Here is a 57671-nt window from a genome sequence, read left to right as displayed (position 1 = left end):
CTGAAAAGCTGGACCATCCTCCTGGCCATCGTCGCCTTCGGCTTTTCGCTGATCGGGGCGTTCATCACCCGGTCGGGCATCATCACGAGCGTTCATGCCTTTGCCACCGATCCCGAACGCGGCGTCTTTCTGCTGGCGATCACGGTGCTCTTCATGGGGGGCGCGCTGACGCTCTTCGCCGCGCGGGCCGAGGCGCTGTCCTCGCGCGGGGTCTTTTCCATGATCAGCCGCGAAAGCATGCTGGTGCTGAACAACATCCTGCTGGCCGTGGCGGCGCTGGTGGTCTTCGTCGGCACGGTCTGGCCGCTGGTGAGCGAACTGGCCTTCGACCGCAAGCTGTCGGTCGGGGCGCCCTTTTTCAACATGGCCTTCACGCCCTTCTTCGTGGCGCTCGGGCTGGCGCTGCCGATCGGCGCGATGATGCCGTGGAAGCGCGGCCGGCCGGGGCGCGTCCTGCGCAGGCTGCTGCCCGCCATGGCGCTGGCGGTGGCGGTCCTGGCGCTCGTCTACGCGATCCAGACCGAACGCTCTGCGCTCGGCCCCGTGGGGCTGATGCTGGGGACCTGGCTGGTGGCGGGGGCGGCCACCGATCTCTGGGCCCGCACCGGCAAGAGCGGCGCCGGGCGGCTGTTCCGGCTGCAGCGGTCGGATTACGGCCGCACGCTGGCCCACGCGGGGCTGGGGGTGACGATCGCCGGGATCGCCGGACTGCTGGCCTGGGAGAGCGAGGACATCCGCGTCATGCAGGAGGGCGACACCCTGACCCTGGCGGGCTACGACATCACGCTGGAAGGCGTCACGCGCGTGCAGGGGCCCAACTATGTCTCGACCACCGGCACGGTGCGGCTGGCGCGTGACGGCGCGGCCATCGCGACGCTGACGCCCGAGAAACGCTTCTACCCGGTCGCCCGCATGCCCACCACCGAAGCGGGGATCGACAACGGCATCCTGCGCGACGTCTATGTGGTGATCGGCGATCCGCAGGAGGGCGGCGGCTGGGCCTTCCGCACCTATGTCAAACCGCTGGCCAACTGGATCTGGGGCGGCGCCATCCTCATGGCGCTCGGCGGCGCGCTGAGCCTGAGCGACCGGCGTTATCGCGTCGCGGCCGGGGCGCGCCGGGTCGCCGCGGAAGGAGTGCCCGCGGAATGAGACAAAGGGACCCCGCAGGATGCGTGCTGCGCCGCACCTTCCGCGCCCTGGCGGCCGTCGTCGCGGCGATGCGTGCGAGCACGCACCCGACGCTGCTGGCGCTGGCCCTCATGGCCGGACCGGCTCTGGCCGTGCAGCCAGACGAGATCCTCGCCGACCCGCAGCTCGAGGAGCGGGCGCGAGAGCTCTCGCGGGGGCTGCGCTGTCTCGTCTGCCGGAACGAGAGCATCGACGACAGCAACGCCGAACTGGCCCGAGACCTGCGCCTTCTGGTGCGCGAGCGGCTGGTCGCGGGCGACACGGACGACGAGGTGATCGACTTCGTCACCGATCGGTACGGCGAATACGTCCTGCTCACGCCGCGGACGGGCGGTACCAACTGGGTCCTCTGGGGGGCCGGCCCCGCGATGCTGATCCTCGGGCTGGGCATCGGCCTCGTCTTCCTACGCCGCAGGGCGTCGGGGACGGAAGAGGCGCTGAGCCCCGAGGAGGAAGAGCGTCTGAAGCGAATTCTCGACCGGTGACGCACGGTTCCCCTTGCGTCCCGTGACGGCAGGAATTGGAGTGGCCCGGAAGAGGAGACTTCCATGAGCTATCAGACCATCACCAGCGACATCACCGACGACAAGGCCGTCATCCGCCTGAACCGTCCCGACAAGTACAACGCCCTGAACGGGTTGATGCGCGCCGAGCTGGCCGATGCTGTCCGCAAGGCCGCGACCGACGCGCGGGTGATCGTGCTGACCGGCAACGGACCGGCCTTCTGTTCGGGTCAGGATCTGAGCGACAGCGGCAGTCTCGACAATCCCGATCTCGAGCGTGTGCTGCGCGACGAATACCAGCCCCTGGTCCGCGCCATCGTCGAGGCGCCGGTGCCGGTGATCGCCGCGGTGAACGGGGCCGCCGCCGGGGCCGGGGCCAATATCGCGCTGTCCTGCGACGTGGTGATCGCCACCGAAAGCGCCTATTTCCTGCAGGCCTTCAGCAAGATCGCCCTGATGCCCGATGCCGGCGGGACCTATTGGCTGCCCCGCTCGGTCGGATCGCCCAAGGCCATGGGCGCGGCGCTCTTCGCCGAGAAGATCTCGGCCCGAGACGCGGATGCCTGGGGCATGATCTGGGAGGCCGTGCCGGACGAGGAATTCGAGGCGCGCTGGACCGCGCGGGCCGATTATCTCGCCAAGGGGCCGACCCTGGCCTTCGGCCAGATCAAGGAGACGATCCGCCAAAGCTGGAGCAACGGGCTGGACGCGCAGCTGGACATCGAGGGGCGGTCGCAGAACGTCTGCGGCCAGTCCCGCGACTTCAAGGAGGGCGTGCTGGCCTTCATCGAAAAGCGGCCGGCGCGGTTCGAGGGACGGTAGGCAGGGCAGGGGCCTTTCGCCGCTCCGGCCGGTGCTGACGCCGGTGAGGCCCGCCCGGTATGCAGGCCGGGCAGTGCCGCCCCCTTCGGGCGGCGCTTTCGCACCACCCCGCGGGCCGGCGCTGCCAGGCGACCAGGGCCGGGCCATCCTTCCACGGGATCGGACGCCGCGTCCCTGACGCGGGGAGGAGCCGGCACCCGCGCAACGAAAAACCGCCGGGCAGGGCCCGGCGGTTTTCTGGTCGGTCGGTGGCGGCGTCAGCGGTTCTCGACGTCGACGTAGTCGCGCTGCGTCGCGCCGGTGTAGAGCTGGCGCGGGCGGCCGATCTTCATGCCCGGATCCTCGATCATCTCCTTCCACTGGGACACCCAGCCGACCGTCCGCGACAGGGCGAAGATCGGCGTGAACATCGAAGTGGGGAAGCCCATGGCCTCGAGGATGATGCCGGAATAGAAATCGACATTCGGGAAAAGCTTGCGGTCGACGAAGTAATCGTCCTCGAGCGCCTGTTTCTCGACCTCTTTCGCGACGGCGAGGATCGGGTTGTTCTCGACGCCCAGCAGGTCCAGCACCTCGTCCGCCGACTGCTTCATCACCTTCGCGCGCGGGTCGAAGTTCTTGTAGACCCGGTGGCCGAAGCCCATCAGGCGGAACGGATCGTCCTTGTCCTTGGCCCGGGCGATGAACTCGGGGATGCGGTCGGGCGTGCCGATTTCCTTGAGGCTTTCCAGCGCCGCCTGGTTCGCGCCGCCATGGGCCGGACCCCAGAGGCAGGCGATGCCGGCCGCGATGCAGGCGAAGGGATTCGCCCCCGAGGACGACGCCAGCCGCACCGTCGAGGTCGAGGCGTTCTGTTCGTGATCGGCGTGCAGGGTGAAGATCCGGTCCATCGCGCGGCTGAGGATCGGGTCGACGTTGTAATCCTCGGCCGGGACCGAAAAGCACATGCGCAGGAAGTTCGACGCATAGTCGAGATCGTTGCGCGGGTACACGAAGGGCTGGCCGATCGAATACTTGTAGGCCATGGCCGCGATGGTCGGCATCTTGGCGATCAGGCGGATCGAGGCGACCTCGCGGTGCCAGGGATCGCTGATGTCGGTGCTGTCGTGGTAGAAGGCCGACATCGCGCCGACCACGCCGGTCATGATCGCCATCGGGTGCGCGTCGCGGCGGAACCCGGTGAAGAAGCGGTGCATCTGTTCATGCACCATCGTGTGGTTGGTCACCCGGCTCTCGAAATCCTCGATCTGGGCGGCGGACGGCAGTTCACCGTAGAGCAGCAGGTAGCAGACCTCGAGGAAGTGGGACTTCCCCGCCAGCTGGTCGATCGGATAGCCGCGGTGCAGAAGCACACCTTCCTCGCCGTCGATATAGGTGATGGCACTTTCGCAGGACGCGGTGGACGTGAAGCCCGGGTCATAGGTGAACACGTCGGCCTGCCCATAGAGCTTGCGGATGTCGATCACATCGGGGCCCGCGCTCGGCGAAAGGATCGGCAAATCATAGCTCTTGTCGTCTAGCGTCAGAGTTGCCGTTTTGTTCGTCTCTGTCATACTCTTCCCTTCCTCTTGTGCCGCGCGTGGCTGGGCCGCGCGCCCCTTCTATGCGCCGCAGGTAACCGGTGCGTTACGCCCGGACCGGCGCGGCGGCGTCCATAAGCCGCAATCTCGTTTCTTCCGGTCCGAGGACCAGCATCATGTCAAAGACACTGGGTGTTGCCGCACGGCCGGCAAGGGCGGCGCGCAGGGGACCTGCCAGTTGCCCGAACTTCACTCCGCGATCTTCGGCAAAGCTGTTCAACAAGGCCTCCAAGTCCTGACGCACCCACGTAGCAGTTTGCAGTTGCGGCGTCAAATCCGACAGCATCGCCCGGCTGTCTTCCGTGAGGTTCTTGGCGGCCTTCTCTTCGATGACGAGCGGACGCTCCGTCAGGCAGAAGTGCGCCTTTTCAAGAAGTTCCGGAAATGTCTTGGCGCGCTCCTTGAGCACGGGCATGGCTTTGTTGACCATGTCAACTTTTGCGCCGGAGAGCGGCTCCTGCCCGGTTGACGCAAGAAAATCTTGAAGTTCATGCAGCAGCGCAGCATCGTCTGCCGCCGCGATGTGCTGGCCGCAGATGTTCTCGAGCTTCTTGAAATCGAGCCGCGCGGGGGATTTGCCGATCCCGGTGATGTCGAACCATTCCAGCGCCTGGGCGTCGGTGAAGAATTCGTCGTCGCCATGGCTCCAGCCGAGCCGGGCGAGATAGTTGCGCATCCCCGCCGCCGGATAGCCCATGCGCTGATATTCCTCGACCCCGAGCGCGCCGTGCCGCTTGGACAGCTTCTTGCCGTCCGGGCCGTGGATCAGCGGAATATGCGCGTAGACCGGAACCGGCCAGCCCATGGCCTGGATGATCGTCATCTGGCGCGCGGCGTTGTTGAGGTGGTCGTCGCCCCGGATCACGTGGGTCACGCCCATGTCGTGATCGTCCACCACCACCGCCAGCATGTAGACCGGAGACCCGTCCGAGCGCAGCAGCACCAGATCGTCGAGCTGGTCGTTGCGGATCGTCACGTCGCCCTGCACCTCGTCGCGGATGACGGTCGTGCCCTCGTGCGGGACCCTCAACCTTACAACGTAAGGCGCGTCGGGGTGTGTGGCCGGATCGGCATCGCGCCAGGGGCTGCGGAACAGGGTGGAGCGGCCGTCGGCGCGGGCGGCCTCGCGGTAGGCCTGGATTTCCTCCTGGGTCGAAAAGCACTTGTAGGCCTTCCCGGCCTCGAGAAGCTCATGCGCCACCGCGCGGTGCCGGTCGGCCCGCTCGTATTGCGAGACCGCCTCTCCGTCGTGGTCGAGACCCAGCCACGCCATGCCGGCCAGGATCGCGGCCGTCGCCTCGGGGGTCGAGCGGTCGCGGTCGGTATCCTCGATCCGCAGCAGGAACTTGCCGCCGCGGCCGCGGGCATAGAGCCAGTTGAACAGCGCGGTGCGCGCGCCGCCGATATGCAGAAAGCCTGTGGGAGAAGGCGCAAAGCGGGTGACAACCTCGGTGGACACGGGGGGAGTAACCTTTCGTTTACCAGGGAGGGCCCAAGCTGCGCATTGTCTATCTGGCGGAAACGAGGGTGACAAGTGCCGCAGGGACTGCAGATCGGGCCGGTTGCGGCGGGCCGAGCGCTCGCCGGGGAGTTGCTGCGCCAGCGCGGTTTCCTGTTCCCCTGGGTGCCGGTGGCCCTGGGCATCGGCATCGGCGGGTATTTCGCCCTCCCGGTCGAGCCCGGAGGCGGGGCCGAGCTGGTGCTGGGCGGCCTTGCCGCGACGGCCGGTGCGGCGGCCCTGCGGGGCGGTGCGCTGTCGGGTCCGGTCCTGTGGCTTCTGGCGATGATCGCGGCGGGCGGCGCGCTGGCGGCCTGGCGGGCGCAGTTCGTCGCCGCGCCGGTGCTGGAGTGGCGTTACTACGGGCCGGTCACCGGGCGGATCGTCGGCATGGACCGCTCGGCCTCGGATGCGCTGCGGCTGACCCTGGACCGGGTGCACCTGGCCGATGTCGCGCCGTCCCGGACGCCCGCGCGGGTGCGGATTTCCCTGCACGGGGACCAGGGCGCGACGACGCCCGTGGCGGGGCTGACCGTGATGACCACGGCGCACCTGTCGCCCCCCGCCGGACCCGTCGAGCCCGGCGGCTTCGACTTCCAGCGCCACGCCTGGTTCGCGCGGCTCGGCGCGGTCGGCTATACCCGCGTGCCGGTCGTGGCTCTGCGGCCGCCCGACCCCGGAGCGACCCGCGTCTTCCGGGCCCGGATGGCACTGTCCGACCGGGTGCGCGGCGTGCTGGCGGGCGATACCGGCGCCTTCGCCGCGGCGGTGATGGCCGGCGACCGCTCGGGGCTGAGCCGCGAGGTCACCGAGACGCTGCGCCGCACCAATCTCGCCCATCTGCTGGCCATTTCCGGCCTGCACATGGGGCTGGTGGCGGGGTTCGTCTACGCGGCGCTGCGCCTGGCCGGGGCGGCGGTGCCCTACACGGCGCTGCGCTGGCCCGTCCGGTCGGTCGCCGCGCTGGTCGCCGTGGCGGCGGGGGCGGGCTATCTCATGCTGTCGGGCGGGTCGATCGCGACCGAGCGCGCCTTCGTCATGGCGGCGGTCGCGCTTGTCGCGCTGGTCTTCGACCGGCGGGCGATCACCTTTCGGGCGCTGGCGATGGCGGCGCTCGTGGTGCTGGTCCTGCGGCCCGAGGCGCTGCTGTCGCCGGGGTTCCAGATGTCCTTTGCCGCGACCACCGCGCTGGTCGCGGTCTTCGGCGGGCTGCGCGGAAGGGCGCGGCTGCGCAGCCGGCTGTTGCGGGGTGTCATGGCGGTCGTGGTCTCGTCCTCCGTGGCGGGACTGGCGACGGCGCCGGTCGGGGCGGCGCATTTCAACACGATGGCGCATTACGGGCTGGCGGCGAACCTGCTGGCGGTGCCGCTCATGGGGATGCTGGTGATGCCCGCGGGCGTGGTGGCCGTGGTGCTGATGCCGCTGGGGCTCGAGGCGCTGGCGCTGACCGTGATGGGCTGGGGCCTGGACGTGATCCTGTTCATCGCGCGGACGGTCGCATCCTGGCCCGGCGCGGTCGGCCATGTTCCGGCGCCGGGGGAATGGGTGCTGCCGCTCTTTGCCGCGGGCGGACTGTCCCTGGCGCTCTGGCAGGGGCCGCTGCGCTGGCTGGGCCTTGTTCCGCTGCTGGTGGCGGGCGGTCTCTGGACGCAGGTGGACCGGCCCGGGATCCTGATCGACGACCGGGGTGCGCTGGTCGGTGTACTGGGCGAGAACGGGCGGGCGCTGAGCCGGGCGAAGGGGGCCGGATTTGTGGCGCAGGTCTGGCTCGAGAACGATGGCTCGGGGCGGGAGCAGGCGGCGGCGGCAGCGCTCTGGCCGGCGCAGGGCCGGGTGCGGCACCTCACGGGCAAGCGTCGGGCCGAGGCGGCGACCTGCGCGCAGGGCGAGATCCTCGTGTTGAACCACGACCCGCCGGGGGACCCGGGCTGCGAGGTCTTCTCGCCCCGGCGGCTGCACGGGCTGGGCGCGGTGGCCATCACCCGCGATGCCACGGGGCTGCACATACGATCGGCCCGCGCGGTGGCGGGCCGACGGCTCTGGAACGATGCGGAAATCCGCGCCGCGCGGCTCTGGCGGGCTCAGTAGGTGCGGATCAGGCCGACCAGCCGGCCCTGCACCTTGACCCGGTTGTCGGGCAGCACGCGGGTTTCATAGGCCGGGTTCGCGGCCACCAGCTCGATCTGGCCGGAGCGGCGGAAGAAGCGCTTGAGCGTCGCCTCCTGCTCGTCGACGAGCGCCACGACGATGTCGCCGTTGTCGGCCGAGCCGGTTTCGCGCACCACCACGACGTCGCCGTCGTTGATCCCCGCGTCGATCATGGAGTCGCCCCGCACCTCGAGCGCGAAATGTTCGCCCCGGCCCGAGAGCATGGAGCCGGGCACGGCGACATGGTGCGAGACCTGGTTGATCGCCTCGATCGGGACACCGGCGGCGATCCGGCCCATGACGGGCAGTTCCAGCGCATGCGCCGCCTCGACCGGCCGCGTGTCGCCGAGCGGCGGGTCGGCGGGCCCGGCGCCGCCGTCGATCACGCGGGGCACGAAGCCGCCGCCGTCGCCCCCGAGGCTATCGGGCAGCTTGACGATCTCGATCGCGCGGGCCCGGTGTGCGAGCCGGCGGATGAAGCCCCGTTCCTCGAGCGCGGTGATGAGCCTGTGGATGCCGGACTTCGACCGCAGGTCGAGCGCCTCCTTCATCTCGTCGAAGGAGGGGGGCACACCGTCGCGCTGCACCCGCTTGTGGATGAATTCCAGAAGGTCGAGTTGTTTCTTCGTCAGCACGGCACTACTCCCTCGTCCGGCCTTTTCATTGCCGTTTGTTCTACACATGTTCATGTTTTGTGTCAACCGGGCGGGCTGCTTGCGCGTTCCAGGAGGTGCTGGCGGGGGAGATCCTCGGGTCCGGCTTGAGGATGACGGCGCGGGGTGGAGAGTGCGGAGGGGCTCTGCCCCGCCGGCCTGCGGCCGGCCCCCGGGATATTTGTCGGACCAAAGAAGACGGGGCTGGACGGGGCCTCCGGGGGGGCGCCCGGCAGGACCGGTGCAAGGGCGGCGTTTCCGGCGGCGACGCGAGGAGCGGCGGGCGGACGAGGAGGCGCGGAACGAGGTCTTCGCCGGCATTGGACGCGGTGCAGGGTCCCGGGGGCCGGCGGGGCCGCGGGCGGGGCGGCGATCTCGGGGGCGGCGGGTTCGAGGGACGGGCCCCGGAGGCGACGGTCCGCAAGCTGGCTGACGCAGGCGGCGGGATGGGCCGCGAGTGCCGGCGCGGCGGCGCTTACAGCGGCAGGTAGTCCACCGTCTCGCCGGCCCGTGCCGCCGGGGCGTGCGGGGCGCGGACCAGCAGCGCGCCGGCGCCGGAGAGCACCGAGAGCAGCGCGCTGTCCTGCCGGTCGTCGGGGGCGATCCCGTCCGGGCCGATCCGCGCCCGGAGGTAGTGTTCGCGCGGCCCGTTGGCCGGCACGTCCACGGCAAGCGGCGCCCGTCGCCGCGGCGCGGGCGCCGCGCCGAGGCCGAGCATGTGGCGGATCACCGGACCCACGAAGACATGGCCGCAGACCATGGCCGAGACGGGATTGCCCGGCAGGCCGATCATCGCCGCGTCGCCCATCCGGCCCGCCATCAGCGGTTTGCCGGGGCGCATCGCCACCTTGTAGAAGCTCTGCTCCATCCCCAGCCCCTGCGCCGCCTGCGCCACGACGTCGTGATCGCCGACCGAGGCGCCGCCGATGGTGATGATGAGATCGGCGGGCGCGTGACCTTCGCGCGTCAGCGCGAAGACCGTCTCGAGCGCATCGATCCGGTCCCGCGCGATCGGCAACAGGCGAACCTCGGCGCCCGCCTCGGTCAGCAGGGCGTGCAGCCCGTAGGAATTCGAGGCGACGATCTGGTCGGGTCCGGGTGTCTCGCCGGGCTGCACCAGTTCGTTGCCGGTCGCGATCAGCGCCACGCGCGGCCGGCGGGTCACCGGCACGCGCGGAATGTTCATCGCCGCCAGCAGCGCGACATCGGCGGGCGAGAGCAGGCGCGGCGCCGCGACCCGGTCCCCTGTCCGGAAGTCGCCGCCGGCGGGCCGGACGTTGCGGCCGCTGCCATAGTCGCCGGTCACCGTGATGCGGTCGCCCTCGCGGCGCACGTCCTCCTGGATCACCACGCGGTCGGCGCCCTCGGGCATCGGGGCGCCGGTGAAGATGCGCACCGCCTGGCCCGCGCCGACCGGTCCGGCAAAGCGTGCGCCGGCGGCGGATTCGCCGATGACCTCGAAGACCGCGCCGGTCGCCAGCTCCGCCTCGCGCAGGGCGTAGCCATCCATGGCGGACCCGGCGAAGGGCGGCTGGTCGCGGCGGGCCTCGACCGCCCTGGCGAGCACCCGGCGGTTCGCTTCGGTCAGCGGAACCTCTTCGGCCCCGAGCGGTACGGACAGCCCGAAGAGCCGGTCCAGCGCCTCGTCGACCGATATCACGCGCCGGCCTCGTAGCGCCCGGACTTGCCGCCGTCCTTCAGCGCGACATGCAGCCCGCCGACCTCCATCCCGCGATCCACGGCCTTGCACATGTCGTAGATCGTGAGCGCGGCGGTCGAGGCGGCGGTCAGGGCCTCCATCTCGACCCCGGTCTTGCCGGTGGTCTTCACCGTCGCCTCGATCCGCACGCCGGGCAGGCCGGCATCCGGGGCCAGATCGACCGTGACCCGGGTGATCGGCAGCGGATGGCAGAGCGGGATCAGCTCGGCCGTCTTCTTGGCCCCCATGATCCCCGCCAGCCGGGCGATCCCCAGCACGTCGCCCTTTTCCGCCGTGCCGCTTTCGATCAGCGACAGCGTCTCGGAGAGCATCCGGACGTGACAGACGGCGACGGCGATGCGGTCGGTGTCGTCCTTGTCCGACACGTCGACCATATGCGCCCGGCCCGCCTTGTCGAAATGCGTCAGGCTCACAGACCGGCCCCCTGACCCATGCCCCCCAGCGGGGTGGCCAGCAGCGCGCGCGTGGCCGCGGCCACGTCGGCCTCGCGCATCAGGCTTTCGCCGATGAGGAAGCAGCGGGCGCCGTAGCGCGCGATATCTGCCAGGTCCTCGGAGGTCGACAGCCCGCTTTCCGACACGATGATCCGGTCCTCGGGCGCCAGCCGGGTCAGCTTGCGCGTGACGTCGAGCGAGGTCTCGAAGGTCCGGAGGTCGCGGTTGTTGATGCCGATCAGGCGGGACTGGAGTTGCGACGCGCGCTCCAGCTCGGCCTCGTCGTGCACCTCTATCAGCACGTCCATGCCCCAGTCCTGCGCCGCCGCCTCGAGCTCGGCCGCCTGACCGTCCTCGAGCGAGGCCATGATCAGCAGGATGCAGTCGGCGCCGAGCGCGCGCGCCTCGGCCACCTGATAGGTGTCGTACATGAAGTCCTTGCGCAGCACCGGAAGCTCGCAGGCCTCGCGGGCGGCGGTGAGATAATCCTTGGCCCCCTGGAAACTGGGCGTGTCGGTCAGGACCGACAGGCAGGTGGCGCCGCCCTCGGCATAGGCGGCGGCGAGGGTCGCGGGGTCGAAATCCTCGCGGATCAGACCCTTGGAGGGCGACGCCTTCTTGATCTCGGCGATCAGGCCGTAGCCTTCGCGCATCGCCTCGTGCAGGGCTTCGGCGAAGGGGCGGACCGCGGGCGCGCTGCGGGCGGCGGCCTCGACATCGGCGAGGGGGGTCGCCTCCTTGTCCGCGGCGATCTCGTCGAGCTTGTAGGCCTTGATGCGGTCGAGGACGGTGTCGGTCATGCGCTGGTGATCCAATCGATCGGGGGCTCTCCCCGTTGCTTAAGCCAGTTGTTCACGCTTGAAAATGGCCGCGAGCCGAAAAATCCCCGCCGCGCCGAGAGGGGCGAGGGATGCGGCGAGGCGAGGATCAGGTGGTCGCCGCCCCGGATGTGATCGCGGAACCCCTGGGCGTGACCGCCCCAGAGCAGGAAGGCCCGGGGCCGGTCGCCCAGCCGGCCGAGCACCTGCCGGGTCAGCCCGGACCAGCCCAGCTTTGCATGGCCCCCGGCCCGGCCCGCCGGCACGCTGAGCGCGGTGTTGAGCAGCAGCACGCCCTGCCGCGCCCAGGACGAGAGATCGCCGGTGGCGGGCCGGTCGCCCAGATCGTCCTCCAGCTCCTGGAAGATGTTGGACAGCGACCGGGGCAGGGGGCGCACATCCGGCGCCACCGAAAAGGCGAGGCCGTTGGCATGGCCCGGCGTCGGATAGGGATCCTGGCCCAGGATGACGACCCGCGTCGCGTCCGGCGGTGTCAGGTCGAGGGCGGCAAAGCGCTGCGCGGCGGGGGGCAGGATGTCGGTCCCCGCCGTCGCTGCGGCGATGCGCGGATAATCCTCGCGGAAGAAGGCGAGGTCGGACCAGGCGGAGGGCGGCGCGCTCATGTCCGGTAAATCACTCGGCGGTGGCGGAGGAAGTGATCCGCGCCAGCGCCTCGATCTTGGCGAGGGCCTGGCCGCTGTCGATGCTGTCGGCCGCCAGCGCCACGCCCTCGCGCAGGTCGCCGACCTTGCCCGCCACCACCAGCGCCGCGGCCGCGTTCAGCAGCACGGCATCGCGATAGGCCGAGGCCTCGCCCGCCAGCAGCCCGCGGAACGCCCGACCGTTCTCGCGGGGTGTCCCGCCGAGGATCGCCTCGAACGGATGCACCGGCAGGCCGGCCTCCTCGGGGTGCAGCTCGGTCTCGCGGACCGAGCCGTCCTCCTCGAGCGCGGCGATCCAGCTGACCCCCGTGATGGTCAGCTCGTCCGTCCCGTCCGACCCGTGGACCAGCCAGGCCCGTTCCGCCCCGAGCGCCCCGAGCGTCTCGGCCATCGGCCGGATCAACGCGCGCGAGAAGGCTCCGGTCAGCTGGCGTTTCACCCCGGCGGGATTGGTCAGCGGCCCCAGGATGTTGAACATCGTCCGCGTGCCCAGCTCCTGCCGGACGGGCATGACGTGGCGGATCGCCGGGTGATGCATCGGCGCCATCATGAACCCGATCCCCGCCTCGGACAGCGCCTGCTCAACCACATGCGTGCCGACCATCACCTCGACCCCCATCTGGCCGAGCGCGTCGGCCGCGCCAGACCTGGACGACAGGTTCCGGTTGCCGTGCTTGGCCACCACCACCCCGGCCCCCGCCACGACGAAGGCGGTCGCGGTCGAGATGTTCAGCGTGCCCTTTCCGTCCCCGCCCGTGCCGACGATGTCCATGGCGCCGGCCGGGGCGACGACGGGGTTGCACTTGGCCCGCATCACATGCGCCGCGGCGGCGTATTCGTCGACGGTCTCGCCGCGCGTCCGCAGCGCCATCAGCAGCCCGCCCATCTGCGCGGGCGTCGCCTGGCCCTCGAAAAGGATGTCGAACGCGGCTTCGGCCTCGGCCCGGGTCAGGGGGCGTTCCGCCGCCGCGGCGATCATCGGTTTCAGCGCGTCGCTCATTCTTGTCCCTTTCGGTCTGCGGGCGATCCCGGCCACTGGTCAGGACCGGGTGTTGTGGTATCATGGCTCCGCGACACACCCCTTTGGGCTTTTGCTTGCGCCTGTGCCGTGCCGGCCATAGATGAGCCGCGGCCCGCACCAGCGTCAAGGGGCGGTGGCCAAGGACCGACCGGGCCAACCCCGGCGAGAAGGAGAGCAGAACGTGCTACGCGGAACCATTCTGGGGGGACTCTGGGGCCTGGCCCTGGCCGCGGGCGTGGCCGGCGTCGTCTCGCTCAGCGTGCCGGTCCCGGGCGACGCGCCGCCCGAAACCGCCACGCCGGACGTGCCCGCGACCTCGGCCTTCGGCGATGCGCGCGACGACATGCCGGCGCTGCGGCCCGCGCCGATCAGCAAGCCGGACCGGGGCGATGCCGTGCGACCGGAACCGCCCGAGGGCGACGACCTGGCCCTGGCGGGCGAGGCGCTGCAATCGGTCGAGCCGCCGGCCCTGACGGCCCCCGACGCCGGCCTGGGCGATGCGCCGGCCCCCGCGCCGGGCGACAGTCTGCCGACCCCGGCCGAGGCGGATCCCGTGTTGCCGAGCCCGCTGGCGATGCCCCCCGCCGCGCCCGCCGCCGAGTCCGAGCCGGAAGCCTCGCGTGCCACGCCCCAGCCGCCGCGGGCGGACCCCGGCGAGGAAGTGACCGGCTTCCCCTCCGGCGACCTGGACGACGCCGCGATCACGCCGGAGACGCCGGTGACGGATCTGCCGATGCCGCAACCGGACCCGGTTGCCCCGGAGCGTCTGTCCGGGACCGCGCCGGCCGGAACCGGCCCCACTTCCGAGGCGCCGGGGCCCGATCCGGCCGCCCCCGCCGACCCCGTGGCCGAGCCGGTGGCGCCGGCAGACCCGGCCGCCCCCGAGGCGCCGCAGATCGCCGCGCGGGACGGTGCATCCCGCCCGGTCCCGCAGTCGCCGGAGGCCGCCCCAAATCGCGTCACGGAGCGCGTCACGGAGCGAACTTCCTCCGGTCCGGGCCGCGTTGGTGCCACCGGGGGCGCCGACGCTCTGCCGCCCGCTCCGACGATCCAGTCGGAGTCCGCGGCCGACGCCCCCCCCGAAGCCGCCACTGGGGCGGTGCCGACCGGCGAAGCGCCGGACGAAACGACCTCCGGCACTTCGACCGGTGACGGCTCCGACGCCCCTGCCACCGCACCCGTCGTCCTGAGCGGAGAAACCTCGCCGGAACCGCCGGTCTCGCCGGCCGGCGCCGAAGCCGAGGAGCCCGCCCCCGAACGGCCCGCGCCGGGCCCCGTTGCCGGGGTCGAGGAGCCCGCATCCGGCGAACCCGCCTCGCCTCCGGTCGCGGAAGCCGGAGACGCCGCCCGCGACGCGCCTGCCTCGGCCACGATAGCCGAGTGGCGGGAGAGCGCTCCTGATGCGCCCGCCCCGGCATCCGATGCATCCTCCGGGGCACCTGTACCCCCCGCGGCCGGCACGGCCCCCGCCTCCGAGGCGGGCGACGCCCCGCTCGCCGCGCCCTCCGTCCAGGGGACCGACTCCCAAGAGGCCGCGGACGAAGACCCGTCGGCGACCGTCGCCGGGCTCGCCCCCGATGCGCCCGCTTCGGCCACCCAGACGGATGAGGCCGCGCCCAGACCGTCCGCCCCCGTGACCGAAGACCCCGTGACCGAAGACCCCGTGACCGAAGACCCGGGCCTCGCACAGCGAGCGGCCCGGACCGCCCCGGACAGCGGCGCGGTGGACCCCCGTCCGGCCATGCCTGGCGAGCCGGCCCTCCGGCTGGTCGAAACCGCGCCCGTGGTGCCTCTCTCCGATCCCGATGCCGCCCCCGATGCAAGCGCCGGGGCGGCGCCCGAAGCGGTCGGCCCGCCGATCGACCGGTTCGCCCAGCCGTTCGACAACCCTGCGGACATGCCCCTGGTGTCGATCGTGCTGATCGACGACGGCCGGGGCGACGCCAGCCTGCCTGCGGATTTCCCCTATCCCCTGTCCATCGCCATCCCCGTGACGCGCCCCGACGCGCCCGAGGCGATGCGCCGCTACCGGGAAGGCGGTTACGAGGTGCTGGCCCTCGCCGGTGTGCCCGCCGGTGCGACGCCGGCCGATCTCGAGGCCGCCGCCGGGGACTGGTTCACCCGCCTCGACCAGGTCGTCGGGGTGATCGAGACCCCCGGGCGCGGGCTGCAGTCCGGGCGCGCCATGGGCGAACGGCTCGCCGCGATCCTCGAAGAGAGCGGCCACGGCCTGCTGCTCTTTCCCGAAGGCCTCGACACCGCTCGCAAGCTCGCGACCCGCCGGGGAGTGCCCGCGGCCACGGTCTTCCGCGACCTCGACAGCGAGGGGCAGAGCGCCACGGTGATCCGCCGTTTCCTCGACAATTCCGCCTTCAAGGCGGGGATCGAGGGGCAGGTGATCCTCGTCGCCCGCCTGCGCCCCGAAACGATCGAGGCGCTGCTGGTCTGGGGTCTGGCCGACCGGGCGGGGCGCGTTGCCCTGGCCCCGGTGTCTCATGCGCTCAAGGCCGCCGCCCCCTGACGGATCGGCGGGTTCCGGTCCCGCGCGGTCGAAGACAGGCGGCGGAAAGCGGTCCGCCGGTTGCTGACGGACATGACATGGCGCGCCGGCCCCGCCGCCGCCGGGGCGAAAGGCGTCCGCTCGTCCGCGACGCCTCGCGCGGCGCGCCGGCGACAGCGCCGTACTGGACGGCCTGCAGGCGAAAACGCCGACCGCTCTCTCGCGGAAGGGCCCCACCCGCGATCGCGGGCTCGACGGCATCACCCGCGCCCGCACGACCGCCCGCGATACGCCGCCCGCCACGCGCCGGCGCCACTTCATGCCTCCGCGCGCCGGCCGGCCCGGTCTCCCGACCACTGTTTCTTTGGTCCGGAAAATATCCTCGGGGGTGAATTGGCCCGGCACGGGCCGAGAGGGGGCAGACAGCCCCCTGCGACATTTGCCGCACCGCGATGCCCTTCATACAATATTTAGACCTTTCCCCCATCCCGCATCCGTGCAATAGGGAAGCGCCAAGTGATCCCATCCAAGGAGATATCCCATGGAGATTCGCGAGGCGCTGACCTTCGATGATGTCCTGCTCGTTCCCGCCGCCTCGTCGGTGCTGCCCTCCACGGCGGACACGCGCACCAGGGTCACCAAGGCGATCTCCCTGAACATCCCGCTGCTCAGTTCGGCCATGGACACGGTGACCGAGGCCCGCATGGCCATCTGCATGGCCCAGGCCGGCGGCATGGGCGTGATCCACCGCAATCTCGACGTCCAGCAGCAATCCGACGAGGTCCGGCGGGTCAAGCGTTTCGAATCCGGCATCGTCTACAAGCCGATCACCCTGCGCCCCGACCAGACCCTGGCCGATGCCAACGACCTGCGCGACCGCTACCGCATCTCCGGCTTCCCGGTGGTGGACGAGGGAGGCCGGGTGGTGGGCATCCTGACCAATCGCGACATGCGCTTCGCGAACGACGACAAGACGCCCGTCCACGCGATGATGACCTCCGAAGACCTCGCCATCATGCAAGAACCGGCCGATCGCGACGAGGCGATCAGCCTGATGAAGGCCCGCCGGATCGAGAAACTGCTCATCACCGACAGGACGGGCAAGCTGACCGGACTGCTGACCCTCAAGGACAGCGAACAGGCCGTGCTCAACCCGACCGCCTGCAAGGATCGCCTCGGCCGCCTGCGCGTGGCCGCGGCGACCACCGTGGGCGATGCCGGCTTCGAACGGTCCGAGGCGCTGGTGGATGCCGGCTGCGACCTGATCGTCATCGACACGGCGCACGGCCATTCCGAAGGCGTGGCCCAAGCCGTCGAGCGCGTCAAGCGCCTGTCGAACGAGGTCCAGGTCGTCGCCGGCAACGTCGCCACGGCCGAGGCCACCCGCGCCCTGATCGGCGCCGGCGCGGATGCGATCAAGGTCGGCATCGGTCCGGGCTCGATCTGCACGACGCGCATGGTCGCCGGGGTCGGCGTGCCGCAGCTGACGGCGATCATGGACTGTGCCGCCGCCGCGGACGGCACGCCGGTGATCGCGGACGGCGGCATCAAGTTCTCGGGCGATTTCGCCAAGGCCATCGCTGCCGGCGCCTCGGTCGCGATGGTCGGCTCGATGATCGCGGGCACCGACGAGAGCCCGGGCGAGGTCATCCTCTACCAGGGCCGGACCTTCAAATCCTACCGCGGCATGGGCAGCCTGGGCGCCATGGCGCGCGGCTCGGCCGACCGCTATTTCCAGAAGGATGCCGCCAGCGACAAGTTGGTACCCGAGGGGATCGAGGGCCAGGTGCCCTACAAGGGCAGCGCCGGCACGGTGATCCACCAACTCGTCGGCGGCCTGCGTGCCGCCATGGGCTATACCGGCTGCGCCACGGTGGACGAGATGCGCAGGAACTGCACCTTCGTGAAGATCACCGGCGCCGGGCTCAAGGAAAGCCACGTGCACGACGTGCAGATCACGCGGGAATCTCCGAACTACCGGATCGGATGAGGAACCGCTCGCATTGACGCGCCACCTCGCTTGACGGGGCAGGCGCGGCTCGTGCCCGCCGCAGGGTGCACGAGCACGCGTGCCGGCGGCGCGGCGCGCGGAAGATGGGGACGCCGCGCGGTCCCCGCCGTCGCGTCTGACCCTCTCGCAGCTCGTGCTCTGATTTACCTCCAAGCTCCCTCGGTGCTTCGTCCGGCCGGGGACACCTCCGGATTCGCAACCGGATTAAGCGTTCGTCGCGCCAGCGCGGTCGCGGGACCCCGTCGCCGCTTGTGCAGTCATCTGCCTCACGGTACGATTTTCCCGTGACCGATTGCTCCGCCCTCATCGTCTGACCGGGGGGTGAAGAACTGACGAAAGACAACTGAATGGCTTCTTCGAAAGCGCCGGTCACAATCGGCTTTCTCTATTCGCGCACGGGCGTGACCTCCGTCATCGAGGTCGCACAGCGACAGGGCGCCCTGCTCGCTGTTCAAGAGATCAACGCAGAAGGCGGTCTGCTCGGGGAAGAGCTGCGCGTCGCGGACAGCAACCCGCAGTCCAATCCGCATCTCTTCAAGTCCGAGGCCGCGCGGCTGCTGGACGACGGAGTGGATGCGCTGTTCGGCTGCTACATGTCGTCCACCCGCAAGGCGGTCCTGCCCGAGGTCGAGGCGCGGCAGAGCCTGCTGTTCTACCCCACGCTCTACGAGGGCTTCGAATATGTCGAAGGCTGCATCTATTCGGGCGCCGCGCCCAATCAGAACGCCCGGATGCTGGCGGACTATCTGGTCGAAACCTACGAGCCGCGGTATTTCTTCGTCGGTTCGAATTACATCTTTCCATACGAATCCAACAGGATCATGCGGGACCTCCTGTCGAACCGGGGCGCCGAGGTCGTGGACGAGGTCTACATACCGCTCTCTTCCACCAGAGAGGAAATCGACCGGGTAATCGACCGGATCCGCGCCGCGGGTCCCGTGACGGTCTTCTCCAACGTGGTCGGGCAGGGCGCCGTCGACTTTTACCGCGCCTACGACGCCGCGGGTTTCGACCGGACGGTCCGGCCGATCGCCTCGCTCACCTTCGGGGAACCCGAGAGCCTGGCCGCGGGACTGGACGCCTCGGTCGGGAACGTCAAGGCCGCGCCGTATTTCAGCGTGCTCCGGACACCTGCCAACGCCCGGTTCGTGGCCGCGTACCGCGCGCTGTTCGGGCCCGACCAACCGATCTCGGCCGAAGTCGAGGCCGCGTATATCCAGGTGCGCATGTTTGCCGAGGCCGTGCGGCGGGTGGACGGGACCAGCCGGAGGGACCTGCTCAAGGCCTTGCCGACCTTCTCGTTCGAGGCGCCACAGGGGCCGGTGCGTGTGGATGCCGTGAACCACCACACCTATCTCTGGCCACGGGTCGGGCTGGTCGACGGCAAGGGGGAGTTCGAGGTCGTCCGCGAAACCAGCGCGCCGGAAGCGCCCGAGCCCTATCTCGTCGAACATGACGACCCGGTCAGTTTCGCGAAGGCGAAGGGAGGCGGTAGGTGATGGCACGCATCCGCCTCAAGGATCTCAGGAGTTTGAGCGTCGCGGTGGTGCACCCGCCGGATGCCAACGGGCAGACCATCCTGGACCAGCTGGGCCGGATCGGATGTCGCACGGACCATATCTGGCCTCCCGAGAAGGGGCTTGCCTCCAAGGTGGATGTGGTCTTCGCCGGTGTCTTCTTCGACAGCCAGGAGCAGATGAAGGCAATGCTGCGCCGTGCGGAGAAACCTGCCCCCGCGATCATAGCGGTGATCGATTACGAGAACCCCGCCATGCTGGAACTCGTTCTCGAACTCGGCGCGGTCGCGGTGACGTCCAAGCCGGTGCGGAGCTTCGGCATCATGACGAACATGGTGGTCGCCCGCGACTGCCAGCAGCGCCAGATCGACCTGCAGCAGAAAATGGCGAAGCTGGAAAAGAAGCTGGCCGGCCAGAAGATCATCGCCAAGGCCAAGTCGATTCTCATGGAAATGCACGGGTTTTCCGAGGCCGCAGCCTTCGAAACGATTAGAAAACAGGCAATGTCCAAGAGAACTTCGATAGAAGACATGGCTCAGGCGATTATCAACGCCAATGAGCTTTTGTCCGGCAAACCTGTCGACGTATAGTGAAGTCAACGGACGGCCAATGATGCCCGTTCGTTGAAGCAACGAAGCTCGCTTTGATACCTGATCCGGTACAAGTGGGCTTTTTTTGTGTTTTGTTCCGGACGGCTCGATGATGCGCCGTGCGTGCCTCACCCGACAGGCGTGGGGAAGGCGAGTGTCCACCGGTTCGTGGGCCTTCCGGGAACGGCGCTGAACCGCCTCCTTCGAATGTCGTCGCGGCAGTCACCTGCGGACGATGCAATCTCAATCTTCGGTCACACAACGTTAATCGCACGGACGCGCCGCGTTCTGCCGAGGGCAGCCGCGATCCGTCCGCCAACAGGGAGACTCTCCATGAAATCCAACCGTCGCTCTTTCCTGAAGACCTCGGCCGCGTTCGGTGCGGCGCTGGCTGCCCCGTCGCTCATTCCCGGCCGTGCCGCGGCAGCCGGCGAGATCGAGGTCGGCGTCCTGTTCTCGCAGACCGGCGGCCTGTCGATCATCGAGAAGTCGCTGGCCGATGCCACGCTCATGGCGATCGAGGAGATCAATGCCGCGGGCGGCGTGAACGGCATGATGATCAAGCCGATCGTCGAGGATGGCGCCTCCGATCCGAAGACGTACAACGAGAAGGCGTCCAAGCTGGTCATTCGCGACCGCGTGCCGACGGTCTTCGGCTCCTACACCTCCGCGTCCCGCAAGGCCGTCCTCCCGGTCTTCGAGAAACGCAACAACATGTATTTCTACCCGACGTACTACGAGGGCTTCGAATGCTCCAAGAACGTCGTCTACACCGGCGCGGTCCCCAACCAGCAGCTCTCGAACTTCGTCCCATGGATCATCAATACCCTGGGCAAGAAGAAGTTCTTCATCGTGGGATCCAACTACATCTACCCGCGCGAGATGGCGAAGGTCTCGAAAATCCTGATCGAGCAGCACGGCGGAGAATATGTCGCCGACGAGTACCTGGAACTGGGCCACTCCGAATGGGGGGCCATGGTCTCGAAGATCAAGGACTCGGGCTGCGATGTCGTGCTGTCCAACGTCGTCGGCGACTCGGTCGTGGCCTTCTACCGCGAGTTCAAGAACCAGGGTCTCACGCATGACGTCCTGCCGATCTGCGCGACCGTCACCTCGGAAATCGAGATCGCGGCCATGGGCGCGGAATTTGCTGCCGGGTCCTACACCTCCTTCCCCTATTTCCAGGCGATCGACACCCCCGAGAACAAGTCGTTCATCGAACGCTACCGCAGCTTCGTGGGCGACCCGAAGGCGGTGACGCACCATGCGCTGGAAAGTTCGTATTTCCAGGTGTTCCTGTGGAAGCAGGCAGTCGAGAAGGCGGGCGAGGCGACACCGGATGCCATCCGCGAAGCCATCAAGGGCCAGACCTTCGACGCCCCCAACGGCAAGGTGACGGTCGATCCCGAGAACCTGCACACCTACCTCACGCCGCGCATCGCGCAATGGGGCGCGGACGGGCAGGGCACCATAATCGAGGCCTATGACGAGCCCGTCCAGCCGATGCCTTACGTGGCCTACGGGGAAGCCCCTGAAAACCTGTTCTGCACCGCGGGTGGGCTCGACAGCTCCAAACTGTGATCCGCGCGGCGGGGGCCGCGCGCCCCCGCCCGAACCCACCTCATCGAGGGACAACCGATCCATGTCGGAAATACTCTTCATCGGACTGTCGCTGTCGTCGATCCTTCTACTGATCGCGCTTGGCCTGTCGATAACCTACGGCGCCATGGGTGTCATCAACATGGCCCACGGCGAACTCGTGATGATCGGCGCATATACCGCCGTCATTTCGGGCATCTACCTGAACATAAACCTGTTTCTCGCGCTTCCCCTGGCGTTTCTCGTCTCCGCGGCCGTCGGTCTCGCGCTGGAGAAACTGGTGATCCGCCGCCTCTACGGGCGCATCATCGACACGCTGCTGGCGACCTGGGGCGTGGCCATCGTCCTGCAACAGCTGATCCGGCTCGAATTCGGGCTCAGCTTCTTCGGCATCCATATCGAGGGGCTCGGCCCCGGTCTGCAGAACATGAACGTCCCGTCCTTCCTGACGCAGCCGTTCGAGATCGGCGGGATCCCGATCCAGCCATACCGCTCCTTCATTATCCTCGTGACCGTCCTGCTGACGCTTCTCACCTGGTTCCTGATGTACCGGACATCCATGGGCACCCAGGTCCGCGCCATCATGCGCAATCCGCAGATCGCCGCCGCTTGCGGCATCGACGTGAAGCGCGTTTCGGCCTTCACCTTCGCCTATGGCTCGGGGCTGGCGGGAATTGCGGGGGTGCTGCTGGCCGGATTCAAGACCGTGATGCCGGACATGGGCGCATCGACCGTGGTCGACGGGTTTCTCGTGGTCGTCGTCGGAGGTGTCGGGTCGCTGCTGGGCACCGTGCTCGCCTCGGCGCTGCTGGGCCAGATCAACGGGATCTTCGCCATCCTGACCAACGACATCCTCGCCCGGGCGGTGGTGTTCGGCGTGGTCATCGCGATCATCCTGTGGCGCCCGCGCGGCCTCTTCGCTTTCAAATCGAGGTAACGGACATGTCGCAGAGCAAGCTATTCAAATACGGCGACTGGGGCATCTACGTCCTCTTCATTGTCATCGTCCTCGGTCTGCCGCTGGTCATGACGGATGTCTTCTGGCTGAACCGCATCGCCAAGTACCTCGTCTACGGGATGCTCGGCATAGCCATCGCGCTCAGCTGGGGGTACGCGGGCATCCTGAACCTGGGGCAGGGCCTCTTCTTCGGGCTCGGCGCCTACATGGTCGCCATGTCGCTCAAGCTGCAGAGCTACACGTCGCTCCAGCAGGGCAGCGAAAACCCGGTGCCGGATTTCATGCTGTGGAACGCCGAACCCGGCGCCCCGACCGAGTTGTGCTGCATCACCTCGGGATCCTGGCTCTGGCTGCCGTTCCAGGCACAGGGCTTCGGGATGGCCATGGCGATCATCCTGCCGGTGATCGTGGCGCTGATCCTCTCGTCGGCCATCTTCCGGCTGCGGGTCTCGGGCGTCTACGTGGCGATCATCACCCTGGCGCTGGTGCTGCTGGTGCGGCTGCTGATCATCGACGCGCAGCCCGTCACCAACGGCTTCAACGGGCTGACGGACCTGGGGTGGCTGACCATCGGAGGAGTCGAGTTCGACCCCTATCTCGTGTCGACCTACTACATCGTGGCGGTGTCGATCTGCGTGGTGCTGCTGGCGACCCGCTGGCTGGTCTCGACCCGCGCCGGGCTGATCCTGCAATCGACGCGGGACGACCCGAACCGGTCGCGATACCTGGGCTATGACGTGGCCGCCTACCAGGTGTTCTTCTTCACCGTATCGGCCGGGATCGCGGGCTTCGCCGGCATGCTCTACGTCATCGCCGCCGAATTCGCCTCGCCCTCCTTCCTCGACATCTCCTTTTCGATCTCGATGGTCGTCTGGGCGGCGGTCGGCGGGCGGTCGTCGCTTATCGGCGCCGCGATCGGCGCGATCCTGATCAACACGATCGAGGCCACGGCGTCCGAGACCGAGATGTTCCAGGAAGCCTGGAAACTGATCATAGGCGTCATCTTCGTACTGGTCGTCCTCTACATGCCGCGCGGCCTCGCCGGGCTGGCCGAGGACCTGGCCGGCCTATTCGGAAAATCCCGTGACAGCGGCAGGACGCGCCGGGCGCAGTCCAGCGCACCGGCGGAATAAGGAGGCGCAGCAATGGTAGCGGCACTCACCATCGACGGGCTTGAGGTCGACTTCGGCGGCTTCAAGGCCGTGAACGGCATGTCCACCGTCATCAACCGGGGCGAACTTCGCGTTGTCCTCGGTCCCAACGGCGCGGGCAAGACCACGCTGATGGACCTCATCAGCGGCAAGACCGCCTCGACCGCCGGCGAGGTCCGGCTGTTCGGCCGGGAGATCACCAACAGGCCCGAACATCAGATCGCGCGGGCCGGCGTGGGACGAAAGTTCCAGATCCCGTCCGTCTTTCGGGATCTGACGGTGCGCGACAACCTCAGTGTCGCGGTCAGTCACGAACCCCGCGTGTTCCGCAACCTGCGGCTCGGGATGGCGGCAGCCGATCGCGCCCGGATCGAAGAGGTGATCGAGCTGACCGGCCTGGAACCCGTGCTGGACGTCGTCGCCGGCGACCTCAGCCACGGCCAGATGCAATGGCTGGAACTGGGTATGCTGATCACCCAGCAGGCAAAGGTGATCCTTCTCGACGAACCGACCGCGGGCATGACCCAGGCCGAGACCTCGAAGACCGCCGACATCATCCTGCGGCTCAAGGGCAGTCACACGCTGCTGGTGGTCGAACACGACATGGCCTTCGTCCGCAAGATCGCGGAACGGGTCACCGTGATGCACATGGGCAAGCTGCTGGCCGAAGGGCCGATGGCCAAGATCGAACAGGACCCTGCGGTGCGCGACGCCTATCTCGGGTCCGGAGGGGTGCAGTGATGCTGAGCCTCACCCACGTCGACAGCTTCTATGGTCGCAGCCAGGCGCTGCACGATATGAACGTCACCGCCCCCAAGGGCGAGATCCTGGCCGTGCTGGGCCGGAACGGAGTCGGCAAGACGACGCTCCTGCGCACGATCCTCGGCCTGACCGACCGCAGCGAGGGCACCATCTCGCTCGACGGTGACGAGATCTCGTCCATGCCCACGCACGATCGGGCCCGATCCGGCATCGCCTATGTGCCGCAGGGCCGCATGATCATTCCGGACTTCACCATCCGTGACAACATCCTCATGGGCGGCTTCGCCTCCTCGGGGCCGCGCGGGATCCCCGAGATCGTGCCGGACCTCTTTCCCTATCTCATGGACAATCTCGACCGTCCGGGTGGCGTCCTGTCGGGCGGGCAGCAGCAGCAGCTCGCCATCGCTCGGGCATTGGCCTGCGCGCCCTCTCTCCTGCTGATGGACGAGCCCACGGAGGGTATCCAGCCGAACATCGTCGAACAGATCGAGGACATCATCATCCGGCTCAACCGCGACCTCGGACTGACCATCCTCCTGGTGGAACAGAACGTTCCTTTCGCCCGGCGCGCGGCCTCGTCCTTCGTGATGGTCGAGCACGGCACCGCGGTCGAAGCCGGCCGCATCCACGCACTGACCGAAGACATGGTCGCCAGGCACATGGCCATCTGATGCAGATATACTCCGATATTCTCGGCCCTGTTGCCGATTTTCACGACGCCCTGCACCGTCTCGAGCACGCACATGCGGTCGATGTGCTGCGCCTGCCGCGCGCCGATCTGGCCCGGCGGCGGCTGCGCACCCGGTCCGAGGGCGGGGCAGAGGTGGCGCTCGCCCTGCCACGGGACAAGCACCTCTACGACGGGGCGGTTCTCGCGATTTCGGAAGAGGCCGCGCTGGTCGTCCGGGTCGAGAGCGAGACATGGATCAGGCTGGCGACCCGCGATCAGGCCACTGCACTCAGGCTGGGTTATTTCTGCGGCAACCTTCACTGGCGGGTCCGCTTCGACGGCGACGTTCTGTTGATCGCCGTCGACACGGAAGAACGCCTCTACCACGAACGCCTCGCCCCGATGATCGATGCGGGCGAAGTGATCCTTCTTCCCTCGGGAACCGAGGTGTCGGCATGACGGACCGGGTGTTTTCCCTCTTGCGCCTGCTGCAGACCGCCGACAGCTCCTTTCCCTCCGGCGCATTTGCCTTCTCTTCCGGGCTCGAGACGCTGGCGGCAGAGGGGAGAGTCGGCGGCGCGGCGGATGTCAGGGCCTTGCTGGCGGATCAGATCGTTCCGCGCTGGCTCGGCTTCGACCGTCTCTTCCTGCGGGAGGCATTCGCTGCCGCCGCCGACCCCGATACCCTGCTCGAAATCGACCGCCGCTGTCATCTTCAGAACACAGTCGACCGTCTGGCCGAAGCCTCGCGCCGGGTGGGACGGGCCCTGCTGACGGTCCACGCGCGGATCGGCACGACCGGTGCCGCCGAGTATCGCGACAGCCTCGCGGCGAGCGGCCAGGCCACGACGCTGGGATACGAACCGGTCGTCCAGGGCATCGTCGGCGCGGGCCTCGGACTTGCCTGTGACGAGGCAGAGGCCGGGGCGCTGAATGCGGTCGTGATGGGCTTCACCTCTGCGGCGGTGCGTCTGGGGCGCCTCGGGGCGCTGGATGCGCAGTCCGTCCTGGCCGCCCTGGCCGACGACATGGCAGCGGGCCTCGCCCGGATGCCGCCGGCGCAGCCCGGCGCCTTTTCTCCCCTCACCGAAATCGCGGCCCTGCGCCGGCCTGCCGATCAGGCAAGCCTCTTCGCCACATAAGACCCAAGACCCAAGGACACCGGATGCTGCTGACCCCCACTGAACTGGAACGGCTGACGATATTCACCGCCGCCGAGCTTGCCAGAAAACGTCGCGCTCGCGGCCGCAGTCTGAACGCCCCCGAGGCCGTGGCGCTGATCTGCGATGAAATTCTCGAAGGCGCCCGCGACGGGCGCAGCGTGGCCGAGCTGATCTCATACGGCTCGACGATCCTGACGTCGGACGACGTGATGGAGGGTGTCGCGGACCTTCTGCCCATGATCCAGGTCGAGGCCGTCTTTCCGGACGGCACCAAGCTTGTCACCGTCCACGATCCGATCCGGCCCGGCTCGGACGCCCCGGCTGAACGCATCGGCAAGCCCGGCGAGATCCGCGCCGAGGACGGCGAGATCGAGCTGAACCCAGGCCGGGACCGCGTCAGCCTGATCGTCACCAATACCGGCGACCGGCCCGTCCAGGTCGGGAGCCACTATCATTTCTTCGAGACCAACAAGGCGCTGGACTTCGACCGTGCGACGGCCTTCGGTTTTCGGCTCGACATTCCCGCAGGTACCGCCGTCCGGTTCGAGCCCGGGCAGGAAAAAGAGGTCACGCTCTGCACGTTCGGCGGCAACAAGCGCCTGTCGGGTCTCAATAATCTGACCAACGGCGAAGATCGCGAGGCCGCGCTGACCCGCGCCCGCGCCGCCGGTTTCAAGGGGGCCTGAGCCATGGTGAAGATGACAAGGGCCGAATACGCCGCAATGTTCGGCCCCACGACCGGCGACCGGATCCGTCTGGGCGATACCGAACTCTGGGCCGAGATCGAACACGACTACACCAGCTACGGCGACGAATGCCTGCACGGCGGCGGCAAGACGCTGCGCGACGGGCTGGGGCTGGCGGTCGGCGTGAGCTCGGCGCAGGGGGCGCTCGACATGCTGATCTGCAACGTCGTGGTCATCGACGCCATGGCGGGGATCATCAAGGGCGATATCGGCATCAAGGACGGCAAGATCGTCGCCATCGGCAAGGCCGGCAACCCGGATGTCATGGACGGCGTCGATCCCCGCCTGATCGTCGGGGCCGGCACGACCGTGCGCGACGCCGAAGGCATGATCGCGACTGCCGGGGCCATCGATGTGCATGTGCATTTCGACAGCGCGCAGCTGGTCGATCACGCGATCTCCTCGGGCATCACGACGATGCTGGGCGGGTCTCTGGGGCCGATCACCGTGGGCATCGACAGCGGCGGGCCGTTCAACACGGGCAAGATGCTGCAGGCGGCTGAACATTGGCCGATGAACTTCGGCTTCCTCGGACGCGGCAACGCACACCGCCCCGACGCCATGCACGAACAGATCCGCACCGGCTGTCTGGGACTGAAGATCCACGAGGACTGGGGCGCCATGCCGGCCGCCATCGATGCCTGCCTGTCGGTCGCGGACGAGCTGGATTTCCAGGTGCAGCTGCATACCGACACCCTGAACGAAAGCGGTTTCGTCGAGGATACGCTGGCTGCCATCGGGGGGCGCGCCATCCACATGTACCATACCGAGGGTGCGGGCGGGGGGCATGCGCCCGACATCATTCGGGTGGCGGGGGTGGCGAACTGCCTGCCGTCCTCGACCAACCCGACCAACCCTTACACCGTGAATACGTTCGAGGAACACCTCGACATGACCATGGTGTGCCACCATCTCAACCCGTCGATCCCCGAGGACGTGGCCTTTGCGGAAAGCCGGATCCGCGCCCAGACCATCGCGGCCGAGGATGTCCTGCACGATATCGGCGCGATTTCCATGCTCGGCTCGGACAGCCAGGGAATGGGCCGCATCCACGAGGTCATCGCGCGAACCTGGCAGTTGGCGTCGAAGATGCGGGTGCAGCGGGGCCGCCTTCCGGACGAGACGTCGCCCAAGGGCGACAACCTGCGGATCAAGCGCTACATCGCCAAGTACACGATCAACGCCGCACGCTGTTTCGGGATCGAAGAGCACGTCGGTTCGATCGAGCCCGGCAAGATGGCCGACATCGTCCTCTGGCGCCCGGGATATTTCGGGATCAAGCCGGAACTGGTGGTCAAGGGCGGCTTCATCGCCTGGGGCGCTATGGGCGACAGCGCGGCCTCGCTCATGACATGCGAACCGCTGATCATGCGGCCCCAGTGGGGCGCCTTCGGAAAGGCGGCCCCGGCTCTCGGCGCCTGTTTCGTCAATCCCCGCGCCATCGACGACGGGCTGGATGCGACGCTCGGCCTGACCAAGCCGCTTCTGCCTGCCGTGGGCACACGCCACCTGCGCAAATCCGACATGCATCTCAATGATGCCTGCCCGGGCATCCGCGTCGATCCGGCAACGTTCGAGGTCTTCGTCGACGATGAACTCGCGACCTGCGAACCCGCCACCGAACTCCCCCTGGCACAAAGGTACATGCTGCGATGAACGCCCGCTTTCCATCCCAAGACGTCTCTCGCAACGGTCCGGCCCGGATCGGCATCGGCGGTCCCGTCGGCTCGGGGAAAACTGCGCTGATCGAGGCTCTCATACCCGTGTTCGAGGCGCGCGGCATCGAGACCGCCGTCGTCACCAACGACCTCGTCACCAAGGAGGATGCGCGCAGGCTTCAGGCCGGCGGGCTGATCGACCCCGAGCGGGTCCTGGCGGTCGAGGCCGGTGCCTGCCCGCATACGGTGATCCGAGAGGATCCCACGCTGAACATCGCGGCGGCCGACGACCTTGAGGCCGCCTTTCCCGGTCTCGACCTGATCCTGATCGAAAGCGGCGGCGACAACCTTGCCTCGACCTTCTCGCTCGACCTGGTGGACTGGTGGATGTTCGTGATCGATGTGGCGCAGGGCGACGACATTCCGCGGAAGCGCGGCCCGGGCATCCTGCAATGCGATCTGCTGGTCATCAACAAACTGGACCTGGCGCCGCACGTCTTCGTCGATGCCGAGGCGATCCTCGCCGAGGCGATGCGCATTCGTGGAGACAGACCGGTGGAGGGCTGTCGGTGCAAGGGCGCTTCGGTCGAAGGTATCGACCGCATCGCCGACACCATCGCCCGCGACCTGCTGTTCCGCGAGGTTCCGGCGTGACCGCAGTCGGGACCCTGTCGCTGACACGCCCCGTGCGGGCGTCGCTCGAGTTCCGCGACGTCGGCGGGCAGACGCACCTGATGGGTCAGCACACGCCGCACCCGTTCCACATCACCCGGCCGTTCCGGCACGTGACGGATCCGCAGGGCATGGCGACGCTCTATCTGCAAAGCTCCTCCGGCGGGCTTTACGGCGACGACGATCTGGGGCTGACGGTGCGCTTGGGCGAAGGGGCGGCCGCCCATGTCACCACGCAGGCCTCGACCATCGTACATGACGCGCGGGACCGCGCGGGCGCGCAGCAGGACGTCCTTCTGGAGGTGGGGCCGGGCGGCTGGCTGGAATACCTGCCGGACCCGGCGATCCTGATGACGGGCGCCCGTCTGAACAATCGGGTGAGCGCGCGTCTGGGGGAAGGGGCCCGGCTGATCATGGCCGACGCGCAGCTCTCGCACGATCCCGGGGGCGACGGGCGTCCGTTCGGCAGGCTCGACAACGTCGTCGCGGTGACCGGACCGCAGGGACCGCTGATGCTGGACCGTTTCGGACTGGAGGGTGCGGATTGGCTCGCCCGTACCGGCGGCGCGCGCTGTTCGGGCATGGTCGTCGCCGCGGGCGCCGACGAAGCGGGGCCGGCAATGCTGGCCGCGGTCGATGCCCTCCCGGGGCTCTACGCCGGCCTGTCGGTCTTTCCCGACCGGGGCCTGGGCCTGCTGCGGTTCCTGGCTCGGGACGGCGTGGCGCTGAGCCGCGCCCTGTCGGCCGCCTGGACCGCCGCGCGCGTCGCGCTTACCGGCGCGTCCCCCCATGCGAGGCGCAAGTGAGCGCCGAATGCAAGACCGCCGCCGCGGCCCGCTGTCGCGACGGCTCACGGTCCGGACCGGGACATGCCCCGGCCGGACGCACCATCGGACCAACAAGGAGACGAACTCATGCACCACGGTGATATCGGAAGCAGCAATGACACGGTCGGCGTGGCCGTCGTCAACTACAAGATGCCCCGCCTGCATACGCGGGCGGAGGTCCTGGAAAATGCCAAGGCCATCGGCGAGATGCTCAAGGGCATGAAGAAGGGACTGCCTGGAATGGACCTCGCGGTCTTCCCGGAATACTCGACCCACGGGATCATGTACGACGAGACCGAGATGTACGAGACCGCCTCGACCATCCCGGGCGACGAAACCGAGATCTTTGCCGCCGCCTGCCGCGAGGCGGACGTCTGGGGCATCTTCTCGCTCACCGGCGAACGCCACGAGGAACATCCCGCCAAGGCGCCCTACAACACGCTCATCCTGATGAACAACAAGGGCGAGATCGTGCAGAAGTACCGCAAGATCATGCCCTGGGTGCCGATCGAGGGGTGGTATCCCGGCGATTGCACCTATGTCTCGGAAGGCCCAAAGGGCATGAAGATCTCGCTCATCATCTGCGATGACGGCAACTATCCCGAGATCTGGCGCGATTGCGCAATGAAGGGGGCCGAGCTGATCGTACGCTGCCAAGGCTACATGTACCCGGCCAAGGAGCAGCAGATCAACATGGCCAAGTGCATGGCCTGGGCCAACAACTCCTACGTGGCCGTGGCCAATGCGACAGGCTTCGACGGGGTCTATTCCTATTTCGGCCACTCCGCCATCATCGGCTTCGACGGCCGGTCGCTGGGCGAATGCGGCACCGAGGAAATGGGCATCCAGTACGCCCAGCTGTCGGTCTCCATGATCCGCGAGGCGCGGCGCACGATGCAGTCGAACAATCACCTCTTCAAGCTGGTCCACCGCGGCTACACCGGCATGATCAACTCGGGCGACGGCGACAAGGGCAAGGCGGCACTGCCCTATGACTTCTACCGCAAGTGGGTCGAGGATCCCGACGGCACCCGCGAGGCGGTCGAGGCGATGACCCGTTCGACCGTGGGCACGTCGGAAAGCCCGATCGACGGGATACCGAACGACAAGATGGAAACGGAACACCGCTGACCTGCCGCGGCGGCGCGGCTCACCCGGTCGCGCCGCCCATTCCGGCCTCTGGTCGATCGCCCTCGGGCCGCAGGCTCGCGGCAATGAGCGGGCCGGATATTCGAGACAGACCGACGGCCGCCCGCACCGGGTTCGACCGTCGCCGACAGACTGAGGATGTGAGATGACCGACGACACCACTCTCGACGGCTACCGGATCGCCGAGGAACCGACCTATCACGCCGACGGCGACGAGGTCGCGTTCTACGACGCAGCCTATGCCGCGCGCCTGCCGGTCATGCTCAAGGGACCGACCGGATGCGGCAAGACCCGCTTTGTCGAACATATGGCCTGGCGGCTCGGCCGGCCGCTGATCACCGTCTCCTGTCACGAGGACATGACGGCCTCCGATCTGGTCGGGCGCTACCTCCTGGGCCGCGACGGCACGCATTGGCAGGACGGGCCGCTGACGATGGCGGTGCGGTACGGCGCAATCTGCTACCTGGACGAGATCGTCGAGGCCCGGCAGGATACCACCGTCATCATTCATGCCCTCACCGACAACCGCCGGATTCTGCCCTTGGAAAAGAAGGGCGAACTGGTGCAGGCTCACCCGGACTTCCAACTCGTCATCTCGTACAACCCGGGCTACCAGTCGGTCCTGAAGGACCTCAAGGAAAGCACCAAGCAGCGCTTTTGCGCGATGGATTTCGGTTATCCCGATCCCGCCATCGAAGCCGCCATCGTGGCAGCGCAGGCGGGCATCGCGGAAGATCAGGCGCGCCGGCTGGTCCAGATCGCGGGCAAGAGCCGCAACCTGCGGGGGCAGGGGCTGGACGAGGGCGCCTCGACCCGGATGCTGATTCATGCGGGGCGGCTGATGGGCGCGGGGCTGGACTTGCGCCAGGCCTGTCAGCTGGCGCTGATCACGCCCATCACCGACGATGCGGACATGCGGCTGGCGCTGTCTGCCGCGGTGGATGCCTGTGTCTGACCTGCGTCTGGGGGAACCGGCGACAGGAAGTCCGTCCCTCTCCGCCGCGTCCCGCGCCGCCTTTCCCGGCGATGGCCTGGCCGCCTTGTCGGCCGCCCGAGAAAGGCTGGCGAATGCCGGCTACGGCGGAGAGGTGCCGCGTGTCTTCGAGGCCGCCGCCTGTCAGGTCGCGGAACTGCACGGCCCGGAAACTGCCTTGGCCCTGGGGCCCGCCGCCTCGCGCATCGCGATCCGGGCGCAGCCGCGGGTTGCCGCGCTTTTCCTCGACACCGCCGTGGCCATGGCGCGCAAACTCGACACCGAAACCTTCGCCCGGTGGCTGGAGGTGATGCTGTCGCTCCTGCGCCCCGCGCCCGCGATCGTCCTGCCGCTTCTGGAACGGATGGACATGCTGATCGAACGGCTCGGTCTTGACATGCTCGAGGCCTGGGTCGCCACAGGGATGCGCTTTGCCGCGAACGACGCGGAACGCCGGATGGCGTTCTTCCGCCTCGAACTTCCCGAAGCGCAACGCCTTCTGGAACGTCACGCCGGCGAGGACACGTTCCAGTCGCTCGAACGGGGGCTCCGTGCCTTTCACACGGCACTTTGGGGGCGCATGCCGCCCCTGCGCGAAGCTTTGCCCGACGGCAAGGGCGTGGCCGCCCGCCGCACGTCCTTTGCCGCCGGGGTCATCCGGATGCCCGCCAGCTTTCCCGGACACCGCGGGCGCGAGGCCCCGCTCTACCGCGCCGCGCTGGCCCATGCCGGTGCCCATTTCGCCTATGGACACGGACCCTTTGCTGTCGGCCAGCTCAAACCGATGCAGATCGCGGTGGTCTCCCTGATCGAGGATGCGCGCGTGGAGGCGCTGGCAATGCGCGACATGCCCGGACTGCGCCGTGTGTGGGCGCCGTTCCACGTCGTTGGACCGGAGGGGGTGGCGACGGCGCCATCGCTGTTCGCGCGCCTTGCCCATGCGCTCTTCGATCCGGACTTCCCCGTTCGGCACGGCTGGATCGAGAAGGGCGTGACGATGTTTCGCGACCACCTCGACCGGATCGAGGATCCCGCGGTCTCGCGGCATATCGGCAACCTGCTGGGCAACGATCTCGGACAGACCCGCGTTCAGTTCAACGCCCGTGGCTACGTGGTCCAGCCGGTCTATCGTGACGACAATCTCGGGCTGTGGGATTTTCCCGACGATCCCGATCAGCCGCCGCCGCCCCAGGAGGAGATGGAGATCGACAGCCACGATCTGCGCCGGAGCGAGGCGGCGGAGACGCCCGGCGAGCGTCAGCAGGAGGACCGGCCCCCCGACGCCGACCAGCCACCCGAGGCGCTGAGCACCCGCACGGTCGACCCCGAGGCCGGCGTGACCGTGATGCACCTGCCCGAATACGATCCGGTCGCACGGGTCGAGCGGCCCGAGTGGGTGACGGTCAAGGAATACGATCCGGCGCCCGGCGACCCGAGCTTCTGGCACGAACTCGAGGAGCGCCACGCAGGCCTTCTGATGCGGACCGAGGCTTTGGTTCGGATGGCCCAGACGGGACGGACCCGCCGCCTGAAGCGTCAGGCAGAGGGCGAATCGTTGGACCTGGATGCGGTGATCAGCGCGGCCATCGACTACCGGTCCGGGCGCACTCCGGATCACCGCCTCTACGAGGGCACGTCGCCGCCCGAACGGTCGATCGCGGTGCACCTTCTTCTGGACATGTCCCGATCGACCGCCGACCGGGTCGGCAGCCAGACTGTCTTGTCGCTCGAGCGTGACGCCGCCGCGATCCTGGCCAGGGCCATGGATCGCCTGGGCGATCCGCTGGCCATCACGGCCTTCGCGTCGAACGGACGGGACGATCTCCGTACCGTGCCGGTCAAGCGGTTCCCGGATGAGCTTGGCCTGTTGTCCGGCATGGCGCTCTCCGGTTTGACGCCGGGGTATTCGACGCGGATCGGGGCGGCGCTCAGGTTGGCCGGCCGATCGGTCTCCGAGGTTCCGTGTCATCGTCGGCTGGTCCTGCTGCTGACCGATGGCGAGCCGTCGGATGTGGATGTTCCCGACCGCGACTACCTGGTCGCCGACGCGCGCCGCGCCGTCCACGGCCTGTCGGCAAAAAACATCGACACCTTCTGCATCGCGCTCGGGTCGGATGTGGGAGACAGTGTCGCAAGGATATTCGGCAGAACCGGCTTCATCCGGGTCGAGCGGCTCGAATCCCTGCCGGAGAAGCTCACGGCCCTTTACCTGCGCATGTCGGGGTGAGACCGGCGGTCAGGCGAGGGATCTGAGGAAGGAGTAGAACCGGCTGTCCTGCACGCGGCTCCAGTTGACCCGGATCGACGGCGACCGGGACCGTCCCGAGACGCAGAAGAGCGAACCGGGGGCCAGCAGGATCCCCTGCGATGCGGCCGCGCTCGTGACGGCGATGTCGTCGAGACCCTCGGGCAGGCTGACGATGCTGTAGAGGCCGTTGTCGGGAGGTGCGAACAGCTCGAAACCCATGCGGGCGAGCATGTCCATGCCGTCCGCGCGCGCCCGCTCCAGCCGTCGGCTCATCGAGACGCGCACCTTCTCGAACCGCCGCGACAGGATCGCCTCGGCGATCAGCCGTTCCGTCATGTTCGAGCTGTTGACCGCCAGGATCATCTTCAGTTCGGCGAGACTGGCGGCGATCTCCGGCTCGGCGATGATGTAGCCCGAGCGCAGGGAGGGCGAGAGGATCTTGGAATAGCTGCCGATCTGGATCACCCTGCGGAACTGGTCCAGCGCGGCGAGGCGCGTGCCGGTGACCCCCGGCAGATCGACGAAGGGGTCGTCGTCGATCACCAGCAGGTCGCGGCGGTCGGCCACCTTCAGGATCGCATGAGCCGTCGGCAGGTCGATGGAACAGCCCGTCGGGTTCTGCGCCAGGGACTGGGTAAAGAACAGCCGGGCGCGGTGCTGTTCGGCCGCCGCCTCTAGCGCGTCGGGATCCGGCCCCTTCGGCGTGCGGGGAATGCCGACGAAATTGACCTCGGCCAGCTTCAGTTTGGAAAACAGCGGGTAATACCCCGGATCGTCCACCAGCACCGTGTCGCCGGGCCGGGTGAACCGGCGGATCAGCAGGTCGAGCCCGTTGTTGGCGCCGAAGGTGGTGACGATCTGCGCCGGCGTCGCGTCGAGTCCCGCCGCGATCTGCGCGGCGGCGATGCATTCGCGCAGGGCCAGCAGGCCGTGCGGCGAGCCGTACCCGCCTTCGCCCTGCCGCAAGGTCACGGCGGGGACGCTGGTCAGCAGCCAGGATTCCGGTGGCCTGCCATCCCCCGCGAGCACCTTGTAGGGCCGGTCGAGCTGTACGTGCAGCAGAGACACGGTGTCGCTGGCCTCGCGCAGGTTCGTAGGCGCCGCGATCGACGGCGCCACCCGCGACACGTAGAAGCCCGAGCCCTGCCGCGACCGCGCCAGACCGTGCGCGACGAGCCGGTCGTAGACCGTCACGATGATGTTCTTCGAGGCGCCGTACTGCTCGGCCGCCTGTCTCAGCGACATCAGCTTGCTGCCCTCGGGCAGATCGCCGCTGTCGATCCGCTGACGGAGGGCGGCGAATATGCGATCGGTCTTGCTTTGGCTCATGTCCTGTCTGTACCCGTTCGGGCACAGGTACAGATAGGGCAATTTTCCTCAACTGTACCAATACATCGAGAGCCGCTTGCCTCACTGTGCCCGCAAGTTGGAGGAGATCGAATGCCAGTTTCTGCCCCGGGCACCCAGCCTGAGCCCAAGTCGCGCATCGAAGGGCTGCGCGACCTCGAACCCATCGACCGGCGTCAGGCCATCGCCTCGGCCGCGGCCCTGGATCAGGCCGACAGCGCGGCGCTGTCCGGCGAGGGGACCCTGCCGCTCGCCGTGGCGAACGGCATGATCGAGAACGTGATCGGCAAATTCGAACTGCCTCTCGGGGTGGCGGCGAACTTTCTCGTGAACGGGCGCGAGTATCTCGTGCCCATGGCGGTCGAGGAACCCTCGGTCGTGGCGGCGGCCTCGTACATGGCCAAGCTGGCGCTGAAGGGGGGCGGCTTCACCGTCAGCTCGACCCCTCCGATCATGCGCGCCCAGGTCCAGGTCGTCGGGATTACCGATCCCCATGGCACGCGCGCCCGGCTTCTGGCCCATGCGGATGAACTGACCGAGATGGCGAATTCCCGCGATACCGTGCTGGTCGGCCTCGGAGGCGGCTGCAAGGGGATCGAGGTCGAGGTCTTCCCCGAAAGCGCCATCGGTCCGATGGTCGTGCTGCACCTGCTGGTGGATGTCCGGGACGCCATGGGAGCGAATACGGTCAACTCCATGGCCGAGATGCTGGCCCCCCGGATCGAGGAGATCACCGGCGGCCGGGTCCGCCTGCGCATCCTGTCGAACCTTGCCGACCGCCGCATCGTGACGGCCAGCGTCAGGCTCGCGCCGGAGGTCTTCGACACCGCGACCCTCGATGGCGCCGAGGTCGTACAGGGCATGGTCGAAGCCTGCACCCTGGCCATGATCGACCCCTATCGGGCGGCGACCCACAACAAGGGCATCATGAACGGCATAGACCCTGTCGTCGTGGCCACCGGCAACGACTGGCGCGCGATCGAGGCGGGGGCGCATGCCTATGCCGCGCGGTCGGGGCGGTACGGTTCCCTTACCACGTGGGAGACCGCCACCGACGGGACGCTGGTCGGCACCCTCGAGATGCCCATGGCTCTCGGCATCGTCGGGGGCGCCACAAGGACCCATCCGGCGGCGCAGGCCGCGCTGAAGCTGATGCGGATCACCTCGGCCCAGGAGCTGGCCGAGGTCACGGCGGCCGTCGGGCTGGCACAGAACATGGCGGCGCTGCGCGCGCTGTCGACCGAGGGCATCCAGCGCGGCCACATGGCCCTGCATGCCCGCAACATAGCGATCACCGCCGGGGCGACGGGCCCCGACATCGACAGGGTGGCGAAGGCCATCGTGGCGGCAGGCGACGTCAGTGTCGGCCGTGCAAAGCAGGTGCTGGAAAGCAGCTGAAAATCCAAGGGGAGGAGACCCAAATGACCCATACAACCCGGCGCCACATGCTGCGCCACGCCGCCGCCGCCGCGGTCGCGGCCCCGGCAATCGTCTCGGCCGGCTCGGTTCGGGCGCAGGGCGCCACCAAGTGGCGCATGCAGGCCCTCTGGGGCGGCGGCACCACGCCGATGCTCTACGAAGAGAAGTTCTGCGACCGCGTCCGCGAGCTGACCGGCGGGTCGCTCGACATCACGCCCTTCGCGGGCGGCCAGATCGTGCCTTCGGCCCAGGCATTCGATGCCGTCCGGGGCGGCGCCTTCGAAATGATGAAGACCTTCGACGGCTACACCGCCGGCAAGATCAAGGCGCATGGCTTTTCCTCGACCGTGCCCTTCGGCTTCCCCGATGCCGACCAGTACGAAGCCTGGTTCTACGAACGCGACGGCCTCGCCATGGCGAAGGAAAGCTACGAGCCGGCGGGCCTGACCTACATCGCCCCCACGGTCTATGGCGAAGAGCCGATCCACTCCAAGGTCGAGATCCGCAAGATCGCCGACATGGACGGGCTCAAGGGCCGCTTCGTCGGCCTCGCCTCGGCCGTCATGGCGGATTTCGGCGTCTCGGTCTCGCCGCTGCCCACCTCGGAGGTCTACTCGGCCCTCGACAAGGGCCTGATCGATTTCGCCGACCGCGGGGACATCAAGGCCAACTACGAGGAAGGCATCCACGAGGTCGCCAAGTACCTGATCCTGCCGGGCGTCCACCAGCCCTCGACGGCGACCGCCTATGTCGCGAATACCGGCGCCTATTCCAGGCTGGACGACCAGCAGAAGGCCGCGCTCGAAGTGGCGGCCCGCGAAGTCTCCGGCGCGCTGCGGCAGAACATCATCTCGGCCAACGGCGAATACCTGAAGAAATATCAGGAAGCCGGGGTCGAGATCATCGACCTGGCCGCCGAGGACGTCGCCGAGGCGCGCGGCAAGGCCGTCGAATCCTGGAAGGCGGCCGCGGGCGAGGATCCGCTTGCCAAACGGATGATGGAAAGCCAGATGGCCCTGATGCAGGAACTGCGCCTGCTGTGATCATCTCGGCCGCGCCCGCGTCAGGGCGCGGCCTGCCGACGACCGGAGACCGCTCATGACCGCCATTGCCGAGGGCATCACCGCCCTGAACCGGCTGCTCTTCGCGCTGGCCAAATGGCTGGTCTACGCGATCGTCCTGCTGATGTTGTGGGAGGTGCTGTCCCGCTACCTGGTGCAGGCGCCGACCTCCTGGGCGCCGGAACTGGCCACGCTGATCTTCGGTCCCTTCTTCCTGCTCGGCGGTCCGTACCTGCTGCACATCGGCGGGCACGTGGCCGTCGATGTCCTGTCGGAACGCGCGACGGGCGGCTTTGCCAAGATCCTGAAGATCATCGGCTTCATCCTCGCCGCGGCCTTCGGCGCGATCCTTCTGTGGTTCGCCGTGCCGCTGGCGGTCCAGTCCTGGGAATACGGCGAGACGAGTTATTCCGCCTGGAACCCGGTGATCTGGCCCGCCAAGGCGTTCCTGCCGCTGGCCTCGGCGCTTCTGCTCCTGCAGGCGCTGGCCGAAATCGTGCTGACCCTCGGCGACGAGGAGGCGGCGTGATGGAAAGCTCTCTCATCCTCGTCTTCATGTTCACCTCGCTGGTGGTCTTCATGCTCTCGGGCGCGGGGCTGGCCTTTGTGCTGGGGGCGATCGCCTTCATCTCGACCATCCTGCTCTGGGGGCCGTCGGCGCTGATCGTCGCGGTTCTCAACACGTTCGAGACGATGACGTCCGAAGCGCTGATGGCGATCCCGCTCTACGTGCTCATGGCGTCGATCCTGCAGAAATCGGCGATCATCGAGGCGCTCTACGATGCGATGGAAACGTGGTTCTCCGGCGTGAACGGCGGGCTGGCCGTGGGCACCATAGCGATCTGCACCATCCTCGCCGCCATGACCGGCGTCGTCGGCGCCGCGGTCGCGGCCATGGGGATCCTCGCGCTGCCCTCGATGCTGGCGCGGGGCTATCACCCGCCGCTGGCGCTCGGCGCGATCTGCGCGGGCGGCACGCTCGGGATCCTGATCCCGCCATCGGTCGTCACCATCGTCTACGCGATCACCGCCCAGATCTCGATCGGCAAGATGTTCGCCGCGGGCATCGTGCCGGGCCTGATCCTGGCGGGCAGCTACGCCGCCTACATCGTGATCCGTACCTGGCTGAACCCGGCGCTGGCGCCCAAGCCGGAACAGGCCTCTGCCGTTCCGCTGTCGGCGAAGCTTGCCAAGACGAAATCGCTGATCCTGCCGGGCCTCGTGGTGCTGGGGGTCCTGGGCTCGATCTACGCCGGTATCGCCACCCCGACCGAAGCTGCGGCGGTCGGGGTGCTCGGCGCCGCCGCCTCGGCCATCGTGACGCGCAAGCTGACGCTGCCCATGCTCTCCGAGGCGGCCGCGGACACGCTGCGCGTCACCGCCATGATCCTCTGGATCACCATCGGCGCGCGTGCCTTCATCTCGGTCTTCGTGGCGACGGGCGGTGCGGACAGCCTGCTGAACTTTGTCGAGACGCTTGAGGCCTCGCGCTGGATCGTGCTGGGCGTCATGGTGCTGGTTCTGATCTTCCTCGGCCTCTTCCTGGACGAGATCGGGATCATCCTGCTCTGCGTGCCGGTGTTCCTTCCCATCGTCACGGTGCTGGAGTTCGATCCGCTGTGGTTCGGCGTGCTCTTCATGATCACCGCCCAGATGGCCTATATCACGCCGCCCTTCGGCTATACCCTGTTCTACCTCAAGGGCGTCCTGCCCGAGGGCATCAGCATCGGCCAGGTCTATCGCGGGGTCATTCCCTTCTTCCTGATCCAGGTCGTGGTGCTGATCCTGTTCGCGCTCTTCCCCTCGCTGGTGACCTGGCTGCCCGAGATGCTGTCGGCCCGCATGAAGTGACGCCCGAAGGGCCGCCCACGCGCGCATGACCGGGCGGCCCGACGCCCCGGCGCGCGCGTGGTCCTGCCACCGGTTGTTCCTCACGCGCGATTTACCGCCGGTCGGCCCTGCAACCAACAATTGTTGGGGACGGGGCCGTGCGCGACCCGACACCATACGGGACAGGAATCCCTCTGACCTGCATGAAAGGGGAAGGCATGGAAGATTTCACGTCCAACATGGAAACGCTCAGGGTCGCCGAGATACGCCACAGGATGAGCAACGGGTTCCAGCTTCTGCAATCCTTCACGCGTCAGCAGCTGTCGAAGAGCGAAAACCGCGAGGCGCGGGAAAGGCTGGCGCAAGTCCTGCGCCAGATCGAGACGGTGGCCGCCCAGCAGAGTGCGCTGTCCGAGGCGGACTCGGGCAACCTGGCCGGCTTCGCGCAAGAGATGGAACCGCTCTGGCGGCGAATCGGGGAACAGGCCGGCATCGAGGTGCACGTCCGGTTCGATGCCGACGCGCCCTTTTCGCCCCTGGCCTCCGAGACCGCCGCGCGAATACTGCTCGAGGCAGTGAGCAATTGCATCGAACACGCCTTTCCCGAAGGGGAGGGCGGCAGAGTCGAGATCGATGTCACCGTGATCGACGGGCATCATTGCCGGGTTCGCGTCACCGATGACGGCCACGGAATGAAGAATGCCGGCCGCGGGCAGGGAACCCGCATCATCGCCTCGCTCGCCGCCGAGCTGGGTGGTGTCGCCGCATGGTCCGACCGCGATGGCGGCGGGACCGTGATGAAGATCGATTTTCCTGTTAACCTGCCAGAGACCGTGGAGACCATGACCCAAGCAACCATATGACACACACCCCGAACGAGAACGTCCTTGCGCGGAAACTCTGGAATGCCGGACCGCTCGATCCGGAAGATCTCCGGCGGCTCGACCAGGTCATCGCGGACCCGTTCGAGCTGGACGCCCGCGAGGATCTGATCCAGCACGGCGAGGATCCGCAGAACGTGCATCTCGTGCTCAGCGGCATGGTGTGCCGGTACAAGGTGCTGCCGAACGGCAAGCGGGCCATCGTCGCCCTGATGCTGCCCGGTGACATCTGCGACCTGCATGTCGCGATCCTGGGCCGCATGGATCACAGCATCGGCACGTTGACCGATTGCCGGCTGGTGAAGATCTCCCGCCGGACGATCGACGACCTGCTCGACAACCACCCGCGGATCCGCCGGGCCCTGTTCTGGTCCACGCTGGTGGACGAGGCGATCCTGCGGGAATGGCTGGTCAACATGGGGCGGCGGCGGGCCGATCAGCAGATGGCGCACCTGTTCTGCGAGGTCCATGCCCGGCTGAACGCAGTGGACCGGATGCACGGCGCCCTGCTGCCGCTGACCCAGGAGGAGTTGGCCGATATCCTCGGGATCTCCTCGGTCCATGCGCAACGGGTGCTGTCGGGGCTGCGCAAGAAGGAACTGGTGACGGTCCAAGACAGCCGCGTCGCCCTGCCGGACATCCGGCGGATCCGCGAATTCGCCCAGTTCGAGGGGGATTATCTGCATCTCGGCGAGGCCGCGGACAGCGGGGACTGAAAGCCGGGAACCAACAATTTTCAAGGAGGCGTCCGACATGCGATTCTACTTCGATGTCACGAATGGAGAGCACAGCCGCGACGACATCGGCACCGAGCTGGCGGACCGCGACGAGGCCCGGGCCGAGGCGCTTGCGGTACTCGCACCGATCGCCGGAGATGTCTTTCCCGACGAAAAGGCCTGCTCGGTATCGGTGACGGTCCGGGATTCGGATCGCAGGCCGATCTTCCAGGCGAGTCTGGCGCTGGTCGAGGGCTGGATAGATTAGCGGGCTTGCGGACTTTCTGTCTCGCCTGTGGCGCTTGGCGGGAACCAGGGCTCGGGATCGCCGGTTGCCCTGAAAGGAGGGCCGGTGCCATGGTCAGAGCCACCTCGGATTTCTCACGGACCGCGCCCCGGCCTGCGCCGCAGCGCCTCTTTCTTTCACGGCCCCATCCTCTACCCGCTAGATTGCACGTCTCAAGCCCCGTCCTCGCGGGGGCCGGGCGAGGCGGCCGGCCGTTCGGATTGAAATGGCTTCCGAGCTGCAGGCCTCGGCCCTCCCGGCGCGACTTTGCCCGAAGCACCGAACTTGCCGGCCGCCCGGCGGCCTCGACGGGTGGCGCCGCCCCGGCGCGCAGACTGGCACTGCCGCGCCCCGCTTGGATCGTTCACTGCCTCCGTTTCATCGTGCACCCGCCCGGAGAGTTGCACGAACGGGGAGGGCCGGGGGCGGGGGACGTCCGGGCTCTGCCTGGCCCGGCGATCCTGTTGCCCCGGCGTGATCGATCGCGGCTTTCCCCGACGCCCGCGCCCGAGGGCGCGACGTGAGCGCCGGCGGAGTGACCGAGACCGGACCGGAGGAGCCGGGCGCGGACGACGGCAAGCTCAAGCGCGCCATCGGCCCCGGACTGCTGCTTCTCTTCATCGTCGGCGATGTCCTGGGAACGGGGATCTACGCCCTGACCGGCAAGGTGGCGGCAGAGGTGGGAGGCATCGTCTGGCTGCCCTTCCTCGTTGCCTTCGTCGTCGCGGCCCTGACGGCCTGCAGCTATCTCGAACTGGTGACCAAGTATCCCAAGGCTGCCGGCGCCGCGCTCTATACAGAAAAGGCGTTCGGCATCCACTTCGTCACCTTTCTCGTGGCCTTCGCCGTCATGTCTTCGGGCCTGACCTCGTCCTCCACCGCCGCCCGCGCCTTTGCCGAGAACTTCTCGAACGGCTTCGCGCTCGACCTCGGGGGGTGGGCGGTCACGCTGATCGGGCTGGGCTTTGTCGCCGTCATCGCCCTGATCAACATGCGCGGGGTCGGGGAGAGCGTGATGGTCAACGCGGTCTTCACCTGCATCGAGCTGACCGGGCTGATCATCATCGTCGTGATCGGCATGATGGTCTTCGGCGCGGGCGAGGCCGACATTGCCAAGGCCTTCGACTTCGGCGACCGGGAAGAGGGCATCTTCTGGCCGGTCATCGCCGGCACGACACTGGCCTTCTTCGCCATGGTCGGGTTCGAGGATTCCGTCAACATGGCCGAAGAGACCAAGCGGCCGGGCCGGACCTTCCCCAAGATGCTCTTCGGAGGGCTGGCCATCGCCGCGCTGCTCTATCTGGTGGTGTCCATCGTCGCGATTTCCATCGTGCCGGTCGACGAACTGGCGGAAGGGGACACGCCGCTGCTGAAGGTGGTCGAGGCGGGCGCTCCCGGCTTTCCGCCATGGATCTTCGGCCTGATCACGATGATCGCCGTCGGCAATTCGGCCCTGATCAACCTGCTGATGGCCAGCCGGCTGGTCTATGGCATGAGCGAGGAGGGCGTGCTGCCCAAGGTGCTGGGCAAGGTGAACCGCGCGCGGCAGACCCCCACCACCGCGATCATCTTCACCACGCTGCTGGCCGCCGGGCTGATCACCTTCGTGGGCGCCGTGCCGGAACTGGGCGGCACCACCGCGCTGCTGCTGCTGGGCGTCTTCACGGTGGTCAATATCGCGGTGCTGGTCCTGAAGCGCGACAAGGTCGATCACCCGCATTTCCGGACCCCGGTCTGGGTGGCCGTGGCGGGCGCCGTGACCTGTGCCTTTCTGGTGGGGCCATGGACAGGCCGCGATCCGTCGCAATACACCATCGCCACCGTGCTGATCGGCATCGGCGTGGCGCTCTGGGTGGTGACCCGGCTGTGGATGCGCCGGGGATAGGGTTTTCACCGGCCGGTGTCGTCCGGACCCGGCTGGTCGACCCGTCCCCGCCGCTCGAGGTCGGCGATGATGTCCCTCGGGGTGATGCCCAGATCGGTCAGGCCGGGCAGATCGGGCGATGCGGTGTTGCCGCCCCGCATCAGCGCCACCTGCGCGCGCGTGATCGGAGCCGAGGGCAGGCGTTCGGCCAGGGCGGCAAGGCCCTGCCAGAGCGCGAAGGGCACCGGAAGGGTCCAGGACACGCCGAACGCCTGCCTTGGCCACACGGTGCACGAGCTCGGCATAGGCATAGCTTTCCGGGCCGCCGAATTCGTAGAGGGGACGCGGCTGCGCCCCGGTCAGCAGCCGCCCGATGGCCCGGGCGACATCGTCGCGATGCACCGGCTGCAACCGGGTGTCTCCGTTGCCGAAGAGGGGAAAGAGGGGCTGGAACCGGGTCAGGCCGAGGATCGTCGCGCGGATGGGATCGTCCCCTCCGACCATGACCGAGGGGCGCACGATGGCCACGAAGGGGCAGGCGGCGCGCACGGCCGCCTCGCCCCGGCCTCGCGACCGGATGAAGGCATCGGAGGAGCCGGCGTCGGCACCGATCCCGGAAACATGAATGTATCGGCAAAGCCCGGCCTCTCGCGCCGCCTCCGCCAGCCGGGCGGCCCCCTCGACATGGATCGCATCGAATGTGGTTCCGCCATGCTCGACATAGAGACTGACGGCGTTGACCGCGCCCTCGGCCCCGTCCAGCGCCGGCTCGAGCGTGTCGGGGCGCCGGATGTCGGCCCGGACCGGCGTGATATTCTCCGCCGCGGCGACATGCTCCGGGTGGCGGGCCGCGACACGCACCTGGTGCCCGTCGCGCACCAGGTGGCGGACGATGCGGCTGCCGAGAAACCCGGTGCCGCCGAAGACGGTGAAGCGGGCCATTGCTCTGCCCGGTCAGGCCGCCTCGGCGTTGACCTTGCCTTGCGCGATCTCGGTCAGCCGGGCATCGGCACCGCGCGCTTCCTCGACCGCCGCTTCCAGGGTTTCCCGGTCGGCAAGGTCCAGCTGTCGTGCCCAGCCGGCGAGCGAGCCGTGGACCGCCATGCCATAGTGCAGGATGCGCTGGACCGACGCGATCAGCGCCGCATCCCGCACTGCCGGGTCGGCGATGTCTTCCACCCAGTCGAGGGCTTCGCGCAGGATCGCCCGCATCGAGCCGTCAGTGTGGCCGCGGTCGGCGACCTCGTGCATCTCGAGCAGACCGCTCAGCTGTTGCGCGTGCCGGCGCGCCGCGGGCATGTCGTCGGACAGGACCTCGCGCAGGGACGGATCGTTGGCTTTCTCGGCGAAACGGGGCAGCGCCTCGGCGAACTGTGCCTCGAACGAGGCGGCCTCCTGCAGTTCGGTGAAATAGAGCGCTTTCAGACTGTCGGTTTGCATGGGTACCTCCATCGCTTCTGGCATTGGATGCCGGCGGGTCGCCGGGGGCCCGGCGCCCGTGTCTGTCGGGGCGGAAACAGCCCGGGCGGCCGCATGTTCCAGCCAAAAGGGCAGGCAGCGGAAAAACGCGTTGCCGAGCACCGACCTCGGAACGCGAGAGGGGCCGGTGCCGTTTTGCGTGCACTGGGCTGACGCCCCTACCGGAGGGAATCCAAATGGCAAAACGACCCGCAGCGACTGGATCGCGCAAGAGAAAACTCGTCTGCATCGTCGGATCCGACGACTTCCATCAGGCGATGATCGGCCGCGTGCCGGAAGCCGAGGACTGGCAGCTCGAGCAGGTTCTGCATCGCACCGATGTGCAGCCGCACCGGGGCACGTTCGATTTCGACGCGCTCTATGACAAGGCGCGCGCCATCATCGACGGCTTCGACCGTCCGCCGGATGCGATCGTCGGCCATCTGGATTTCCCGGTGACCGCGGTGGTCAGCCTGCTGTGCCGCCACTACGGGCTGACGGGCGCCTCGCCCGAGGCGGTCGCTCGCTGCGAACACAAGTTCTGGATGCGCGAAAGCCAGCGCGAGGTGATGCCGGAAAAGACGCCCGAGGTGCGGGCGGTCAATCCCTTCGCGCTGGACGCCGCCGACAAGCCGCCGATGAAGTTCCCCTTCTGGCTGAAACCGGTCAAGGGACATTCCTCGATGCTGGGCTTCCGCGTGCGCGAACCCTCGGAATACGGCCGCGCCCTTCATGCCTGCCGTCAGGCCATCCACCGCTACGGAGAGCCCTTCAACGCCTTCCTGGCGCATCTCTCGGACGGCGTGCGCCCGCCGGACAATGTCGACGGCAACTATGCCATCGCCGAGGAGCTGATCACCGAAGAGCAGCTGTTCACCATCGAGGGCTACGTCCACGACGGCAAGGCCACCGCCTATGGCACGATCGAGACGCGGCGCACCGGCAAGCACATGTCGAGCCTGTCGAGCTATCATTATCCCGCCGAACTGCCGGAGACGGTCATCGAGGCAGGGCGCGAGCAGGTCGAGAAGGTGCTCAGGCAGGTGGAGTTCGACAACGGCCCTTTCAACGTCGAATTCTTTCACGACCCGGATTCGGGCCGGCTGAACCTGCTCGAGATCAATCCGCGCCTGTCGAAGTCGCATTCGCCGCTCTTCGAGATGGTCGACGGCTGCACGCATCACAAGCAGGCGATCCAGCTGGCCCTCGGCCAGACGCCCGACGCCCCGGCGCGCAAGGGCACCAGCCCGATGGCGGCCAAGTTCATGGTGCGCAGCCACGAGGCGAACGGCATCGTACGCCGCGTCCCGCGCGAGGACGAGATCGACCGCCTACGCGCCCTCCTGCCCGATATCGTGGTCCAGATCCTGGTCGAGGAGAATCAGAACCTTGCCGATCTCGCCGATCAGGACAGCTATTCCTTCGAGCTGATGGACATCTTTCTCGGTGGCCGGGACGCCGAGTTCATCGAGGATGCCCATGACCGCTGCCGGGACTCGCTGGCTTTCATGATCCAGCCGATGCCGCGCCACCGCGTGCGCTGAGACCCCGCCGACACACGATCAGGCCAGGAGGCGAGATGAAGACCATTCGCGAATTTCCGCAGGAGATCATCGAGGAAGAGAACGTGTTCATCCCCGTCACGGACGGGCTGCACCTGGCGGCCCGGATCTGGCGGCCCAAGGGATCCGGGCGGCATCCGGTGCCGGCGATCCTGGAATACATACCCTACCGCAAGCGTTTCGGCACCTCGGTGCGGGACGAACATACGCATCCCTATCTTGCCGGTCACGGCTATGCCTGTGTGCGGCTCGACATCCGCGGCAGCGGCGAGAGCGAGGGGGTGCTGACCGACGAATACCTCCAGAGCGAACTGGACGACGGGGTGGCGGCGCTGCACTGGATCGCCGATCAGCCCTGGTGCGACGGCAATATCGGAATGATGGGCATCTCCTGGGGCGGCTTCAACGGACTTCAGATCGCCGCGCTCCAGCCCGAGCCGCTGAAGGCGGTGGTCACCATGTCCTCGACCGACGACCGTTATTCCGACGACATCCACCACATGGGCGGCTGCCTGCTGGGCGACAACCTCAGCTGGTCCTCGGTCATGTTCTCCTACAATACCATGCCGCCCGATCCCGCGCTGGTGGGAGAGCGCTGGCGCGACATGTGGCTGGAGCGGCTCGACGGCTCGGGCCTGTGGCTGAAGACCTGGCTGCAGCACCAGCGCAGAGATGCCTACTGGCGCCACGGCTCGGTGCGCGAGGACTACTCCGCGATAAAGGTGCCGGTCTTCGCCGTCAGCGGCTGGGCGGACGGCTACACCAATTCCGTCTTCCGCCTGATGGAGCATCTCGACGTGCCGCGAAAGGGGCTGGTCGGGCCATGGGGGCACATCTACCCCCACTTCGGCCGCCCCGGCCCGGCGATCGACTTCCTGTCCGAACTGCTGCGCTGGTGGGACCGCTGGCTGAAGGGCATCGACACCGGCGTCGACGAGGACCCGATGATCTGCGCCTGGATGCAGGACAGCGCCCCGCCCAACCCCGAATACGACATGCGGCCCGGCAGATGGGTGACCGAAGGCACCTGGCCCGCGCCGGATATCCACCGAGAACGCTATGTCATCGCCGAGGGCCGCACCCTTCGGTTCGAGGGTCCGGACCCCGCTGAGGGCGAGCCCGAGGTCGACCTGGACGTGCAGTCGCCGGTGACGCTCGGGCTGCACTCCGGAAAATGGTGCTCTTACGCCAACGGCCCGGACCTGGCGGGCGACCAGCGCGCGGACGACGGCGGCGCGCTGGTGTTCCAGACCGATCCGCTGGAAGAGGACATGGAACTTCTGGGCGCGCCGGAGGTCGAACTGGAACTCGCCAGCGACCGCCCCGTCGCCATGGTGGCCGTGCGTCTGTCGGACATGCGCCCCGATCACCAGGTGACGCGGGTCACATACGGCATGCTCAACCTCACCCACCACGGCAGCCGCGACCATCCCGGGGAACTGGAGCCGGGTCGTTTCTACCGGGTGCGGGTGCCGCTGTGCTATATCGCGCAGCGGATCCCCAAGGGACACCGCGTGCGCCTGTCGATCTCGACGGTCTACTGGCCGCTGGCCTGGACGCCGCCCGAGCCGGTGCGCCTGACCATCCGTACCGAAAAGAGCGCCTTGACGCTGCCCTGCCGCCCGGCGGACCCGGATGCCACCGTCCCCGAATTCGGAGAACCGGTGCAGGCGCCCGGACCCAGGGTCACTTCGCTTGCGCCGCCGGAGCATGAATGGATGATCCGGCAGGACCTCGGCCGCCGCTGGACCGAACTGCGCGTGACCGACGATCGCGGCGTGATGCGGCTGGACGACATCGATCTGACCACGGGCGCCCGCGCGGTCGAGCGGTACGGCGCCCGTCCCGGAGATTTCACCTCGCCCACGGGCGAGACGGAATGGGTGCGCACGCTGGAACGCGGCGACTGGAAGATCGAGACGCGGACCCGGACGCGGCTGACCTCGGATCGCGACAACTTCTATCTGACGGCCGAACTCGACGCCTGGGAGGGCGGCGCGCGCGTGCGCTGCCTCAGCTGGAACGAGACCATACCGCGTGACATGATCTGAGCGGCGCCGGATCGGGTCCGGCGCAGATGACGCGTCGTCCCCGCATCGTGCCCGCCTCGTGCCCCGCGCCGCCTCGGGACCGGCCGTGCCCGCCTCACCCGCGACCTCGGCGGTCCCGGGCGGGGCGGGCCAGCTTGGCCGGCCCCGGGCCGAACGGGTCAGTAGGTGCCCGGCGGGTCGCTCGCCGGAAAGGATTCGTCGGCGGTCTCGTCGACGATGTCCCAGCGGCGGGGCGGGTTCCGCATCTGGCCCGGCCCCGCATCGCGCACGTGGCGCGGGGTCGAGGGGCGGGTGCGTTTGTAAGTGCGATAGGCCAGTATCCCGGCCGCGGCACCCAGTAGCAATCTCAGCATGTCAGTTCCTTTCGTTTGTGGGGGCGGCCCGAGCGGCTGTCCGTCCGCCGCGACCGGCGGGCCGCGGCGGACGGAACGGGCTCAGGCGGCCCGGTCCCAGAAGCGCAGCCGGCCACAGGCTTTCAGGAAGCTTCCGGCCGCCTCGGCATCGTTCAGCGTGTGCACGCCCTCGTCGGGCTCTGCCGGGACCGCGGCGGGCCAGAACCCCTCTCTTGCGGCGGGCGAGAGCGCGATGAACTTCATGTGTGCGCGGGCGTCGGCCAGAAAGGTCTTGGCCCCGTGCATCCCGCCCAGCGTCTTCGCACCGTCCGGCGAGGCGATCACGGCCACCGCGTCGTAGATCACCGAGGGCGCGCCATCGAGCTTCTGATCGGCCTCGATCCTGCGGCCGCCTTCGGCAGTGACGCCGCCGACCTTTTGCGCGACCACCTCGACCATGGCGCCGGCGCCCTCGGCCGCCTCCTTCAGCGCGTCGAAGAGACCCGCATCGATCCCGTCGGTCAGCAGCACGCCCAGCTTGCGCCCGGCAAAGCTGTCGGGGGCGTTCTTCAGGATGCTGAGGGCAGGGGAAGGTTCCGTTTCGATCACCGGGCGGGCCGGCTCGGCCGCTACGGGCATCTCTTCCAGCCCCAGGCTATCGGCCACGGCCTCGGCGAGGCCCTCGTCCACGTTGCGCAGGTGCGAGACCATGCGCTGGCGGATCGCCAGCCGCTCGACCTTGGACAATTCGAAGGTGAAGGCGTTGACGATGTGGTCCTTCTCGACGTCGGTCTGGCTAAGATAGAACTGCCGCGCCTGGCTGTAGTGGTCGGCGAAGGTCTCGGACCGCACCCGTTCCTTGGGGCCCGCCTCTTCGGCCGGATAGGAGCGGAACCCCCGTTCGGGGTCCTCGCGCGGGCCCTCGCCATGACTGTTCGGCTCGTAATTGGCGCGGCCGCGCGGGTTGTGCATCGCCATGTGCCCGTCCTGCTGGAGATGCGCGAAGGGGCATTTCGGAGCGTTGACGGGAATATGGTTGAAGTTCGGGCTGCCCAGCCGTTTCAGCTGGGTGTCCAGATACGAGAAGTTGCGCCCCTGCAGCAGCGGGTCGTTCGAGTGGTCGATGCCGCGCACGATGTTGCCGGTCTGGAAGGCCACCTGTTCGGTGTCCATGAAGAAGTTGTCGGGCATCCGGTCCAGCGTCAGCGTGCCCACCTTGCGCACCGGCACCTGTTCCTCGGGAATGATCTTGGTGGCATCCAGCACATCGAAGTCGAACCTGTCGGCAAAGTCGTCGTCGAAGATCTGCAGCCCGAGGTCCCATTGCGGGTAGTCGCCCGCGTTGATCGCGTCCCAGAGGTCGCGGCGGTGGAAGTCGGGATCGGCGCCGTTCACCTTGACCGCCTCGTCCCAGAGCACCGATTGCATCCCTTGCCGGGGTTTCCAGTGGAACTTGACGAAGGTCGACTTGCCCTCGGCATTCACCAGCCGGAAGGTGTGCACGCCGAAGCCTTCCATGAAGCGGAACGAGCGCGGGATCGTCCGGTCGGACATGATCCAGAGCGCCATGTTGATCGACTCGGGCATCAGCGAGATAAAATCCCAGAAGTTGTCATGCGCGGTCTGCGCCTGCGGGAAGGCGCGGTCGGGTTCCTGCTTGGCGGCATGGATCAGGTCGGGGAACTTGATCGCGTCCTGGATGAAGAAGACGGGAATGTTGTTGCCCACCAGATCCCAGTTGCCTTCCTTGGTGTAGAACTTGGTGGCGAAGCCGCGCACGTCGCGGGCGAGATCCGGCGACCCCTTGTTGCCGGCGACGGTCGAGAAGCGCACGAAGACCTCGGTCTTCTCGCCGACTTCGGTCAGCACCTTGGCACAGGTGATGTCGGAGAGATCCTCCTTCAGCTCGAAGGTGCCGTGGGCGCCGTAGCCGCGGGCGTGCACGACCCTCTCGGGGATGCGCTCGTGATCGAAATGAAAGAGCTTTTCGCGAAAGATCTGGTCCTCGATCAAGCTCGGGCCCCGGGGCGCGATCTTGAGCGTGTTCTGATCGTCCGCGATGGGCGTGCCCACCTGGGTGGTCATGGTTTCGTGTCCGTCGCCCGCCTGCTGGTGCGTCTCGCCGCCCTTGCCGGTCGTGGTCCTGGTCGTGTCGCTCGTCATCTTCGTGCCTTTCTCTGGTTCAGCCTGACGGTCTTTCGAGGTCGCGTGCCTGGCGGGCGCCACGGGATCGTCTCCCCCGGTGGTCCCTGTGGCCGGGGACAGGCGCCTGAGCTGGGTGCTGTCGATCAACGCCCTCGGCGCGAAATGGATCCCCGCGGGGGCGAGGTGCCCCGCCTCCTGCCCATTCCGGTGCGTGTCACGCCAGCCAGGCCACAAGGGCGAGGACGGCAATCAGCACCAGCACGACCAGCGAGATGGTGCCCGGTTTCAACCGGTTCCCCTGAAGCTGCTCCGGGCCCTTCTTGCTGTCGGCGGGCAGATCGCGGCGGGCCTCGGCGGCGGCGGCCTTCTCGACCTGTTCGGGGCTCGGGGGCGTGCCGGCGGCCTCGTCGTCGGTCCCCAGCGGCGCGGCGGCGGGATCGGAAAAGGCGACCTTGTCGCCGGCGCCACCCCGGTCGATCACCTCGCGCAGCTGCGATGGTGTGGCGCTTCGGCGCGGGGTCTTGCCGTTCGGTGTGACGCGGCTCATGGCGTGATCCTCTCTCTTCTCGTGTATCGGGAATTCAACCGGCGGGCGGCGGCTGCGTTCCCTGTCCGTATCCCGACCGGCCCCTCCGGCGTTTCCGGTCCTTGAAGGCGCGGTCAGGAAAGCAACATCTGCCCCACCACGACGAAGCCGATGGCCGCCACCGCATAGGCGGCGAGCATCAGCGCCCCGTCCCTCAGGGTCAGCGCCAGCCCGATCATGGCGATGGCGAGCATCGGCGCGCTGCTGGCAAAGGGGATCAGCTCGAGCGGCGGAACCGTCAGGCAGAGCGCGATGACGAGCGCCGCAGCCACCCGGGCCGAACCCGAGCCGGCAAAGCGGGGAAGCCGCTCGTGAAACCACCGGTCCAGCCAGCGGGCGAGGGGGCGCAGCTTTTGCGCGGACTTCCGGACCTTGTCGCCCTCGATCTCGCGCCGTTCCAGGAATCCCGGCAGCCACATGTGTTTGCGCCCCAGAGCGATTTGGCCAGCGAAAAGCACGATGATCAGCGCCAGAAGGCTCGGGACACCGGGGATGCCGCCCAGGGGCGTGATCTCGATCAGCGCGGGCACCACGAGAAAGGGGCCGAAGCCGCGATGGCCGAGGCTTTCGGTGATCTGTCCGACGGTCACCTCTTCCCCCTGCTCGGCGCAGCGGGAAAGGTCGTCGAGCATTTCGTTCACTTTTCCCTGTGTCTCGGCCATGGGGTCCTGCGCTCCGGTTCGGGGTTTTGGGTTAGAAGTCGGCGGGCGGGGTTTTGTTCCAAGGCCTCCCCGTGGCGCCCGGCTCGGCGCGGGGAACCTCACCCGCGGCGCGCGGTTGGATCTGCAAGCGGAAGGAGACAGGCAGATGACCACATTCACCACCGATGTCGCGGTGATCGGCGCCGGCACGGCCGGGCTCGCGGCAGAGCGTCATGCGCGCGAGACCGGGGCGACCACCCGGCTGATCGACCCGGCCTTCGCGGGGACGACCTGCGCCACGGTGGGCTGCATGCCCTCCAAGCTGCTGATCGCCGCGGCCGATGCGGCGCACGGCGCGAGGCAGGCCGGGGAGTTCGGGATCACGGCCGAGCCGCGGGTCGACGGGCCGGCGGTTCTGCGCCGGCTGCGCGCCATGCGCGACGATTTCGCCCGCGGCGTCCGCCAGTCCATCGACGCGCTGCCCGAAGGCACCTGCCTGAAAGCCCGCGCACGTTTCGAGGCGCCGGGCATCCTGGCGCTCGACACCGGCGACAGGGTCGAGGCACGGGCGGTGGTCATTGCCACCGGAGCCACCCCGGCTCTGCCGGGCCCCTACGAGGACGTCAGGGACCGCGTCCTGACCAACGAGACGGTCTTCGAGCTCGAGGACCTGCCCGAGAGCCTCGGGGTGATCGGCGCCGGCCCGCTGGGGCTGGAGATGGCCCAGGCGATGCACCGGTTGGGCGTCAGGGTGGAGGTCTTCGACGCGGGCGATCGGCTGGCCGGTCTGCCCTCCGACACCAGCGACGCTCTGCACGAGGTGCTGACGCGGTCCTTTCCCGTCCATCTCGATTGCAAGCCCGAACCCTCGGCCGACGGGGACGGCGTCACGCTGAAATGGGACGGCGGGCAGGCGCGCTTTGCGCGGCTGCTGGTCGCCGCCGGCCGCCCGCCCGCGCTCTCCGGGCTCGATCTGGAAAAGGCGGAGCTCGAGCTGGACGACCACGGCACGCCGGTCTTCGATGCCGCGACCATGCAGTGTGGCGACGCGCCGGTCTTCATCGCCGGGGACGCCAACCACGACCGGCCGCTGCTGCACGAGGCCTCTGACGAAGGCACCGTGGCGGGCCGCAACGCCGCCGCCTGGCCCGAACTGCGCCGGGCCGCACGCAAGGTCCCCCTGAGCATCTCCTTCACCCGGCCGGAGGCGGCGGTAATCGGGGCCATTCCGGAAGGCGACGGCCATGTCTGCGGCGAGATCGATTTTTCCGATCAGGGCCGCGCCAAGGTCGAGGGGCGGAACCACGGGCTGGCACGCCTCCACGCCCGCGCCGGCGACGGGCGTCTGGTGGGCGCGTCCCTCTGCGCCCCGGGAGGCGAGCAGCTGGCGCATCTTCTGGCCTGGGCGATCCAGTGCGAGATGACCGCCTCGGACATGCTTGACCTGCCGTTCTATCACCCGGTCCTGGCCGAGGGGCTGCAGACGGCCCTGCGCGACATCTGCCGGCAGGCGGGGCTGGAGCGGCCCTGGCAGCGTGACGACACGCCCCTGCCGGGGTCAAACGCCGGGGCTGCCGAGGAGTGATGCAGGGCCACCTGAACAGGGCGCGGCACGCGCGGCCCGAAGGTTCCAGGCCGGACGGGGGCGCGATCCGCCGCGCGCTCACCGCCCAGAGGGGACCCGTGGCAGCACCCGCATCGCACCGGTTTCGGAACATGACCGCCGCCTCGCCTGTTCCTGACAGGTAAGGCATGCCCCGCAGGAGTTCCCATGACAGACCCGACCCGCCGCCCGTCCCATGACAGCACGACGCAGGACCCGGACACCCCCTTCTACGACAAGGCCGCCGGCGGCTGGGGCTCGATGCACGGCATAAGCCACGTTTTCGGCGCGACCAAACCTTCGGCCGTGGCGTTGAAGATCCTGTCGAACCAGAACAAGGCGGGGGGCATGATGTGCACCTCCTGCGCCTGGGCGAAACCGGCCAAGCCGCACACGTTCGAATTCTGCGAGAACGGAGCCAAGGCCACCATGTGGGAGCTGGACAAGGCCCGCGCCGACCGCGATTTCTTCGAAGAGCACACCCTCTCGGATCTCAGGAACTGGCATGACCACGACCTCGAGAAGGCGGGCCGGCTGACCGAGCCGATGAAATACGACCCCGCCCGCGACCGCTATGTGCCGGTATCCTGGGACGAGGCTTTCGCCGCGATCGGCGGCGAACTGGCCGCGATGCCGCCCGAAGAGGCGGTATTCTATTCCTCGGGCCATGCCGGGCTCGAGGCCTCCTATCTCTTTGCCCTCTTCGCGCGGGCCATGGGGCACCAGAACCTGCCGCAGTCGTCGAACATGTGCCACGAGACGACGAGCGTGAACCTGCAGACCTTCATCGGCACGCCCGTCGGCACCTGCACGCTCGAGGATTTCGACCATTGCGACGCGATCTTCTTCTTCGGCCAGAACACCGGCTCGAACTCGCCGCGCTTTCTCCACACGCTGAAGGCGGCGGTCGAGCGCGGCTGCCGGATCGTTACCTTCAACCCGCTGCGCGAGCGCGGCCTGATCGAATTCGTCGATCCGCAGAACCCGGTGCAGATGACCGTCGGCCAGAGCACGCAGATCTCCGAACGCTATTACCAGCTGCGCCCGGGCGGTGACGTGGCCGTGCTGGCAGGGCTGATGAAATGCGTGCTGGCGGCCGAGGACGCGGCCCCCGGCACGGTGATCGACCGCGCCTTCATCGAGGCCGAGACGACCGGATACGACGAGATGGTCACGGCGGTGCGCGCCGCCCCCTGGGACGAGATCGAGCGCCACTCGGGCCTCACCCGCGCCATGATCGAGGAGGCGGCCGGGATCTACCTTTCGGCCGACAAGGCCATCGGCATCTATGGCATGGGCCTGACGCAGCACGTGAACGGCTGGCTGAACCTCGGGATGCTGTGCAACCTGCTGCTGATGCGCGGCAACATGGGCAAGGTCGGCGCCGGCATCTCGCCCGTGCGCGGCCATTCCAACGTGCAGGGCCAGCGCACCGTCGGCGTGGGCGAGAAGGCGGCGCACATGCCCGCGGACAAGCTGCGGGAGATGTTCGACATCGACCCGCCCGAAAAGGACGGGCTGAATGCCGTCGGCGCCTGCGAGGGCATTCTGGAGGGCCGGGTGAAGGCGATGGTCTGCCTCGGCGGAAATCTCGTTCGCGCCTTGCCCGACCGGGCGCGGATGGAAGAGGCCTGGTCGCGATTGCCGCTCACCGTGCATATCTCGACCAAGCTCAACCGCTCGCACCTGGTGCCGGGCACGAGCGGCTATCTGCTGCCCTGCCTCGGCCGCACCGACAAGGATATCCAGGCCTCGGGGCCGCAGGCGGTGACGATGGAGGATTCGCTCTCGCACATCTACGGCTCCCTCGGAGAGGGCGACCCGCCGAGCGAGCACGTCATGTCGGAGACCGCCATCGTTTGCGCCCTGGCGCAGGCCACGTTGCCCGACAACCCCAAACTCAGGTGGCGGGACTGGACGGCGAATTACGACCGCATCCGCGACCTGATCGCCGAGACCTATCCCGACGATTTCGCGGATTTCAACGCGCGGATGTTCGAGCCGGGCGGCTTCTATCGCGGCAACCCGGCCCGCAACCGCGACTGGAAGACCGAAAGCGGCAAGGCGCAGTTCACCACCCCCACGACCCTCTCGGCCCTGGGGGAGGCGCCCGCGGGCGAGGAGGTGATGACGCTGATCACCCTGCGCTCGAACGACCAGTTCAACACCACGATCTACGGCTTCTCGGACCGGCTGCGCGGGCTCGAGGGGAGCCGCATGATCGTGCTGATGAACCGCGACGAGATCGCCCGCCTGGGGCTGGAAGAGGGGCAGGAGATCGCCTTGACCTGCGCGGTCGAGGACGGCCACAGCCGGCGCGTCGACGGGCTCACCCTGACGGCCTACGACCTGCCCGCAGGCTGCGTGGCGGGCTATTACCCCGAACTCAACCCGCTGGTGCCGCTCGGCTATCACGAAAAGAATTCGCAGACCCCGGCCTACAAGGGCACGCCCGTCCGCATCTCGGGCACCGCATGAACGGCGAAACCATCACCCGCCGGTGCCTCCGCCCGGCCCGGCGGCGCCCTAAAGACAGGAGTAAGACATGACCTACACGCGCTTCGCCCTGATGATCGTCACCTCGACAGTGGTGATGTTCGTGCTGATGTATCTCAACACATACGCCGCCGAACACGTGTTCTTCAGCGAGACCCGGACCTACATGGCGATCCTGATGGGCGCCACGATGGCCTTCGTGATGCTCGCCTACATGGCCGCGATGTACCCCAGCCGGAAGGTCAACATCGGCATCTTCGCGGGGAGCGTGGTGGTCTTCGCGCTGTCGCTATGGCTTGTGCGCAGCCAGGCCACCGTGGGTGGTGAAAGCTACATGCGGGCGATGATCCCGCACCACTCCATCGCCATCATGACCTCGGAACGGGCGGATATCGAGGATGCGCGGGTCGGCAAGCTGGCGCATGAGATCAGCGCCGCGCAGAAAAAGGAGATCGCCGAGATGCGCGCGCTGATCGCCGATCTCGATGCGGGCCGCGTCGTCACCGAGATCTACGAAGACCCCGAGCCGCAGGCGGGCACGGTCGAGGATGCGCTGAACAACACGCTGCTGGCGGAGCTCGATCTCGCGCCGCTGACCGAGGACGAGGCCGGAGAGGCCGTGCCGGGGGGCGACACCTGCCACTTCCGGCGCACCCGCACCGAGGATCCGGTCCTGATCGCCGCGGCCGACGAAAGCGGGGCCGCCGTGCATCTGAACGGGGTGATCATCCCCCTCGAGCGGGCGCAGGGCGCGGCGGGCTATGCCACCGAAGGGCTCCGGCTCGCGGTCGATCCTGTCGAGGGGTGGCGGTCCGACAGCCGGCTGACCTTCGAGATCGAGTCCGGCCCGACAGTCGCCTACAGTGGCTTCTGGTCCTGCTGAACGGGGACCGTTCGCGGTTCTGCTCCTGAAAGAAGTCCACCTGCTTCGCGTCCGGAGAAGGAGATGGTCCCTCCGCGCAGGTCCGAGGCGCCGGCGGTGCTGAGCAGGGACGGTTCACCGGGACCGGGCACGGGAGGTGTGTGCCGGTTCCGTCTCGTCGACAGCGAAACGGACCATCCTTTCGCACGCGAACGACGAAATTGAGGTGGCCGCTCCGACACCATGGCCATCTCGGCCTCCGGAAAGGTGCCAAAAGATGACAACGC

At 68.2% G+C, this 57671-nt stretch carries 50 protein-coding genes and 1 pseudogene (1 of these 51 only partly in view); 35 read left to right on the top strand and 16 right to left on the bottom strand.

The features are described 5' to 3' along the window. The 3 genes from OB2597_RS05420 to OB2597_RS05410 form a co-directional block, all read left to right on the top strand. On the top strand, positions 1-1152 hold the 3' portion of the coding sequence (locus OB2597_RS05420; protein WP_009804520.1) for a heme lyase CcmF/NrfE family subunit. 810 nt of this gene lie to the left of the window's left edge; 1152 of the gene's 1962 nt are visible here — the last part of the coding sequence; the start codon falls outside the window, past its left edge; its stop codon occupies positions 1150-1152. Between the two features lie 68 nt (positions 1153-1220). Beyond that, entirely contained in the window at positions 1221-1676 is a 456-nt protein-coding gene (locus OB2597_RS05415) for a cytochrome c-type biogenesis protein (protein WP_040609509.1), read from the top strand. 63 nt (positions 1677-1739) lie between these two features. Further along, on the top strand, positions 1740-2516 hold the full coding sequence (locus tag OB2597_RS05410; protein ID WP_009804518.1) for an enoyl-CoA hydratase-related protein: 777 nt from the start codon (positions 1740-1742) through the stop codon (positions 2514-2516). A gap of 257 nt (positions 2517-2773) precedes the next feature. On the opposite strand, the gene gltA is transcribed toward OB2597_RS05410, so the two are convergent. Both gltA and gltX read right to left on the bottom strand, forming a co-directional pair. Then, positions 2774-4069: a citrate synthase gene (gltA, locus tag OB2597_RS05405; RefSeq protein WP_009804517.1), complete on the bottom strand. Its 1296-nt coding sequence runs from the start codon at positions 4067-4069 to the stop codon at positions 2774-2776. 73 nt (positions 4070-4142) lie between these two features. Beyond that, positions 4143-5555: a glutamate--tRNA ligase gene (gene gltX / locus OB2597_RS05400; RefSeq protein ID WP_009804516.1), complete on the bottom strand. Its 1413-nt coding sequence runs from the start codon at positions 5553-5555 to the stop codon at positions 4143-4145. 75 nt (positions 5556-5630) lie between these two features. Here gltX and OB2597_RS05395 point away from each other — a divergent pair, with 75 nt between their 5' ends. Continuing rightward, positions 5631-7682 carry a ComEC/Rec2 family competence protein gene (locus OB2597_RS05395; protein ID WP_009804515.1) on the top strand — a complete coding sequence of 684 codons (2052 nt, stop codon included), beginning with the start codon at positions 5631-5633 and terminating at the stop codon, positions 7680-7682. On the opposite strand, the gene lexA is transcribed toward OB2597_RS05395, so the two are convergent. The 6 genes from lexA to trpD all read right to left on the bottom strand — a co-directional run bounded on the left by lexA (position 7676) and on the right by trpD (position 13029). Further along, positions 7676-8377 carry a transcriptional repressor LexA gene (gene lexA / locus OB2597_RS05390; RefSeq protein ID WP_009804514.1) on the bottom strand — a complete coding sequence of 234 codons (702 nt, stop codon included), beginning with the start codon at positions 8375-8377 and terminating at the stop codon, positions 7676-7678. The genes OB2597_RS05395 and lexA overlap by 7 nt on opposite strands. A gap of 493 nt (positions 8378-8870) precedes the next feature. Beyond that, on the bottom strand, positions 8871-10055 hold the full coding sequence (locus tag OB2597_RS05385; RefSeq protein WP_009804513.1) for a molybdopterin molybdotransferase MoeA: 1185 nt from the start codon (positions 10053-10055) through the stop codon (positions 8871-8873). After that, positions 10052-10528, bottom strand: a complete 477-nt coding sequence (gene moaC, locus OB2597_RS05380; protein WP_009804512.1) for a cyclic pyranopterin monophosphate synthase MoaC — start codon at positions 10526-10528, stop codon at positions 10052-10054. Before moaC ends, OB2597_RS05385 begins: the two co-directional genes overlap by 4 nt. Then, positions 10525-11349: an indole-3-glycerol phosphate synthase TrpC gene (trpC, locus tag OB2597_RS05375; RefSeq protein ID WP_009804511.1), complete on the bottom strand. Its 825-nt coding sequence runs from the start codon at positions 11347-11349 to the stop codon at positions 10525-10527. The genes moaC and trpC overlap by 4 nt, the downstream gene beginning before the upstream one ends. Next, entirely contained in the window at positions 11346-11990 is a 645-nt protein-coding gene (locus tag OB2597_RS05370) for a uracil-DNA glycosylase (protein WP_009804510.1), read from the bottom strand. Before OB2597_RS05370 ends, trpC begins: the two co-directional genes overlap by 4 nt. A 10-nt stretch (positions 11991-12000) precedes the next feature. After that, entirely contained in the window at positions 12001-13029 is a 1029-nt protein-coding gene (gene trpD, locus OB2597_RS05365) for an anthranilate phosphoribosyltransferase (RefSeq protein ID WP_009804509.1), read from the bottom strand. 202 nt (positions 13030-13231) lie between these two features. On the opposite strand from trpD, the gene OB2597_RS20860 reads away from it, so the two are divergent. From OB2597_RS20860 to OB2597_RS05275, 18 genes are all read left to right on the top strand, one after another. Continuing rightward, a complete protein-coding gene (locus OB2597_RS20860; protein WP_009804508.1) occupies positions 13232-15571 on the top strand; it encodes a divergent polysaccharide deacetylase family protein in 2340 nt (779 codons plus the stop codon). Positions 15572-16091: 520 nt separating this feature from the next. Continuing rightward, entirely contained in the window at positions 16092-17540 is a 1449-nt protein-coding gene (guaB, locus tag OB2597_RS05355) for an IMP dehydrogenase (RefSeq protein WP_009804507.1), read from the top strand. Positions 17541-17908: 368 nt separating this feature from the next. Then, positions 17909-19060, top strand: a complete 1152-nt coding sequence (locus OB2597_RS05350) for a transporter substrate-binding domain-containing protein (protein WP_009804506.1) — start codon at positions 17909-17911, stop codon at positions 19058-19060. Next, positions 19060-19668, top strand: coding sequence for an ANTAR domain-containing response regulator (locus OB2597_RS05345; RefSeq protein ID WP_009804505.1), 609 nt, complete (start codon positions 19060-19062; stop codon positions 19666-19668). Before OB2597_RS05350 ends, OB2597_RS05345 begins: the two co-directional genes overlap by 1 nt. 333 nt (positions 19669-20001) lie before the next feature. After that, entirely contained in the window at positions 20002-21249 is a 1248-nt protein-coding gene (locus tag OB2597_RS05340) for a transporter substrate-binding domain-containing protein (RefSeq protein WP_009804504.1), read from the top strand. A 61-nt stretch (positions 21250-21310) separates the two neighbouring features. Continuing rightward, positions 21311-22204, top strand: a complete 894-nt coding sequence (gene urtB / locus OB2597_RS05335; RefSeq protein ID WP_009804503.1) for an urea ABC transporter permease subunit UrtB — start codon at positions 21311-21313, stop codon at positions 22202-22204. Between the two features lie 5 nt (positions 22205-22209). Next, positions 22210-23358 (top strand): urea ABC transporter permease subunit UrtC, encoded by a 1149-nt coding sequence (gene urtC, locus OB2597_RS05330; protein ID WP_009804502.1) that lies wholly within the window; start codon positions 22210-22212, stop codon positions 23356-23358. 12 nt (positions 23359-23370) lie between these two features. Beyond that, positions 23371-24117, top strand: coding sequence for an urea ABC transporter ATP-binding protein UrtD (urtD, locus tag OB2597_RS05325; RefSeq protein WP_009804501.1), 747 nt, complete (start codon positions 23371-23373; stop codon positions 24115-24117). After that, a complete protein-coding gene (gene urtE, locus OB2597_RS05320) occupies positions 24117-24809 on the top strand; it encodes an urea ABC transporter ATP-binding subunit UrtE (protein WP_009804500.1) in 693 nt (230 codons plus the stop codon). The genes urtD and urtE overlap by 1 nt, the downstream gene beginning before the upstream one ends. After that, positions 24809-25267: an urease accessory protein UreE gene (locus OB2597_RS05315; protein ID WP_009804499.1), complete on the top strand. Its 459-nt coding sequence runs from the start codon at positions 24809-24811 to the stop codon at positions 25265-25267. Before urtE ends, OB2597_RS05315 begins: the two co-directional genes overlap by 1 nt. Continuing rightward, a complete protein-coding gene (locus OB2597_RS05310; RefSeq protein ID WP_009804498.1) occupies positions 25264-25950 on the top strand; it encodes an urease accessory protein UreF in 687 nt (228 codons plus the stop codon). The genes OB2597_RS05315 and OB2597_RS05310 overlap by 4 nt, the downstream gene beginning before the upstream one ends. A gap of 23 nt (positions 25951-25973) precedes the next feature. After that, positions 25974-26657 carry an urease subunit gamma gene (locus tag OB2597_RS05305; protein WP_009804497.1) on the top strand — a complete coding sequence of 228 codons (684 nt, stop codon included), beginning with the start codon at positions 25974-25976 and terminating at the stop codon, positions 26655-26657. 3 nt (positions 26658-26660) lie between these two features. Then, positions 26661-28373 (top strand): urease subunit alpha, encoded by a 1713-nt coding sequence (gene ureC / locus OB2597_RS05300; RefSeq protein WP_009804496.1) that lies wholly within the window; start codon positions 26661-26663, stop codon positions 28371-28373. Next, positions 28370-29029: an urease accessory protein UreG gene (gene ureG / locus OB2597_RS05295; protein WP_009804495.1), complete on the top strand. Its 660-nt coding sequence runs from the start codon at positions 28370-28372 to the stop codon at positions 29027-29029. Before ureC ends, ureG begins: the two co-directional genes overlap by 4 nt. Then, a complete protein-coding gene (locus tag OB2597_RS05290; protein WP_009804494.1) occupies positions 29026-29853 on the top strand; it encodes an urease accessory protein UreD in 828 nt (275 codons plus the stop codon). The genes ureG and OB2597_RS05290 overlap by 4 nt, the downstream gene beginning before the upstream one ends. 108 nt (positions 29854-29961) lie before the next feature. Then, entirely contained in the window at positions 29962-31005 is a 1044-nt protein-coding gene (locus OB2597_RS05285; RefSeq protein WP_009804493.1) for an aliphatic amidase, read from the top strand. 163 nt (positions 31006-31168) lie between these two features. Next, entirely contained in the window at positions 31169-31978 is an 810-nt protein-coding gene (locus OB2597_RS05280; protein WP_009804492.1) for a CbbQ/NirQ/NorQ/GpvN family protein, read from the top strand. Further along, positions 31965-34223: a nitric oxide reductase activation protein NorD gene (locus OB2597_RS05275; protein WP_040609137.1), complete on the top strand. Its 2259-nt coding sequence runs from the start codon at positions 31965-31967 to the stop codon at positions 34221-34223. Before OB2597_RS05280 ends, OB2597_RS05275 begins: the two co-directional genes overlap by 14 nt. A 9-nt stretch (positions 34224-34232) precedes the next feature. On the opposite strand, the gene OB2597_RS05270 is transcribed toward OB2597_RS05275, so the two are convergent. Further along, positions 34233-35573 carry an aminotransferase-like domain-containing protein gene (locus OB2597_RS05270; RefSeq protein ID WP_009804490.1) on the bottom strand — a complete coding sequence of 447 codons (1341 nt, stop codon included), beginning with the start codon at positions 35571-35573 and terminating at the stop codon, positions 34233-34235. A 111-nt stretch (positions 35574-35684) separates the two neighbouring features. On the opposite strand from OB2597_RS05270, the gene OB2597_RS05265 reads away from it, so the two are divergent. The 8 genes from OB2597_RS05265 (at position 35685) to OB2597_RS05230 (ending at position 43669) form a co-directional block, all read left to right on the top strand. After that, entirely contained in the window at positions 35685-36989 is a 1305-nt protein-coding gene (locus tag OB2597_RS05265) for a hydroxymethylglutaryl-CoA reductase, degradative (RefSeq protein ID WP_009804489.1), read from the top strand. A gap of 23 nt (positions 36990-37012) precedes the next feature. After that, positions 37013-38053, top strand: a complete 1041-nt coding sequence (dctP, locus tag OB2597_RS05260; RefSeq protein ID WP_009804488.1) for a TRAP transporter substrate-binding protein DctP — start codon at positions 37013-37015, stop codon at positions 38051-38053. A 55-nt stretch (positions 38054-38108) separates the two neighbouring features. Next, positions 38109-38600 (top strand): TRAP transporter small permease subunit, encoded by a 492-nt coding sequence (locus OB2597_RS05255; protein WP_009804487.1) that lies wholly within the window; start codon positions 38109-38111, stop codon positions 38598-38600. Further along, positions 38600-39922, top strand: a complete 1323-nt coding sequence (locus OB2597_RS05250; protein ID WP_009804486.1) for a TRAP transporter large permease — start codon at positions 38600-38602, stop codon at positions 39920-39922. The genes OB2597_RS05255 and OB2597_RS05250 overlap by 1 nt, the downstream gene beginning before the upstream one ends. Positions 39923-40119: 197 nt before the next feature. Beyond that, the gene (locus tag OB2597_RS05245) at positions 40120-40764 is read left to right on the top strand and encodes a sensor histidine kinase (protein WP_009804485.1); all 645 of its coding nucleotides are present in this window, start codon (positions 40120-40122) and stop codon (positions 40762-40764) included. Next, positions 40761-41498, top strand: coding sequence for a Crp/Fnr family transcriptional regulator (locus OB2597_RS05240; protein WP_009804484.1), 738 nt, complete (start codon positions 40761-40763; stop codon positions 41496-41498). The genes OB2597_RS05245 and OB2597_RS05240 overlap by 4 nt, the downstream gene beginning before the upstream one ends. A gap of 37 nt (positions 41499-41535) precedes the next feature. Continuing rightward, complete coding sequence (locus OB2597_RS05235) at positions 41536-41766, top strand: DUF6894 family protein (RefSeq protein WP_009804483.1); 231 nt, start codon at positions 41536-41538, stop codon at positions 41764-41766. 538 nt (positions 41767-42304) lie between these two features. Then, complete coding sequence (locus OB2597_RS05230; protein ID WP_009804482.1) at positions 42305-43669, top strand: APC family permease; 1365 nt, start codon at positions 42305-42307, stop codon at positions 43667-43669. Between the two features lie 5 nt (positions 43670-43674). Here the strand turns inward: OB2597_RS05230 and OB2597_RS22385 are convergent, their stop codons facing one another. The 3 genes and pseudogenes from OB2597_RS22385 to OB2597_RS05220 form a co-directional block, all read right to left on the bottom strand. Further along, positions 43675-43911 carry a hypothetical protein gene (locus OB2597_RS22385; RefSeq protein ID WP_009804481.1) on the bottom strand — a complete coding sequence of 79 codons (237 nt, stop codon included), beginning with the start codon at positions 43909-43911 and terminating at the stop codon, positions 43675-43677. 286 nt (positions 43912-44197) lie between these two features. After that, positions 44198-44590 (bottom strand): annotated as a pseudogene (locus tag OB2597_RS22730) (NAD(P)H-binding protein); the annotation flags it as partial. Between the two features lie 12 nt (positions 44591-44602). Continuing rightward, complete coding sequence (locus tag OB2597_RS05220; protein WP_009804479.1) at positions 44603-45088, bottom strand: YciE/YciF ferroxidase family protein; 486 nt, start codon at positions 45086-45088, stop codon at positions 44603-44605. Positions 45089-45303: 215 nt separating this feature from the next. Between OB2597_RS05220 and OB2597_RS05215 the strand changes: the two genes are divergently transcribed. Both OB2597_RS05215 and OB2597_RS05210 read left to right on the top strand, forming a co-directional pair. Continuing rightward, positions 45304-46650 (top strand): ATP-grasp domain-containing protein, encoded by a 1347-nt coding sequence (locus OB2597_RS05215; protein WP_009804478.1) that lies wholly within the window; start codon positions 45304-45306, stop codon positions 46648-46650. A 35-nt stretch (positions 46651-46685) separates the two neighbouring features. Further along, positions 46686-48719: a CocE/NonD family hydrolase gene (locus OB2597_RS05210; protein ID WP_009804477.1), complete on the top strand. Its 2034-nt coding sequence runs from the start codon at positions 46686-46688 to the stop codon at positions 48717-48719. A gap of 158 nt (positions 48720-48877) precedes the next feature. Here OB2597_RS05210 and OB2597_RS05205 read toward each other — a convergent pair whose 3' ends face one another. The 4 genes from OB2597_RS05205 to OB2597_RS05190 all read right to left on the bottom strand — a co-directional run bounded on the left by OB2597_RS05205 (position 48878) and on the right by OB2597_RS05190 (position 52444). Next, positions 48878-49072 (bottom strand): hypothetical protein, encoded by a 195-nt coding sequence (locus OB2597_RS05205; RefSeq protein WP_009804476.1) that lies wholly within the window; start codon positions 49070-49072, stop codon positions 48878-48880. An 81-nt stretch (positions 49073-49153) separates the two neighbouring features. Then, a complete protein-coding gene (locus tag OB2597_RS05200; RefSeq protein WP_009804475.1) occupies positions 49154-51214 on the bottom strand; it encodes a catalase in 2061 nt (686 codons plus the stop codon). A gap of 196 nt (positions 51215-51410) precedes the next feature. Beyond that, complete coding sequence (locus OB2597_RS05195; protein WP_009804474.1) at positions 51411-51743, bottom strand: hypothetical protein; 333 nt, start codon at positions 51741-51743, stop codon at positions 51411-51413. A 113-nt stretch (positions 51744-51856) separates the two neighbouring features. Further along, complete coding sequence (locus OB2597_RS05190; RefSeq protein ID WP_009804473.1) at positions 51857-52444, bottom strand: exopolysaccharide biosynthesis protein; 588 nt, start codon at positions 52442-52444, stop codon at positions 51857-51859. A gap of 145 nt (positions 52445-52589) precedes the next feature. Between OB2597_RS05190 and OB2597_RS05185 the strand changes: the two genes are divergently transcribed. The 3 genes from OB2597_RS05185 (at position 52590) to OB2597_RS05175 (ending at position 57405) form a co-directional block, all read left to right on the top strand. After that, the gene (locus tag OB2597_RS05185) at positions 52590-54008 is read left to right on the top strand and encodes a dihydrolipoyl dehydrogenase (RefSeq protein WP_009804472.1); all 1419 of its coding nucleotides are present in this window, start codon (positions 52590-52592) and stop codon (positions 54006-54008) included. Positions 54009-54194: 186 nt separating this feature from the next. Then, positions 54195-56504, top strand: a complete 2310-nt coding sequence (locus OB2597_RS05180) for an FdhF/YdeP family oxidoreductase (protein WP_009804471.1) — start codon at positions 54195-54197, stop codon at positions 56502-56504. Positions 56505-56571: 67 nt separating this feature from the next. Next, positions 56572-57405, top strand: coding sequence for a DUF305 domain-containing protein (locus tag OB2597_RS05175; RefSeq protein ID WP_009804470.1), 834 nt, complete (start codon positions 56572-56574; stop codon positions 57403-57405). Positions 57406-57671: the final 266 nt, after the last annotated feature.

The organism is Pseudooceanicola batsensis HTCC2597 (assembly GCF_000152725.1).
GTDB lineage: Bacteria > Pseudomonadota > Alphaproteobacteria > Rhodobacterales > Rhodobacteraceae > Pseudooceanicola > Pseudooceanicola batsensis.
Note: the sequence above shows the minus strand (reverse complement) of the source record. Positions and strands in the feature narration are given on the sequence as shown.

Excerpts from the sequence above, each read along its gene's own strand:
- OB2597_RS05345 (WP_009804505.1), top strand. The coding sequence starts at position 19,060 with ATGGCACGCATCCGCCTCAAGGATCTCAGGAGTTTGAGCGTCGCGGTG.
- dctP (WP_009804488.1), top strand. The coding sequence starts at position 37,013 with ATGACCCATACAACCCGGCGCCACATGCTGCGCCACGCCGCCGCCGCC.
- OB2597_RS05350 (WP_009804506.1), top strand. The coding sequence starts at position 17,909 with ATGGCTTCTTCGAAAGCGCCGGTCACAATCGGCTTTCTCTATTCGCGC.
- trpC (WP_009804511.1), bottom strand. The coding sequence starts at position 11,349 with ATGACCGACACCGTCCTCGACCGCATCAAGGCCTACAAGCTCGACGAG.
- OB2597_RS05280 (WP_009804492.1), top strand. The coding sequence starts at position 31,169 with ATGACCGACGACACCACTCTCGACGGCTACCGGATCGCCGAGGAACCG.
- OB2597_RS05180 (WP_009804471.1), top strand. The coding sequence starts at position 54,195 with ATGACAGACCCGACCCGCCGCCCGTCCCATGACAGCACGACGCAGGAC.
- OB2597_RS05215 (WP_009804478.1), top strand. The coding sequence starts at position 45,304 with ATGGCAAAACGACCCGCAGCGACTGGATCGCGCAAGAGAAAACTCGTC.
- OB2597_RS05245 (WP_009804485.1), top strand. The coding sequence starts at position 40,120 with ATGGAAGATTTCACGTCCAACATGGAAACGCTCAGGGTCGCCGAGATA.
- ureC (WP_009804496.1), top strand. The coding sequence starts at position 26,661 with ATGGTGAAGATGACAAGGGCCGAATACGCCGCAATGTTCGGCCCCACG.
- guaB (WP_009804507.1), top strand. The coding sequence starts at position 16,092 with ATGGAGATTCGCGAGGCGCTGACCTTCGATGATGTCCTGCTCGTTCCC.
- OB2597_RS05255 (WP_009804487.1), top strand. The coding sequence starts at position 38,109 with ATGACCGCCATTGCCGAGGGCATCACCGCCCTGAACCGGCTGCTCTTC.
- OB2597_RS05210 (WP_009804477.1), top strand. The coding sequence starts at position 46,686 with ATGAAGACCATTCGCGAATTTCCGCAGGAGATCATCGAGGAAGAGAAC.
- OB2597_RS05285 (WP_009804493.1), top strand. The coding sequence starts at position 29,962 with ATGCACCACGGTGATATCGGAAGCAGCAATGACACGGTCGGCGTGGCC.
- gltA (WP_009804517.1), bottom strand. The coding sequence starts at position 4,069 with ATGACAGAGACGAACAAAACGGCAACTCTGACGCTAGACGACAAGAGC.
- OB2597_RS05185 (WP_009804472.1), top strand. The coding sequence starts at position 52,590 with ATGACCACATTCACCACCGATGTCGCGGTGATCGGCGCCGGCACGGCC.
- urtB (WP_009804503.1), top strand. The coding sequence starts at position 21,311 with ATGTCGGAAATACTCTTCATCGGACTGTCGCTGTCGTCGATCCTTCTA.
- OB2597_RS05205 (WP_009804476.1), bottom strand. The coding sequence starts at position 49,072 with ATGCTGAGATTGCTACTGGGTGCCGCGGCCGGGATACTGGCCTATCGC.
- OB2597_RS05175 (WP_009804470.1), top strand. The coding sequence starts at position 56,572 with ATGACCTACACGCGCTTCGCCCTGATGATCGTCACCTCGACAGTGGTG.
- OB2597_RS05315 (WP_009804499.1), top strand. The coding sequence starts at position 24,809 with ATGCAGATATACTCCGATATTCTCGGCCCTGTTGCCGATTTTCACGAC.
- OB2597_RS05190 (WP_009804473.1), bottom strand. The coding sequence starts at position 52,444 with ATGGCCGAGACACAGGGAAAAGTGAACGAAATGCTCGACGACCTTTCC.
- OB2597_RS05265 (WP_009804489.1), top strand. The coding sequence starts at position 35,685 with ATGCCAGTTTCTGCCCCGGGCACCCAGCCTGAGCCCAAGTCGCGCATC.
- OB2597_RS05200 (WP_009804475.1), bottom strand. The coding sequence starts at position 51,214 with ATGACGAGCGACACGACCAGGACCACGACCGGCAAGGGCGGCGAGACG.
- urtD (WP_009804501.1), top strand. The coding sequence starts at position 23,371 with ATGGTAGCGGCACTCACCATCGACGGGCTTGAGGTCGACTTCGGCGGC.
- OB2597_RS05310 (WP_009804498.1), top strand. The coding sequence starts at position 25,264 with ATGACGGACCGGGTGTTTTCCCTCTTGCGCCTGCTGCAGACCGCCGAC.
- OB2597_RS05340 (WP_009804504.1), top strand. The coding sequence starts at position 20,002 with ATGAAATCCAACCGTCGCTCTTTCCTGAAGACCTCGGCCGCGTTCGGT.
- OB2597_RS05195 (WP_009804474.1), bottom strand. The coding sequence starts at position 51,743 with ATGAGCCGCGTCACACCGAACGGCAAGACCCCGCGCCGAAGCGCCACA.
- urtE (WP_009804500.1), top strand. The coding sequence starts at position 24,117 with ATGCTGAGCCTCACCCACGTCGACAGCTTCTATGGTCGCAGCCAGGCG.
- OB2597_RS05275 (WP_040609137.1), top strand. The coding sequence starts at position 31,965 with ATGCCTGTGTCTGACCTGCGTCTGGGGGAACCGGCGACAGGAAGTCCG.
- ureG (WP_009804495.1), top strand. The coding sequence starts at position 28,370 with ATGAACGCCCGCTTTCCATCCCAAGACGTCTCTCGCAACGGTCCGGCC.
- OB2597_RS05235 (WP_009804483.1), top strand. The coding sequence starts at position 41,536 with ATGCGATTCTACTTCGATGTCACGAATGGAGAGCACAGCCGCGACGAC.
- trpD (WP_009804509.1), bottom strand. The coding sequence starts at position 13,029 with ATGAGCGACGCGCTGAAACCGATGATCGCCGCGGCGGCGGAACGCCCC.
- OB2597_RS05410 (WP_009804518.1), top strand. The coding sequence starts at position 1,740 with ATGAGCTATCAGACCATCACCAGCGACATCACCGACGACAAGGCCGTC.
- urtC (WP_009804502.1), top strand. The coding sequence starts at position 22,210 with ATGTCGCAGAGCAAGCTATTCAAATACGGCGACTGGGGCATCTACGTC.
- OB2597_RS05370 (WP_009804510.1), bottom strand. The coding sequence starts at position 11,990 with ATGAGCGCGCCGCCCTCCGCCTGGTCCGACCTCGCCTTCTTCCGCGAG.
- OB2597_RS05250 (WP_009804486.1), top strand. The coding sequence starts at position 38,600 with ATGGAAAGCTCTCTCATCCTCGTCTTCATGTTCACCTCGCTGGTGGTC.
- OB2597_RS05240 (WP_009804484.1), top strand. The coding sequence starts at position 40,761 with ATGACACACACCCCGAACGAGAACGTCCTTGCGCGGAAACTCTGGAAT.
- OB2597_RS05220 (WP_009804479.1), bottom strand. The coding sequence starts at position 45,088 with ATGCAAACCGACAGTCTGAAAGCGCTCTATTTCACCGAACTGCAGGAG.
- OB2597_RS05415 (WP_040609509.1), top strand. The coding sequence starts at position 1,221 with ATGCGTGCGAGCACGCACCCGACGCTGCTGGCGCTGGCCCTCATGGCC.
- OB2597_RS05305 (WP_009804497.1), top strand. The coding sequence starts at position 25,974 with ATGCTGCTGACCCCCACTGAACTGGAACGGCTGACGATATTCACCGCC.
- OB2597_RS05270 (WP_009804490.1), bottom strand. The coding sequence starts at position 35,573 with ATGAGCCAAAGCAAGACCGATCGCATATTCGCCGCCCTCCGTCAGCGG.